The 54989-nt window shown below is 68.4% G+C and carries 55 protein-coding genes and 1 tRNA gene (3 of these 56 cut by a window edge); 38 read left to right on the top strand and 18 right to left on the bottom strand.

The genetic code is table 11. The annotated features are described in order from the left end of the window. The 6 genes from panC to ED208_RS14295 all read left to right on the top strand — a co-directional run. Nucleotides 1–125, top strand: the end of a protein-coding gene (gene panC / locus ED208_RS14320; RefSeq protein ID WP_123212604.1) for a pantoate--beta-alanine ligase. Its footprint begins 715 nt before the window's first position; only the last 125 of its 840 coding nucleotides appear in the window; its start codon lies beyond the left edge, outside the window; its stop codon occupies nucleotides 123–125. Between the two features lie 207 nt (nucleotides 126–332). Continuing rightward, a complete protein-coding gene (gene panD, locus ED208_RS14315; RefSeq protein ID WP_123212639.1) occupies nucleotides 333–716 on the top strand; it encodes an aspartate 1-decarboxylase in 384 nt (127 codons plus the stop codon). 138 nt (nucleotides 717–854) lie between these two features. Continuing rightward, nucleotides 855–1478: a TIGR02466 family protein gene (locus ED208_RS14310; RefSeq protein ID WP_123212603.1), complete on the top strand. Its 624-nt coding sequence runs from the start codon at nucleotides 855–857 to the stop codon at nucleotides 1476–1478. 67 nt (nucleotides 1479–1545) lie between these two features. Next, complete coding sequence (pgi, locus tag ED208_RS14305) at nucleotides 1546–3174, top strand: glucose-6-phosphate isomerase (RefSeq protein WP_123212602.1); 1629 nt, start codon at nucleotides 1546–1548, stop codon at nucleotides 3172–3174. An 83-nt stretch (nucleotides 3175–3257) separates the two neighbouring features. Then, on the top strand, nucleotides 3258–3635 hold the full coding sequence (locus tag ED208_RS14300; protein WP_123212601.1) for a PA2779 family protein: 378 nt from the start codon (nucleotides 3258–3260) through the stop codon (nucleotides 3633–3635). A gap of 2 nt (nucleotides 3636–3637) precedes the next feature. Continuing rightward, the gene (locus ED208_RS14295; RefSeq protein WP_123212600.1) at nucleotides 3638–4573 is read left to right on the top strand and encodes a PA2778 family cysteine peptidase; all 936 of its coding nucleotides are present in this window, start codon (nucleotides 3638–3640) and stop codon (nucleotides 4571–4573) included. A gap of 7 nt (nucleotides 4574–4580) precedes the next feature. On the opposite strand, the gene queG is transcribed toward ED208_RS14295, so the two are convergent. Beyond that, nucleotides 4581–5636 (bottom strand): tRNA epoxyqueuosine(34) reductase QueG, encoded by a 1056-nt coding sequence (queG, locus tag ED208_RS14290; protein ID WP_123212599.1) that lies wholly within the window; start codon nucleotides 5634–5636, stop codon nucleotides 4581–4583. Here queG and ED208_RS14285 point away from each other — a divergent pair. From ED208_RS14285 to ED208_RS14230, 13 genes are all read left to right on the top strand, one after another. Continuing rightward, nucleotides 5635–7131: an NAD(P)H-hydrate dehydratase gene (locus ED208_RS14285; RefSeq protein WP_123212598.1), complete on the top strand. Its 1497-nt coding sequence runs from the start codon at nucleotides 5635–5637 to the stop codon at nucleotides 7129–7131. The genes queG and ED208_RS14285 overlap by 2 nt on opposite strands. Beyond that, entirely contained in the window at nucleotides 7128–7622 is a 495-nt protein-coding gene (gene tsaE, locus ED208_RS14280; RefSeq protein ID WP_123212597.1) for a tRNA (adenosine(37)-N6)-threonylcarbamoyltransferase complex ATPase subunit type 1 TsaE, read from the top strand. Before ED208_RS14285 ends, tsaE begins: the two co-directional genes overlap by 4 nt. A gap of 111 nt (nucleotides 7623–7733) precedes the next feature. After that, a complete protein-coding gene (locus ED208_RS14275) occupies nucleotides 7734–9035 on the top strand; it encodes an N-acetylmuramoyl-L-alanine amidase (RefSeq protein WP_233575077.1) in 1302 nt (433 codons plus the stop codon). Nucleotides 9036–9225: 190 nt separating this feature from the next. Beyond that, a complete protein-coding gene (locus ED208_RS17695) occupies nucleotides 9226–9348 on the top strand; it encodes a hypothetical protein (protein WP_267897954.1) in 123 nt (40 codons plus the stop codon). A 2-nt stretch (nucleotides 9349–9350) separates the two neighbouring features. Continuing rightward, nucleotides 9351–11165 (top strand): DNA mismatch repair endonuclease MutL, encoded by a 1815-nt coding sequence (mutL, locus tag ED208_RS14270; protein ID WP_123212595.1) that lies wholly within the window; start codon nucleotides 9351–9353, stop codon nucleotides 11163–11165. Between the two features lie 26 nt (nucleotides 11166–11191). After that, nucleotides 11192–12169, top strand: coding sequence for a tRNA (adenosine(37)-N6)-dimethylallyltransferase MiaA (gene miaA, locus ED208_RS14265; protein ID WP_123212594.1), 978 nt, complete (start codon nucleotides 11192–11194; stop codon nucleotides 12167–12169). 96 nt (nucleotides 12170–12265) lie between these two features. Beyond that, entirely contained in the window at nucleotides 12266–12517 is a 252-nt protein-coding gene (hfq, locus tag ED208_RS14260; RefSeq protein WP_123212593.1) for an RNA chaperone Hfq, read from the top strand. Nucleotides 12518–12549: 32 nt separating this feature from the next. Continuing rightward, nucleotides 12550–13911 (top strand): ribosome rescue GTPase HflX, encoded by a 1362-nt coding sequence (gene hflX / locus ED208_RS14255; RefSeq protein ID WP_123212592.1) that lies wholly within the window; start codon nucleotides 12550–12552, stop codon nucleotides 13909–13911. Nucleotides 13912–13971: 60 nt separating this feature from the next. Beyond that, nucleotides 13972–15090: an FtsH protease activity modulator HflK gene (hflK, locus tag ED208_RS14250; RefSeq protein WP_123212591.1), complete on the top strand. Its 1119-nt coding sequence runs from the start codon at nucleotides 13972–13974 to the stop codon at nucleotides 15088–15090. Beyond that, entirely contained in the window at nucleotides 15090–15962 is an 873-nt protein-coding gene (gene hflC / locus ED208_RS14245; protein ID WP_123212590.1) for a protease modulator HflC, read from the top strand. Before hflK ends, hflC begins: the two co-directional genes overlap by 1 nt. A gap of 6 nt (nucleotides 15963–15968) precedes the next feature. After that, the gene (locus tag ED208_RS14240; protein WP_123212589.1) at nucleotides 15969–16160 is read left to right on the top strand and encodes a DUF2065 domain-containing protein; all 192 of its coding nucleotides are present in this window, start codon (nucleotides 15969–15971) and stop codon (nucleotides 16158–16160) included. A gap of 5 nt (nucleotides 16161–16165) precedes the next feature. Continuing rightward, nucleotides 16166–17161 (top strand): ATP phosphoribosyltransferase regulatory subunit, encoded by a 996-nt coding sequence (locus ED208_RS14235; RefSeq protein WP_123212588.1) that lies wholly within the window; start codon nucleotides 16166–16168, stop codon nucleotides 17159–17161. A 24-nt stretch (nucleotides 17162–17185) separates the two neighbouring features. Beyond that, on the top strand, nucleotides 17186–18511 hold the full coding sequence (locus ED208_RS14230; protein ID WP_123212587.1) for an adenylosuccinate synthase: 1326 nt from the start codon (nucleotides 17186–17188) through the stop codon (nucleotides 18509–18511). Nucleotides 18512–18749: 238 nt separating this feature from the next. Here ED208_RS14230 and ED208_RS14225 read toward each other — a convergent pair. Then, a tRNA-Leu gene (locus ED208_RS14225) sits at nucleotides 18750–18834 on the bottom strand. A 73-nt stretch (nucleotides 18835–18907) separates the two neighbouring features. Here ED208_RS14225 and rnr point away from each other — a divergent pair. Together rnr and ED208_RS14215 are read left to right on the top strand one after the other, a co-directional pair. Beyond that, nucleotides 18908–21643 (top strand): ribonuclease R, encoded by a 2736-nt coding sequence (gene rnr, locus ED208_RS14220; protein ID WP_148044767.1) that lies wholly within the window; start codon nucleotides 18908–18910, stop codon nucleotides 21641–21643. Nucleotides 21644–21647: 4 nt separating this feature from the next. Then, nucleotides 21648–22343 (top strand): OmpA family protein, encoded by a 696-nt coding sequence (locus ED208_RS14215; protein WP_123212585.1) that lies wholly within the window; start codon nucleotides 21648–21650, stop codon nucleotides 22341–22343. 200 nt (nucleotides 22344–22543) lie between these two features. Here ED208_RS14215 and flgL read toward each other — a convergent pair whose 3' ends face one another. The 8 genes from flgL to rlmB all read right to left on the bottom strand — a co-directional run bounded on the left by flgL (nucleotide 22544) and on the right by rlmB (nucleotide 29947). After that, complete coding sequence (gene flgL, locus ED208_RS14210) at nucleotides 22544–23719, bottom strand: flagellar hook-associated protein FlgL (RefSeq protein WP_123212584.1); 1176 nt, start codon at nucleotides 23717–23719, stop codon at nucleotides 22544–22546. A gap of 5 nt (nucleotides 23720–23724) precedes the next feature. After that, nucleotides 23725–25566, bottom strand: coding sequence for a flagellar hook-associated protein FlgK (gene flgK, locus ED208_RS14205; protein ID WP_123212583.1), 1842 nt, complete (start codon nucleotides 25564–25566; stop codon nucleotides 23725–23727). Between the two features lie 6 nt (nucleotides 25567–25572). Beyond that, nucleotides 25573–26316 (bottom strand): flagellar basal-body rod protein FlgF, encoded by a 744-nt coding sequence (flgF, locus tag ED208_RS14200; protein ID WP_123212582.1) that lies wholly within the window; start codon nucleotides 26314–26316, stop codon nucleotides 25573–25575. Nucleotides 26317–26347: 31 nt separating this feature from the next. Further along, a complete protein-coding gene (gene flgE / locus ED208_RS14195; protein WP_123212581.1) occupies nucleotides 26348–27565 on the bottom strand; it encodes a flagellar hook protein FlgE in 1218 nt (405 codons plus the stop codon). 37 nt (nucleotides 27566–27602) lie between these two features. Next, nucleotides 27603–28262, bottom strand: a complete 660-nt coding sequence (locus ED208_RS14190; RefSeq protein ID WP_123212580.1) for a flagellar hook assembly protein FlgD — start codon at nucleotides 28260–28262, stop codon at nucleotides 27603–27605. Nucleotides 28263–28275: 13 nt separating this feature from the next. Next, nucleotides 28276–28662 carry a flagellar basal body rod protein FlgC gene (gene flgC / locus ED208_RS14185; RefSeq protein ID WP_123212579.1) on the bottom strand — a complete coding sequence of 129 codons (387 nt, stop codon included), beginning with the start codon at nucleotides 28660–28662 and terminating at the stop codon, nucleotides 28276–28278. After that, on the bottom strand, nucleotides 28659–29054 hold the full coding sequence (gene flgB, locus ED208_RS14180) for a flagellar basal body rod protein FlgB (protein WP_123212578.1): 396 nt from the start codon (nucleotides 29052–29054) through the stop codon (nucleotides 28659–28661). The genes flgC and flgB overlap by 4 nt, the downstream gene beginning before the upstream one ends. 122 nt (nucleotides 29055–29176) lie before the next feature. After that, a complete protein-coding gene (rlmB, locus tag ED208_RS14175; RefSeq protein ID WP_123212577.1) occupies nucleotides 29177–29947 on the bottom strand; it encodes a 23S rRNA (guanosine(2251)-2'-O)-methyltransferase RlmB in 771 nt (256 codons plus the stop codon). 327 nt (nucleotides 29948–30274) lie between these two features. Between rlmB and fliE the strand changes: the two genes are divergently transcribed. The 7 genes from fliE (at nucleotide 30275) to ED208_RS17160 (ending at nucleotide 37363) form a co-directional block, all read left to right on the top strand. Then, nucleotides 30275–30595: a flagellar hook-basal body complex protein FliE gene (gene fliE, locus ED208_RS14170; protein ID WP_123212576.1), complete on the top strand. Its 321-nt coding sequence runs from the start codon at nucleotides 30275–30277 to the stop codon at nucleotides 30593–30595. Between the two features lie 15 nt (nucleotides 30596–30610). Further along, nucleotides 30611–32362 carry a flagellar basal-body MS-ring/collar protein FliF gene (fliF, locus tag ED208_RS14165; RefSeq protein WP_123212575.1) on the top strand — a complete coding sequence of 584 codons (1752 nt, stop codon included), beginning with the start codon at nucleotides 30611–30613 and terminating at the stop codon, nucleotides 32360–32362. Nucleotides 32363–32429: 67 nt separating this feature from the next. Beyond that, nucleotides 32430–33416: a flagellar motor switch protein FliG gene (gene fliG / locus ED208_RS14160; protein WP_366512241.1), complete on the top strand. Its 987-nt coding sequence runs from the start codon at nucleotides 32430–32432 to the stop codon at nucleotides 33414–33416. Beyond that, a complete protein-coding gene (locus ED208_RS14155) occupies nucleotides 33416–34027 on the top strand; it encodes a FliH/SctL family protein (protein ID WP_123212573.1) in 612 nt (203 codons plus the stop codon). The genes fliG and ED208_RS14155 overlap by 1 nt, the downstream gene beginning before the upstream one ends. A gap of 197 nt (nucleotides 34028–34224) precedes the next feature. Then, nucleotides 34225–35595 carry a flagellar protein export ATPase FliI gene (gene fliI, locus ED208_RS14150; protein ID WP_267897953.1) on the top strand — a complete coding sequence of 457 codons (1371 nt, stop codon included), beginning with the start codon at nucleotides 34225–34227 and terminating at the stop codon, nucleotides 35593–35595. Further along, nucleotides 35592–36059 carry a flagellar export protein FliJ gene (gene fliJ / locus ED208_RS14145; RefSeq protein ID WP_158608571.1) on the top strand — a complete coding sequence of 156 codons (468 nt, stop codon included), beginning with the start codon at nucleotides 35592–35594 and terminating at the stop codon, nucleotides 36057–36059. Before fliI ends, fliJ begins: the two co-directional genes overlap by 4 nt. Before the next feature lie 350 nt (nucleotides 36060–36409). Continuing rightward, on the top strand, nucleotides 36410–37363 hold the full coding sequence (locus ED208_RS17160; protein ID WP_148044766.1) for a flagellar hook-length control protein FliK: 954 nt from the start codon (nucleotides 36410–36412) through the stop codon (nucleotides 37361–37363). A 62-nt stretch (nucleotides 37364–37425) separates the two neighbouring features. Here the strand turns inward: ED208_RS17160 and ED208_RS14135 are convergent, their stop codons facing one another. The 3 genes from ED208_RS14135 to ED208_RS14125 are packed head-to-tail and all read right to left on the bottom strand — an operon-like array spanning nucleotide 37426 to nucleotide 41602. Beyond that, complete coding sequence (locus ED208_RS14135) at nucleotides 37426–38106, bottom strand: FHA domain-containing protein (RefSeq protein WP_123212569.1); 681 nt, start codon at nucleotides 38104–38106, stop codon at nucleotides 37426–37428. A 16-nt stretch (nucleotides 38107–38122) separates the two neighbouring features. Continuing rightward, nucleotides 38123–38944, bottom strand: coding sequence for a Stp1/IreP family PP2C-type Ser/Thr phosphatase (locus tag ED208_RS14130; RefSeq protein ID WP_123212568.1), 822 nt, complete (start codon nucleotides 38942–38944; stop codon nucleotides 38123–38125). Between the two features lie 3 nt (nucleotides 38945–38947). Next, nucleotides 38948–41602, bottom strand: coding sequence for a CHASE2 domain-containing serine/threonine-protein kinase (locus ED208_RS14125; protein ID WP_233575075.1), 2655 nt, complete (start codon nucleotides 41600–41602; stop codon nucleotides 38948–38950). Between the two features lie 84 nt (nucleotides 41603–41686). On the opposite strand from ED208_RS14125, the gene radA reads away from it, so the two are divergent. Continuing rightward, the gene (gene radA / locus ED208_RS14120; RefSeq protein ID WP_123212567.1) at nucleotides 41687–43051 is read left to right on the top strand and encodes a DNA repair protein RadA; all 1365 of its coding nucleotides are present in this window, start codon (nucleotides 41687–41689) and stop codon (nucleotides 43049–43051) included. Between the two features lie 10 nt (nucleotides 43052–43061). Here radA and ED208_RS14115 read toward each other — a convergent pair whose 3' ends face one another. Continuing rightward, a complete protein-coding gene (locus ED208_RS14115; protein WP_123212566.1) occupies nucleotides 43062–43613 on the bottom strand; it encodes a redoxin family protein in 552 nt (183 codons plus the stop codon). A gap of 55 nt (nucleotides 43614–43668) precedes the next feature. Here ED208_RS14115 and chrA point away from each other — a divergent pair, with 55 nt between their 5' ends. Next, entirely contained in the window at nucleotides 43669–44970 is a 1302-nt protein-coding gene (gene chrA, locus ED208_RS14110; protein WP_123212565.1) for a chromate efflux transporter, read from the top strand. 3 nt (nucleotides 44971–44973) lie between these two features. On the opposite strand, the gene ED208_RS14105 is transcribed toward chrA, so the two are convergent. Further along, nucleotides 44974–46251, bottom strand: a complete 1278-nt coding sequence (locus ED208_RS14105) for an HlyC/CorC family transporter (RefSeq protein ID WP_123212564.1) — start codon at nucleotides 46249–46251, stop codon at nucleotides 44974–44976. An 89-nt stretch (nucleotides 46252–46340) separates the two neighbouring features. Then, on the bottom strand, nucleotides 46341–47135 hold the full coding sequence (locus ED208_RS14100) for a cytochrome C assembly family protein (RefSeq protein WP_123212563.1): 795 nt from the start codon (nucleotides 47133–47135) through the stop codon (nucleotides 46341–46343). Nucleotides 47136–47232: 97 nt separating this feature from the next. Here ED208_RS14100 and ED208_RS14095 point away from each other — a divergent pair, with 97 nt between their 5' ends. The 5 genes from ED208_RS14095 (at nucleotide 47233) to ED208_RS14075 (ending at nucleotide 50306) form a co-directional block, all read left to right on the top strand. Next, nucleotides 47233–48000 carry an MBL fold metallo-hydrolase gene (locus ED208_RS14095; RefSeq protein ID WP_199720625.1) on the top strand — a complete coding sequence of 256 codons (768 nt, stop codon included), beginning with the start codon at nucleotides 47233–47235 and terminating at the stop codon, nucleotides 47998–48000. A gap of 154 nt (nucleotides 48001–48154) precedes the next feature. After that, a complete protein-coding gene (gene ffh, locus ED208_RS14090; RefSeq protein ID WP_123212562.1) occupies nucleotides 48155–49519 on the top strand; it encodes a signal recognition particle protein in 1365 nt (454 codons plus the stop codon). Between the two features lie 4 nt (nucleotides 49520–49523). Continuing rightward, complete coding sequence (locus ED208_RS14085; RefSeq protein ID WP_123212561.1) at nucleotides 49524–49808, top strand: DUF4258 domain-containing protein; 285 nt, start codon at nucleotides 49524–49526, stop codon at nucleotides 49806–49808. After that, a complete protein-coding gene (locus tag ED208_RS14080; protein ID WP_123212560.1) occupies nucleotides 49805–50005 on the top strand; it encodes a DUF2283 domain-containing protein in 201 nt (66 codons plus the stop codon). Before ED208_RS14085 ends, ED208_RS14080 begins: the two co-directional genes overlap by 4 nt. 19 nt (nucleotides 50006–50024) lie before the next feature. Further along, on the top strand, nucleotides 50025–50306 hold the full coding sequence (locus tag ED208_RS14075; RefSeq protein ID WP_123212559.1) for a hypothetical protein: 282 nt from the start codon (nucleotides 50025–50027) through the stop codon (nucleotides 50304–50306). Nucleotides 50307–50378: 72 nt separating this feature from the next. Here ED208_RS14075 and ED208_RS14070 read toward each other — a convergent pair whose 3' ends face one another. Both ED208_RS14070 and ggt read right to left on the bottom strand, forming a co-directional pair. Next, nucleotides 50379–50825 (bottom strand): DpnI domain-containing protein, encoded by a 447-nt coding sequence (locus tag ED208_RS14070; RefSeq protein ID WP_123212558.1) that lies wholly within the window; start codon nucleotides 50823–50825, stop codon nucleotides 50379–50381. 36 nt (nucleotides 50826–50861) lie between these two features. Next, on the bottom strand, nucleotides 50862–52565 hold the full coding sequence (gene ggt / locus ED208_RS14065; protein ID WP_123212557.1) for a gamma-glutamyltransferase: 1704 nt from the start codon (nucleotides 52563–52565) through the stop codon (nucleotides 50862–50864). Between the two features lie 113 nt (nucleotides 52566–52678). Here ggt and ED208_RS14060 point away from each other — a divergent pair, with 113 nt between their 5' ends. Then, nucleotides 52679–53605: a patatin-like phospholipase family protein gene (locus ED208_RS14060; RefSeq protein WP_123212556.1), complete on the top strand. Its 927-nt coding sequence runs from the start codon at nucleotides 52679–52681 to the stop codon at nucleotides 53603–53605. A gap of 149 nt (nucleotides 53606–53754) precedes the next feature. Next, nucleotides 53755–54989, top strand: the 5' portion of a protein-coding gene (locus ED208_RS14055) for a transporter (RefSeq protein ID WP_158608570.1). The gene runs 4 nt beyond the window's last position; 1235 of the gene's 1239 nt are visible here — the first part of the coding sequence; the start codon lies at nucleotides 53755–53757; its stop codon lies beyond the right edge, outside the window. Further along, nucleotides 54972–54989, top strand: partial view of a transporter gene (locus tag ED208_RS14050; protein ID WP_123212554.1) — the beginning only. It continues 1215 nt past the right edge of the window; 18 of the gene's 1233 nt are visible here — the first part of the coding sequence; the start codon lies at nucleotides 54972–54974; the stop codon falls past the right edge of the window. Before ED208_RS14055 ends, ED208_RS14050 begins: the two co-directional genes overlap by 22 nt.

Here is a 54989-nt window from a genome sequence, read left to right as displayed (position 1 = left end):
CGCAATATGTCGCCATCCGGCGGCCCGATCTTCAGCCGCCGGCCGAGACCGATGCGGCCTGGGTGCTGCTGGTGGCCGCCTACCTGGGGCAGACCCGGCTGATCGACAATCTGAGCCTGTCCTGAGGCAGGCCGCTGAGGTTTGAAGGAAGTCCGGTTTGATCTAAACTAATGTCGAAATTCGTGACGGAAGCGTCACGGACACCTCGCGATGGCGACATCGCGGACCGGGCGTATGTCTTAGTGGGCCGCCCGCTTGCTTGAATAACGTTACGGCGAAGGCGCATGTCTTATTGGGCCGCCAACGCCGATCCCGGCAAGAGGAAGCCAGCCATGCGTCTCACCATGCTCAAGTGCAAGCTGCACAGCGTTCGCGTCACCCACTCCGAACTCGACTACGACGGCTCCTGCGCCATCGACGGCAAGCTGCTGGATCTCGCCGGCATCCTGGAGTTCGAGCAGATCCAGATCTACAACGTCAGCAACGGCGAGCGTTTCACCACCTATGCGATCCGCGCCGAGGAAGGCTCCGGCATCATCTCGGTGAACGGCGCCGCCGCCCACAAGGCGCGGGTCGGCGACAAGGCGATCATCGCCATCTACGCCGACATGGACGAGGCCCAGGCCCGCAGCTACAAGCCGCGCCTGATCTATTGCAACGACCAGAACGGTGTCGAGCGCACCGCCAACACCATTCCGGTGCAGATGGCCGCCTGAGGCCCCGCGCCGCGTAGCAGCGCGCAAGTCGAAGGCTGCCCGGCTTGAGGCTGGGCGCCATGTCGCTGGTTGGTCTCGATGAGCAACTGAACCTTCTTTTACAACGCCCGCTCCCAGCGGGCGTTTCTTTATCCGCCCATGGCCAATATCAAAAGCTGGTTCCCGACCCTGATCCACCATGCGCCGCTGCTGCGTCAAGGTGCCGAGGCCTACAACGCCGAGTTGCTGCGCGAAGTCGCCCAGTTGCGCGAGTTCGACCGCGCCGGTCGGCAGTGGTCGGCCAAGAACTACCCGGGCGGCTACACCAGCTACGGTTCGATGGACCGCCTGCACCAGTTCTCGTCCAGCTTCATGGACCTGGAGCGGCGCATTGACCGGCAGGTGCGTAGCTACGCCAAGGCACTGGGCTGGGATCTCGGCGGCGGTCGTCTGGCGATGACCGACTGCTGGGTCAATGTGATGCCCAAGGGCTGCGCCCACAGCTTTCATCTGCATCCGCAGGCAGTGATCAGCGGCACCTACTACGTGAAGACGCCGCGCGGCTGCCCCGGGCTCAAGTTCGAGGACCCGCGCCTGTCGCGGCTGATGGCGGCGCCGATGCGCCGCGCCGACGCCGATCCGGCGCAGCAGCCGCATATCAGCTACCCGGCGCAGGCCGGCCATCTGATCCTGTTCGAAAGCTGGCTGCGCCACGAGGTGCCGGCCAATCCGGTGTCTGCGGAGCGGGTGAGCATCAGCTTCAACTATCACTGGATGCAGTGACTTCCGGCGCTGGCGGCGCCTCGCGTAAGCTCTGGGCAAACCGATAACCGCTGAAACACATCCAGGGATGTCCGCACTCACCGCAAGCGCCGCCTGGCGAGCGCTACAGGCCCATGCCCAGGCCATCAACCAGGTCTCCCTGAACGAGCTTTTTGCCCTGGATGCCGGCCGCGCGACGGCCCTGGCCGCCGAGGCTGTCGGGCTCTATCTCGACTACTCCAAGCAAAGGCTGAGCGGCGAGACCGTCGAGCTGCTGCTGCAACTCGCCGGCCAGCAGGACCTGGAAGGCTGGATCGCCCGCCTGTTCGCCGGCGATGCGGTCAACCACACCGAGGGACGCGCCGCCTACCACATGGCCTTGCGGGCGCCGCGCGAGGCGGTGATGACCATCGCCGGCCGCAATGTGCTGCCCGAGGTCCATGCCGTGCGCGACCGCATGCGCGCCTTTGCCGAGGCGGTGCGCGGCGGCGTCTGGACCGGCGCCACTGGCGAGCCGATCCGCGACGTGGTCAACATCGGCATCGGCGGCTCCGATCTCGGGCCGCGCATGGTTTGCGAGGCGCTGGCGCCGTTCGCGGACGGCCCCCGGCTGCACTTCGTCGCCAACGTCGATGGCGCCCAGTTGCACGCGGCGCTGGCCGGACTGCGGCCGGAAACCACCTTGTTCGTGGTGGTCAGCAAGACCTTTGGCACCCAGGAGACCATGGCCAATGCCTGCGCCGCCCGCGACTGGCTGCTGCAAGCGCTGGGCGAGGCGGCCATCCCGAAGCATTTCGTCGCGGTGTCGACCAACGCCGAGGCGGTGCGGCGTTTCGGCATTGCCGCCGACAACATGTTCGGTTTCTGGGACTGGGTTGGCGGTCGCTACTCGCTGTGGAGCGCGGTCGGTCTGTCGATCCTGCTCGGCTTAGGGCCGGACCGGTTCGACGCCCTGCTCGCTGGTGCCCATGCCATGGACCAGCACTTCAGCAGCGCGCCGCTGGCGCGGAACCTGCCGGTGCTGCTCGGTCTGATCGCGGTCTGGAATAGCAACTTTCTGGGTAGCGCCGACCAGGTGATCGCGCCCTATGCGCAGCGGCTGGAGAAATTCGTTCCCTGGCTCCAGCAGTTGGAGATGGAGAGCAACGGCAAGAGCGTCAATCGCGACGGCGAGCCGCTCGACTACACCACCACTCCGGCGCTCTGGGGCGATGTCGGCACCAACAGTCAGCACGCCTATTTCCAGATGCTGCATCAGGGCAGCGTGGCGCATCCGGTGGATTTCCTGCTGGTGCAGCAGGCCGATCATCCCTATCCCGAGCTGAACCGCCTGCTGCTGGCCAACGGCCTGGCGCAGTCGGCGGCGCTGATGCAGGGCAAGAGTGCCGAGGAGGTGCGTGCCGAGCTCATCGCCAAGGGCATGCAGGGCGAAGCGCTGGAGGCGGCGATCCCGCATCGGGTATTCGCCGGCAACCGACCCTCCAACACGCTGCTGCTGCCACGGCTGGATGCCTTTCACCTCGGCGCGCTGCTCGCGCTCTACGAGCACCGCACCTTCGTGATGAGCGTGATCTGGCAGCTCAATCCCTTCGACCAGTGGGGCGTGGAGCTGGGCAAGCAATTGGCCGGTCGCATCCTGCGGGTCATGGATGGCGAGGCGGTGGCGGGTGACGCCAGCACCGCGAGCTTGCTGGCGCGTCTTGGCCTCGGGGGCTGAAGGCTTTCAGGTTCGATTCATCCCGCGCAGGGGACCATGCCGAAGCTGTCAGTCCGACAGCCTGTCTTTCCCAGGAGTGGCCAATGAAGAACTTCAAATCTCCCCTTGCCGTGGTGCTGAGCGCTGGCTTGATCCTGATGGGTACGCCCGGCGTGTCGCCGGCAGCCATGATCGGCACCGAGCGCCTGGCGGCGCAGTCGCAGCGCGCGGATACCGAGGCCCGTCTGCAAAACCTGCTGTCCCGGGAGGACGTGCAACAGCAGCTCACTGCCTGGGGCGTGGACCCGGTGCAGGCGAAGAGCCGCGCGGCGGCGATGAGCGATGAGGAAATCCAGCGCGTGGCCGCCACCCTCGATCAGCAGCCGGCTGGCGGTGACGTGTTCGGCCTGATCGGCGTGGTGTTTGTGGTGCTGCTGATTCTGGAACTGGTGGGCGTCACCAACATCTTCAGCCGCATCTGAGGATGGACCTGCGCCCGCTGTGGCTGGCGCTGGGTCTGACCCTCGCCGGTTGCGCCGCCCTGCCACCGTCACCGGTGGCTGAGGCGGTGCAGCTGGTCGGGGTGCCGGCCCATGCGCAGGAAGAGCTGCAATGCGGGCCAGCGGCCTTGTCCAGCGCCTTGCAGGCGTCGGGCGTTGAAACCAGTCCCGAGGCGCTGAAAAAGGATCTGTTCATCCCCGCGCGTGGCGGCTCCCTGCAGGTCGAACTGTTGGCGCAGACCCGCCGGCATGGGCGCCTGCCGGTGCAACTGCCAGCCGAGGAGGCGGCGCTGATCGCCGCCCTGCGCGACGGTCTGCCGCCGCTGGTGCTGCTCAATCTCGGCGTCCGCAGCTATCCGGTCTGGCACTACGCGGTGCTGGTCGGCTACGACCCGGAGCAGGGCTATCTGCTGAACGATGGCAAGGCTGAGCCGAGTCGCTACAGCCGGCGCAGCTTCCTGCGTCGCTGGGACTGGGCCGGACGCTGGGCCTTGCTGGTCAGCCGGCCCGAGCAGATACCCGAGCCGGTGCGGCCGCCGGACTGGATTGCCGCAGCCGCGCCCCTGGAACGCAGCGCGCCGCCGCTGGCCGCGACCGCCTACCGTGTCGCCGCGCAGCGCTGGCCCGAGCAGGCGCTGGTGCAGGCGGCGTTGGGCGCCGAGCGCTACGCCGCCGGCGATCTGGCCGCATCGGTGCAGGCACTGAGGAAGGCGGTGGCGCTGGAGCCGGACAACGCGGCCTATGCCAACAATCTGGCCAACGTCGAATGGGCGCGCGGCTGCGCCACGGCGGCGCGCACGGCCTTGGCGAAGTTTGATCTGGCGGCTCTGCCACCGGCGCTGGCGGCCAGCCTGGGCCAGACCATCGCGGAAATCTCGGCGGCGCCGGCCGCGGCCTGCCCCGATCCAGCCGCACCGTAGAGCGGCTTCAGCCCGCGCCCTGCTGTTCCAGGGCCCAGCGCACGTGCTCGCGCACGGCTTCGTCCGGGTGCTCGGCGCGCGCCCGCAAGGCGGACAGTACCTCGTTGGAACGCGGCGCATTGCCCAGGCCGATGGCGAGATTGCGTAGCCAGCGGGCGTGATCGAGCCGGCGCAGTGCCATGCCCTCGGTCTTGCGCAGCCAGGTGGCCTCGTCCCAGCCGAACAGCTCCACCAGCTTGGCGGTATCGAGGCCGTGGCGCGGCGCGAAGTCGGCTTCGGCGGTGGGCTGGGCGTAGCGGTTCCAGGGGCAGACCAGTTGGCAGTCGTCGCAGCCGAACACCCGGTTGCCGATGGCCGCGCGCAACTCCAGGGGAAAGGCGCCGCGGTGTTCGATGGTGAGATAGCTGATGCACTTGCGCGCGTCCAGCCGGTAGGGCGCGACGAAGGCCTTGGTCGGGCAGACATCCAGGCAGGCGCTGCAACTGCCGCAGTGGTTGCTGCTTGGCGCCTGAGCGTTCGCCGGCAGCGGCAGGTCGGTGTAGATCTCGCCGAGAAAGAACCAGGAGCCGGCCTTGCGGTTGAGCAGCAGGGTGTTCTTGCCGATCCAGCCCAGCCGGGCATTGCGCGCCAGCGCTTTTTCCAGCGCCGGCGCGGAGTCGGTGAGTACCCGGTAGCCGTGCGGCCCCACGGCCTGTTCCAGCCGCGCACCGAGCTTGAGCAGGCGGCCGCGCATCAGCTTGTGGTAATCCCGGCCCAGGGCGTAGCGGGAAATGTAGGCGCGCTCGCCGTCGTCGAGCACCGCCTGCGCCGCCTCCGCCTGCGGCCGGTAGTCCAGGCGCAGGCTGATCACCGACAGGGTGCCGGGGCGCAGGCCCTCGGGATGCACGCGCTTGTCGAGATCGCGGCCCATGAACGCCATCTGGCCGTGCAGGCCCTCGTCCAGCCAGCGCTGGAGATGATCGCGGTCGGCATCCAGGCTCAGTTCGGCGATGCCGGCGTCGGCGAATCCCAGTTCCTGCGCCCAGGCCTTGATGCGTTGCGGTAGTTCGTAGAATGGCGGCATGGAAGACATGGCGCGCGCAGTGTATTCGGCCCGGCAATCAAGGTCGCTGGACGAGCGTGCCCAGCAGCAACTGGGCGTGCCCGGCTACACGCTGATGCAGCGCGCCGGCGCCGCCTGCTGGGCGGAGCTGCGGAAGATGTCCGGCGGCGCGCCGCCGGACTGCCTGCATGTGCTCTGCGGCAGCGGCAACAACGGCGGCGACGGCTATGTGCTGGCGCGGCTGGCGCTGGCCGCCGGCTGGCCGCTGCGGGTCTGGCAGGTGGGCGCCGCGCCCAGCCGTGGTGATGCGGTGCGCGCCCTGGACGACTGGCATCAGGCCGGCGGCCGCGAGCAGGCCTGGCATGCCGATGCGCTGGTCGATGGCGGCCGGTTGGTGCTGATCGCCGATGCCATCTTCGGCACCGGCCTGTCGCGGCCGGTCGAAGGTGCGGCGGCCGAGGCCATCGCCGCGATCAATGCCGCCAGCGAGGCGGGCGCGCGGGTACTGGCGGTCGATCTCCCCAGTGGCCTCGACGCCGACCATGGCCGGCCGCTGGGGCTGGCGGTGCGAGCACAGCGCACGCTGAGCTTCATCGCCCACAAGGCTGGCGGCTTTCTCGGGGCCGGGCCGGACCATTGTGGTGTCCTGCGGCTGGACCGTCTGGAGTTGCCGGACCCTCTGTTCGCCGAGGAGGCGCCGCTGTTTCGTCTGCTGCAAGCCGGCGAGCTGCGCGCTGCCCTACCGCCACGGCCGCGCGAGGCGCACAAGGGGGCGTCCGGACATGCGCTGCTGCTGGCTGGCGGCGAGGGCATGGCCGGCGCCGCCCTGATGGCCGGACGCGCTGCGCTGCGCTGCGGCGCCGGCCTGGTCAGTGTGCTGACCCATGCCGGCCACGCTGGCGCCCTGGTCGCGGCCCAACCGGAGCTGATGGTGGCCGGCTGGACCCCCAGCGAGGATCTGGGCACGAAGCTCGCCGCTGCGAAAGCCATCGCCCTAGGCCCCGGACTGGGGCAGGGCGTCTGGGGCCGCGCGCTCTATTCGGCGGCCAGGAGCGGCGAGACACCGACGGTGCTGGATGCCGACGCGCTGAATCTGCTGGCCGAGCAGCCGCTTCGGTTGTCGGCCAATACCGTGCTGACGCCGCATCCCGGCGAAGCCGCGCGCCTGCTGGGCTGCGGCACCGCCGAGGTTCAGGCCGACCGCCTCGCGGCCGTGCAGGCTCTGCGCGCGCGCTACGGCGCGGTGGTGGTGCTCAAGGGGGCCGGCAGTCTGGTCGCCGGCGAGCAGCTCTGGCTGTGTCCCTACGGCAATCCGGGCATGGCGGTGGGCGGCATGGGCGACGCACTGACCGGCGTGATCCTCGGCCTGCTGGCCCAAGGCCTGGGCGCCGAGGACGCCGCCCGGTTGGGTGTGCTGATCCATGCCCTGGCCGGCGATGCCGCCGCCCGGGGTGGCCCGCGCGGCCTGCTGCCCTCCGACCTGATCGCCGCGCTGCGGCCGCTGGTGAATCCATGATCCCGGCCGCGAGACAGACCCTGATCCGCGCGTTGCCGGACAGCGCCGCCACCGAAGCCCTGGGCGCCGAGCTGGCACCGCTGCTGCGCCGGCAGCCCGGCGGCATGATCTGGCTGGAAGGCGATCTGGGCGCCGGCAAGACCACCCTGGCGCGCGCCCTGCTGCGGACCTTGGGCGTGCAGGGCGCGGTGCGCAGCCCGACCTACACCCTGGTCGAGCCCTACGAGCTGGAGGGCGGTTTGCGCATCCTGCATCTCGACCTCTACCGCCTGGCGGAGCCCGAGGAGTTGTACGGCCTGAGCGTGCTCGACGAGGCGCCGCCGGCGGCCTGGTGGCTGGTGGAATGGCCGCAGCGCGGGCAGGGCGTGCTGCCGGCCCCGGATCTGTGCCTGCGCCTGGCCGCCGACGGCGAGGGCCGCTGCGCCGAGCTGGAACTGCCGGCCGCATGGGGCGCCGCGCTGGCCGCCGGAATAGGCCAGTCTGTACTTTAAGAAGTTGGCCTTGATGACTGATTTGGATAACAAAAAAGTTGCAAGCCAAATGTGGCGGCGCTATCTTCCGGCCATCTGGGTCTTGCGGGAGTTGGGGTGATGCGTGGGCTAATGGCCATGGTTCTGGGTTTGCTGGCGTCGCTCGCGCACGCCAACGAGCTGCGTGACCTGCGTCTCTGGGACGGCCCGGAAAGCACCCGCGTGGTCTTCGACCTGGAAAGCCAGACCAGCCACAAGTCCTTCACCCTGGAAAATCCCAGCCGTCTGGTGATTGATATCGCCGACGCCAAGCTTGCCGGCTCGGTGCAGCTGGACGGTCTCAGTAAGGGCTTGGTCAAAAGCGTCCGCACCGGCCCGCGCGACGGGGGCCTGCGGGTGGTACTGGATCTCGCCGAGACCGCCAGTCCCAAGAGCTTCGGTCTGGAGCCCAACGGGCAGTACGGCTATCGACTGATCTTTGATCTTTACGGCAGCCAGGCTTCTGCGCCGGCGATGCCTGCTCTGCCCGAGTCTTCCGAGTCGGTGATTGCCGCTGCGCCAGCCGCGCCGGTCGTCTCGGCGCCGAGCCCGGCGACGGTCGCGGTGGCGCCGTCGCCCCGGCCCAGTCTGCGCGTCGATGCCGCGCCTGCTGCCCGCCCGGCGCCGATGCCTGGGCAGAAACCGATCATCGTCGCCATCGACGCCGGTCACGGCGGCGAAGATCCGGGCGCTCGCGGCCGCAATGGTGTGATCGAAAAGGAAGTCTGCCTGCGCATCGCCCGCAAGCTGGCGCGCATGGTCAACGAAACTCCCGGCTACAAGGCGGTGCTGACCCGCAACGGTGACTACTACGTCGGCCTGCGCGAGCGCACCGCCATCGCCCGCAAGGCGCAGGCCGATCTGTTCGTGTCGATCCACGCCAACTCCCTGCCGGTGGCGAAGAACGTACGCGGCTCGGCGGTCTACGTGCTGAGCCAGCGCGGTGCCACCAGCGAACACGCCAAGATGCTGGCCAGCCTGGAAAATGCCGCCGATCTGGTCGGTGGCGTCGGCATCGCCGGGAAGGACGACGACCTCGCCTCGGTGCTGCTCGACATCTCCCAGACGGCGGTGCGCGAGGCCAGCTTCGACTTTGGCTCGCGGCTCCTGGAGTCCATCGGCCAGTTCAATCCTCTGCAGAAGGCCGAGGTGCAGCAGGCCGGCTTTGCGGTGCTCAAGGCGCCGGACATTCCTTCGGTGCTGGTGGAGACCGCCTTCCTCAGCCATCCCGAGGACGAGCGCCTGCTGGCCGCCTCCGACTACCAGGACAGCATGGCCGCCTCGCTGCTGGCCGGCATCAAAGGCTACTTCTCCGGCTACCGCCCGCAGCAGCAGGTGGTGCAGTCGGAGCCCGGACCGGTGCCGGTGAGCCTGCGGCGCAAGAAGCCGCGCTGATCGCGAAACCGGGCTGAACGCGGCGCGCGGGTTATCCTGCGCGCCGTTTTTTGCTTTTGCCGACCGCCATGCCGATCCAGTTGCTGCCCGAGGTATTGATCAACCAGATCAAGGCGGGCCCCGTGCAGGCTGGCCTGCACGGCAATGATCAAGGGCGTTTCGACCTCGCCCAATGCTGGGCTCGGTAAAGATGACCACGATCAAGCAGTTGCCGGAAGTCCTGATCAACCAGATCAAGGCGGGCCCTGTGCAGGCTGGCCTGCACGGCAATGATCAGGGGCGTTTCGACCTCGCCCAATGCTGGGCTCGGTAAAGATGACAACGATCAAACAGTTGCCGGAAGTCCTGATCAACCAGATCAAGGCGGGCGAGGTTGTTGAGCGCCCGGCGGCGGTGGTCAAGGAACTGGTCGAGAACGCCCTCGATGCCGGTGCCCGGCGGGTGGTGGTGGAGCTGGAGCAGGGCGGGCTGCGGCGCATTCTGGTGCGCGATGACGGGCGCGGCATCCCGCGCGAGGAATTGCCGCTGGCGCTGGCGCGCCATGCCACCAGCAAGATCGCCAGCCTCGACGACCTGGAGCGGGTCGCCAGTCTGGGTTTCCGTGGTGAGGCCCTGGCGAGCATCCTGGCGGTATCGCGCCTGAGCTTGAGTTCGCGCACGGCGGTCGAGCCACACGGCTGGCGTCTGGGCGGCGAGGGTGGTCTCGCCAGCGCCGAACCGGTGCCGGCGGCGCAGGCGCAGGGCACGGCCGTGGAAGTGCTGGACCTGTTCTTCAGCACCCCGGCGCGGCGGAAGTTCATGAAGAGCCCGGGCACCGAGGCGCGCCATGTCGAAACCGCGCTGCGGCGCCTGGCCTTGGCGCGGCCGGACGTGGCCTTTGCGCTCAGCCACGACGGCCGCCGGCTGCTGGATGTGGAGCCTGCCGAGGACGCGGCCGCCAACGAGCGGCGGCTGGCGGCGGTCTGCGGCGCGGAGTTCCTCGCCAATGCCATCTACCGCGAGGCCGAACTCGGCGGTCTGCGCTTGGCCGGCTGGATCGCCCTGCCCAGCTTCTCGCGGGCGCAGCCGGACTTGCAGTTCCTCACCGTCAACGGTCGCGGCGTGCGTGATCGTCTGCTCGGTGCCGCCCTGCGGCGCGCCTATGCCGACGCCCTGCACAGTACCCGCCACCCGGCGTTCGTGTTGGCGCTGACCCTGGACCCGGCGGCGGTGGACGTGAACGTGCATCCGCAGAAGACCGAGGTGCGTTTCCGCGAGGCGGCGCGGGTGCACGACTTCCTGTTCGGCCTGGTGCACCGCTGGCTGCGCGAGCTGCGGCCAGAGCCCGAGCACCATCACGGCGTCGGTTTCGGCAGTGCCGCCGAGCCGGCGCGCGAGCCGCAGCCCTATGCGCTGCCGCTGAGCACCGCGCCTCGTCTGGGCGAGCCGCCCGGTCGTTACTTCGCCGCGCCGGCGGCCAGCGCGCCGACCTGGGCCGGCCTGGCCGAGGTCAGCCGGGCTGCGGTGCCGGCGCCGCCCGGCGCCACCTCGCCGGTGGAGCACCCGCTGGGCTACGCGGTGGCGCAGCTGCACGGCATCTTCATCCTGGCCCAGAACGCGCGCGGCCTGATCGTCGTCGATATGCACGCCGCCCACGAGCGGGTGCTCTACGAGCGCTACAAGCGCGAGCTGGCCGAGGGTGGAGTGCCCTCGCAGGCGCTGCTGGCCCCGGTGCTGGTGAACCTCCCGGAAGACGAGGCCGAAGCCGCCGAAACCCAGTCCGCGACCCTGCTGGCCGCCGGCCTGCAAGTGGACCGCAGCGGCCCTGGCCAACTACTGGTGCGTGCCACGCCGGCGCTGCTGCCGAGCGAGGCGGTGGTGGACTTGCTGCGCCAGGTGCTGGGCCGCAGCAGCGACAGCGGCTCGCACGCCCATCTCGGCGAGGTGCTGGATGCTCAGCACCGGGTGCTGGCGGAAATGGCCTGCAAGGCGGCGATCAAGGCCAACCGGGTGATGAGCCTGAGCGAGATGAATGCGCTGCTGCGCGACATGGAGCAGACCGAGCTGGCCGGCCAGTGCAACCACGGCCGTCCGACCTGGGTGCAGGTGGAGCTGGCCGAGCTGGACCGGCTGTTCCTGCGGGGGCGCTAGTCCATGCGCCGCGAGGAGACGGGCGGATGACCGCAGCCGCCGAGACCATTCCAGTCCTGTTCCTGATGGGGCCGACCGCTTCCGGCAAGACCGGCCTGGCGCTGGCCCTGCATGCCGCCGCCGCGGCGGGCCGGCTACCCTGGCCGGCGGCCGAGCTGATCAGTGTTGATTCCGCCCAGGTGTACCGGGGCATGGACATCGGCACCGCCAAGCCGGAGCCGGCGGTGCTGGCGGCGGTGCCGCAGGCGCTGATCGACATCCTCGATCCCGCCGAGAGCTATTCCGCTGCCCGCTTTCGCGACGATGCCCTGGCCCTGCTGGCGGCGATCCGCGCGCGCGGCCATCTGCCGATTCTGGTCGGTGGCACCAGCCTGTACTTCCGAGCTCTGGAGTACGGACTCTCCGAGTTGCCGCCCGCCGATCCCGCGCTGCGTGCACAGCTGGAGGCGGAGGCCCAGGCGCTGGGCTGGCCGGCGCTGCACGAGCGGCTGGCGGCGCTGGACCCGGAAGCCGGTGCCAAGATCAAGCCCAACGACCAGCAGCGCATCCAGCGGGCGCTGGAGATCCTCTTGCTGAGCGGCCGCTCGCGCAGCGCTCACTGGGCGGCGCCGAAGTCGGCGGGCTTGGCCGGGCCGCTGGTGAAGCTGGCACTGATGCCGCCGGAGAGGGAAACCCTGCACGCGGCGATTGCCGAGCGCTTCCGGCAGATGATGGCGCGCGGCTTTCTCGACGAGGTGCGGGCGCTGAGGGCGCGTGGCGACCTGCATCCGGGCCTGCCCTCAATCCGTTCTGTGGGATATCGCCAGCTCTGGGAACATTTGGACGGTCGCGGCAGTCTGAGCGACGCAGTGGAGCGGGGAATCATCGCCACCCGGCAGTACGCCAAGCGCCAGATCACCTGGCTGCGCAGCGAGCGGGACAGCGAGTGGCTTGATCCACGGCAGGGCGGTGTGGCTCTGGAGCGAACGGTCGAAAGGCTGTGCTCGGCGGTCAAGGCGGCCTAGCGGTACCGTGGTAAAATCAAAACTTGCCTGCGAGCGGTAATCAAGCGGTATCGCAGGTCCATGACAATCAGCAACAACAACAAAAGGAAGTCAGCCATGTCCAAAGGCCAAACCCTCCAGGAACCGTTCCTCAATGCCCTGCGCAAGGAACGCATTCCGGTCTCCATCTACCTGGTCAACGGCATCAAGCTGCAAGGTCACGTCGAATCCTTCGACCAGTTCGTGGTGCTGCTGCGCAACACCGTGAGCCAGATGGTCTACAAGCACGCGATCTCCACCATCGTTCCCGCCCGCGCTGTGCGCCTGGCCGAGACCGAGGGCGAGGAAGCGGCCGCGCCTTCCGCCTGATGGCGGCCGGCTGACCGGCCTCGGAGCTCCCGCTGAAGTTCATCGAGCGCCCGCAAGGCGGGCAGAAAGCCGTGCTGGTGCACCTCGAATTGCCGGGGTCGGACTTCGAGTCCGACCGCCGCGAGTTCGAGGAGTTGGCCCGTTCCGCCGGTGCCGAGATCGTCGCTGTCATCGGCGGTTCCCGGCAACGGCCGGATGCCGGCATGTTCATCGGCTCGGGCAAGGCCGATGAGGTTGCGGCTGCCTGCGCGGCGGGCGAGGCCGAGGTGGCGATCTTCAATCACGAGCTGTCGCCGGCCCAGGAGCGCAATCTTGAACGTGTGCTCCGCTGCCGCGTGCTGTCGCGCGCCGGCCTGATACTCGACATCTTCGCCAAGCGTGCCCGTACCCACGAGGGCAAGTTGCAGGTGGAACTGGCGCAGTTGCAGCACCTGGCGACCCGCCTGGTGCGCGGCTGGACCCACTTGGAGCGGCAGCAGGGTGGCGGCATCGGCCTGTCCGGCCCCGGCGAGACTCAGCTCGAACTTGATCGCCGCCTGATCAAGGACCGGATGGCGCATCTGCGCCGGCAACTGGAAGACGTGAAGCGCCACCGCGCGCTGTCGCGGCGGGCGCGCAAGCGCAACGAGACGCCGCTGGTGTCGATCGTCGGCTACACCAACGCCGGCAAGAGCACCTTGTTCAACAGCATGACCGGTGCCGAGGCCTACGCCGCCGACCAGCTGTTCGCCACCCTCGATACCACCATCCGCAAGCTGCAGCTGCCGGCCGATCAGGAGATCCTGCTCGCCGACACCGTGGGCTTCATCCGCGATCTGCCGCACGACCTGGTGGCCGCCTTCCGCGCCACGCTGGAAGAGGCGCGCGAAGCCGATCTGCTGCTGCACGTGCTCGATGCCGCCGACCCCGAGCGGGCCAGTCGCATCGAGCAGGTCAATGCGGTCTTGCAGGAGATCGAGGCCGAAGAGGTGCCGACCCTGCTGGTGTTCAACAAGATCGACCTGAGCGAACACGAAACCGCGCGGGTGGAACGCGACGAGGCCGGCCGGCCGAAGCGGGTATTCCTGTCTGCCAGGACCGGCGAGGGCCTGGACGCGCTGCGCGAGGTGCTGTCGGAGCTGATCTTCCCCGACCTGTTCGAGGGCGAAATGGCGGTGACGCCGGCCCAGGGCAAGCTGCGCGCGCTGCTCTACGCCAGCCACGCCGTGCAGGCGGAGCGCATCGACGACAAGGGTGTTTCGCACTTGCAACTGCGCTTGCCGCGCCCACGTTACGAACGCATCTGCCGCGAGGCGGGTGTGCCGCTGAATGGCGCCGCCGCCGCCCGCCCCCTAGAATCTTGGGAACGTGGCCGTACCCGCGCGGGTCGTTCCACCACGGGCGTCCGCGACTGAAGGCAGGCCCATCCTGACGGCAGCAGCCGAATCTGGATCACTCAGACGAGAAATTTGCTAATGGCATGGAATGAACCGGGGTCGGGTAACCGCGACCCCTGGAATCAGGGCGGGAAGGGCAGCAACCAGGGGCCTCCCGATCTGGACGAGCTGTTCAAGCGCTTCAAGGCGCGCCTGTCCGGCAAGCCGGGTGGCGGCAAGCCGGGCTCCGGTCCGCGTCTGGCTGGCGGCATCGGTCTGGTGCTGGGCCTGGTCGGCCTGCTCTGGGTGATGTCTGGCTTCTACACCGTCGATGAACAGCAGCGTGCCGTGGTATTCCGCTTTGGCGCCTATGTCGGGACCACCGAGCCCGGCCTGCAATGGCGGTTGCCGTGGCCGATCGAGAGTCACGAAAAGGTGAATCTCACCGGCGTGCGCAACGTCACCGACCGCGCCACCATGCTGACCCAGGACGAGAACATCGTCGATGTCGAACTGTCGGTGCAGTACCGGGTCAGCTCGGCGGTGGACTACGTGGTCAACGTCGAAGACCCCGACCTCACCCTGCGCCAGGCCACCAAGGCGGCGGTGCGCGAGGTGGTGGGGCAGAACAAGATGGACTTCATCCTTACCGAAGGACGCGAGGCCGTCGCCGACCGCACCAAGCAGCTGCTGCAGGAGCGCCTGGAAGAGTACAAGGCGGGCCTGGTGGTGAATGAAGTGAACCTCCGGCAGGTGCAGCCGCCGGAGGCGGTGCAGGCGGCCTTCGCCGACGCTATCAAGGCACGCGAGGATCTGGAGCGTCTGAAGAACGAAGCCCAGGCCTATGCCAACGAGCGCATTCCGCGCGCCCGTGGCGCTGCCGCGCGCACGCTGGAGGAGGCCACCGGCTACCGCGACCAGGTGGTCGCCAAGGCCCAGGGTGATGCCTCGCGCTTCAGCCAGCTGGTAGGCGAGTACCGCAAGGCGCCACAGGTCACCCGTGACCGCCTATATCTCGACGCCATGAGCGAGGTGATGGGCAAGACCAGCAAGGTGCTGGTGGATGTCGACAAGGGTTCCCCGATGATTTACCTGCCGCTCGATCAGCTGTTGAAGAACCAGCCCAAGCCGCCCCTGATGGAAGCCGCGCCCGAAGCCGCCGCCACGCCGCGCGTCAGCGGCGGTGATGCCACCCGTTCCCGCGACCGGAGCCGCTAATGACTCAGGACCGTAGCCTGTTCCTGTTCGGGGCCGTCATCCTGGCGCTGTTCGTGGTCAGCAACTCTGCCTTCGTGGTTGACCAGCGCGAGCGCGCAGTGCTGTTCCAGCTGTCGGCGGTGCGTACCGCCGACTTCCAGCCGGGTCTGCACTTCAAGCTGCCGTTCATCCAGTCGGTGAAGAAGTTCGATGGCCGCATCCTCACCCTCGACAACCAGACCGAGAACTTCCTGACCGTCGAGAAGAAGAACGTCGAGGTCGATTTCTACGTGAAGTGGCGGGTCGCCGACGCGCTCCAGTACTACCGCTCCACCGGCGGCCAGGAGCTGGTCGCGGCGGATCGCCTCTCGGCCATCGTCAACCGTGGCCTGCGCGATCAGTTCGGCTCGCGCACCATCCAGCAGGCGGTGACCAGCGAGCGCGACCAGATGATGCAGGCGCTGGAAACCAGCGCCGCCGACAAGGTCAAGGAGCTGGGCATCGAGATCATCGACGTGCGCATCAAGTCGATCAATCTGCCGCAGAACGACAACGTCAGCGGCTCGGTGTACGAGCGCATGCGCGCCGAGCGCTCGCGGATTGCCGCCGACTACCGCGCGCGTGGCGCCGAGGAGGCGGAGAAGATCCGCGCCGAAGCCGACCGCGAGGCGCAGGTCACCGTCGCCAACGCCTACCGCGACGCCGAAAAGCTGCGCGGCGAGGGCGATGCCAAGGCGGCGGAAATCTATGCCAAGGCCTATGGCGCTGATGCCGAGTTCTACCGCTTCTACCGTTCGCTGGGCGCCTACCGCGATGCCTTCGGTGGCGCCAATGACGTGATGGTGTTGCAGCCCGAAGGTGAGTTCTTCCGCAGCTTCAAGGCCGGCAAGTAGTTCTCCGTGGGTGAAGATTTTCTGCGGGCGCTGGCCCTGGTGATGGTGATCGAGGGCATGCTGCCCTTCCTGTCGCCGCGCCGGTTCCGCGAATCGCTGCTACGCGCAGCCAGTCTCGAAGACCGGCCGCTGCGTTTACTGGGCCTGGTTGCCATGCTGAGTGGCGCCGGGCTGCTGCATTTTCTTTCGACGACCTAGAAGTCATGACCAAGCTGTGGATGCTGCCGGACGGCATGGAAGAGGCGCTGCCGCAACAGGCCTGGCGCGCCGAAGGGCTGCGCCGCGCGCTGCTCGACCATTACCGCGCGGCCGGCTATGAGCTGATCCTGCCGCCGTTCCTGGAGCACCTGGACTCCCTGCTCACCGGCGCCGGCGCCGATCTCGACAGCCTCACCTTCAAGCTCACCGATCCGGCCAGCGGCCGCCTGCTCGGCCTGCGTAGCGACATGACGCCGCAGGCGGCGCGCATCGCCGCCCGGCACTTTGCCGACACCCCGGTGGTGCGGCTCTGCTACCTGGGCACGGTGTTGCGCACCCGGCCGGACGCGCTCGGCGGGCCGCGCTCGCCGCGCCAGGTCGGCTGCGAGCTGTTCGGCATGCCGGCCGGCGGGGGCGCCGCCGGCGCCGATCTGGAAGTGCTGTCGCTGATGCTCGACACCCTGCGCCTGGCCGGGGTCGCCGACGTGCACCTCGACCTCGGCCACGTTGGCGTCTACCGCGCCGTGGTGGACCGACTGGCGCTGTCGGCCGAGGACGAGACCACGCTGTTCGACATCCTGCAGCGCAAGTCGCGGCCGGAGCTGTCGGCGTTCGCCACTGCGCTCGGCATCGACGCCGAGGCCGCCGTCGCGCTGCAGGCGCTCACCGGCCTGCATGGCGATGTCAGCGTCCTGCAAAGCGCGGCCGCCACGCTTTCGGGATATGGAGACAGCGTGGTGCTGGCGCTGCGCACGCTGGAGCAGGTGATCGCCGCCATTGCTCGTCAGCACCCCGGTCTACCGATCCATCTCGATCTTGCCGAGTTGCGCGGTGCCCGCTATCACACCGGCCTCACCTTCGCCGCCTTCGCGCCCGGCCACGGCCGCGAGCTGGCGCGCGGTGGCCGCTACGACGGCGTCGGTGGTGAATTCGGCATGGCCCGGCCGGCCACCGGCTTCTCGGCCGATGTCAACGAACTGCTGCGCCTCGGCGCGGCCTGAACTGTTTTTTGCAAGGGGAAGCACATGGGTAAGAGCGTCGTCGTCATCGGGGCTCAGTGGGGTGATGAAGGCAAGGGCAAGGTCGTGGACCTGCTCACCGACCGCGCGCAGGCGGTGGTGCGCTTCCAGGGCGGCCACAACGCCGGCCATACCTTGGTCATCAAGGGCAAGAAGACCGCGCTCAACCTGATCCCCTCGGGCGTCATGCGCGAGGGCGCTCCCTGCTACATCGGCAACGGCGTGGTGCTGTCGCTGGCGCACATCTGTGGCAATCCGCGCCTGGGCATCAAGAGCGAGCTGGAGACCGTCGAGGCCACCGGCATGGAGGTGCGCTCGCGGTTGAAGATCAGCGAGGCGGCGCCGCTGGTGCTGCCGATCCACGCCCGTCTCGACCAGGCGCGCGAGAAGGCGCGCGGTGAGGCCAAGATCGGCACCACCGGCAAGGGTATCGGCCCGGCCTACGAGGACAAGATCGCCCGCCGCGCGGTGCGGGTCGGCGACCTCTACCAGCGCGATCTGCTGGCCGCCAAGCTCGGCGAGCTGATGGCCTATCACAACTTCGTGCTGAGTCATTACTACAAGGAGGCGCCGGAGGATTTCCAGCAGACGCTGGACGACCTGCTCGCCTACGCGGAAGTCATCAAGCCGATGGTGGCGGACGTTACCGAGCACCTGCGCCAGCACCTCAAGCGCGGCGACAACGTGCTGTTCGAAGGTGCCCAGGGTGCACTGCTCGATATCGACCACGGCACCTATCCCTTCGTCACCAGCAGCAACACCACCGCCGGCGGCGCTGCCACCGGCACCGGCGTTGGTCCGCGTGAACTCGACTACGTGCTGGGCATCGTCAAGGCCTACGCCACCCGTGTCGGGTCCGGGCCGTTCCCCACCGAGCTGGAAGACGGTCCGGAAGGCATCGGCGCCCACATCCGCAAGGTCGGCGACGAGTTCGGCACGGTGACGCGCCGTCCGCGCCGCTGCGGCTGGTTCGACGCGGTCGCGGCCCGTCGTTCGATCTTCAACAACTCGGTCTCCGGCCTGGTCGTCACCAAGCTCGACGTGCTCGACGAGCTGGAAGTCATCCGCATCTGCACCGGCTACAAGCTCGATGGTCAGGTCATCGAGAATCCGCCGATCGGCGCCGAGGGTTTCGAGAAGGTCGAGCCGATCTTTGAGGAGCTGCCCGGCTGGCAGAGCAGCACCTTCGGCATCAGCCGTTACGAAGACCTGCCGGAAAACGCGCGCCGTTACCTCAAGCGCATGGAAGAGGTCACCGAGACCGAGATCGCCATCGTCTCCACCGGCCCGGATCGCGAGCACACCATCGTGCTGCACCATCCGTTCGATTAAGGCCGCCTAGTTGCCATCCCTGGCGAGACCTCAAACCACTGATCTGGCCCCTGGGCAGGCATCCATGCCTGCCCGCGAAACGGGCGGGAGTGCCATTCGAGGCACTCCCTCGCGGCTTTCTTTTTGCCCCCGGCGAGGGGGCGACGTTGCTGGCGTAGCCGGCGACGTGGGGGAGACCCAATATCAATGCGCCGACGGCGCCAAACAAAAAACCCGGCCGGAGCCGGGTTTGTTTGTTTGGTGCCGAGAAGAGGACTCGAACCTCCACGGTGTTACCCGCCAGTACCTGAAACTGGTGCGTCTACCAATTCCGCCATCTCGGCCTGAGAATCGGCATCCATCACAGCCGCCGAATTCCAAGGGCGCGCAGTATCGCGGCGAGGCCGCCTGTTGTCAATGAAAAAACGTACAAGTTCTGGCTCTCATCAAAATCGTGGCGGCACGCCCTACGACGAGCCCTGGAAGAGCCCCGATGTCCTGGCGCCCCGGCCCTCTGCCGCCAAGCCGGTGGCCTCGGCCGGTGTGCCCAGTGTCGAGGCGGTACTGGCGCGGCTGCGGCAGTCGCCGGGCTCGCTCGACGACCTCATCGGTTACTTCAAGCTGAAGAAACTGCCGGAGCAGACCGCGCTGGAAAAGCGCCTGCTGGAGCTGGGTCGCAGCGGCCAGGTGCGCCTCGACCGTCGCGGCCGGCTGGAGACCACGCCGCTGGAGGCGGTGCCGCCGGCCAAGCCGGCCAGCGCCACGCCGGCGGCGGCCAGGCCCACGACCACCGCCAAGCCGCTGGCTGCGGAGCCGCCGACCAAGCCGATCCCGCCGCCGGTGTCGAAAGCCGAGGCCGCCAAGGTCGGTCTGGTGGTCGACGTGCCGGCTGTGCCGGCCAAGCCGCAGGGCGGCATGCTGGCGGCGGCGAAGACCGCCGCGCAGTCGCTGTCGCGTCTGATCAGCGGCCCGCCGGCGACGGCCATGCCGTCGCTGCCGCCGGTCGCCGCGAAGCCGGCGGGCGGCAAGCTCAAGGCCAGCGCCGCGGTGCCGGTCCCGGTCTTGCCCAAGGTCGGCGACGAACTGGGCGGGAAGGTGTCCGCGCACCGCGACGGCTTCGGCTTCGTGGTGGTCGACGGTCCGGGCGAGGACGTGTTCCTGCCGGCGCGCGAGATGCGCGGCCTGATGACCGGTGACCGCGTGCGGGTGCGGATCACCAATGTCGAGGCCAACGGCCGCCTGTCCGGCGAGTTTGTCGCCATGCTCAGCACTGCGCCGCGCTTCGTGGTCGGCCGTCTGCGCCGCGAGGCCGGACGCTGGCTGGTGACGCCGGACAACCAGAAGGCCCAGCCGTTCGAGCTGAGCGTCAGCAGCGCCGATCTCGGTGGCGCTAAAGAGGGGCAGGTGGTGCGCGCGGAAATGCTCAGCCTGCCGGGCAGCCGCAGCCCGATGACCGGCCGCATCACCGAGATCGTCGGCGAGCATCTGGCGCCGGGCCTGGAGATCGAGATCGCGCTGCGCCGTCACGACCTGCCGCACGAGTTCCCGCCCGAGGTGGAAGCCGAGGCTGAGGCCTTCGGGCCCGAGGTGCGCGCCGCCGACATCGAAGGCCGCGTCGATCTGCGCAAGCTGCCGCTGATGACCATTGACGGCATCGACGCCCGCGATTTCGACGATGCCGTCTACGCCGAGAAGGTGCGTGGCGGCTACCGCCTGGTGGTGGCGATCGCCGATGTCTCCGCCTACGTCGAGCCGGGCAGCCCGCTGGACGAGGAGGCGACCAAGCGCGGCACCTCGGTGTACTTCCCCCGGCGGGTGATCCCGATGCTGCCGGAGGCGCTGTCCAACGGCCTGTGCTCGCTCAACCCGAATGTCGACCGCCTCTGCCTGGTCTGCGACATGAAGCTGAGCAAGGACGGCGAGGTGAGCGCCGCCAAGTTCTACGAGGCGGTGATGCGTTCGCAGGCGCGGCTGATCTACGAAGACGTCGCCACCATGCTCGCCGAACCCAAGGGCGAGCTGGCGCGCGCCAACGCCAAGCTGCTGCCGCACCTGCAGAACCTCGACGCGGTGTTCACCGCGCTGTTCGCGGCGCGCCAGCAGCGCGGCGCCATCGACTTCGAGGGGCAGGAGACCAAGTTCGAGTTCACCGACGACCGCAAGATCGCCCGCATCGTGCCGGTACAGCGCACCCGCGCGCACCGGTTGATCGAGGAATGCATGATCGCCGCCAACATCGAGGCCGCGAAATTCGTCAGTGGCCGCGAGACCCCGGCGCTGCACCGCGTGCACGAGCGGCCCGATCCGCAGCGGGTGCAGGTGCTCAAGGACTTTCTCGCCGGCCGCGCGCTGACCCTGGGCGGTGGCGAGGAGCCGCAGGCCAAGGATTTCGCGGCGGTCACCGAAGCGGCGCGCGGTCGTCCCGACACCGGCCTGATCCACATGATGATCCTGCGCACCATGGCGCAGGCCCGCTACAGCCCCGAGCCGCTCGGCCACTACGGTCTGGCACTGGAGCATTACGCGCACTTCACCTCGCCGATCCGTCGCTATCCCGACCTGCTGCTGCACCGCGCGGTCAAGCACATCGTCAAGCGCCGCAAGCCGAAGAGCTTCCCGTACAGCCAGGAGCAGATGGAGGCCCTCGGACTGCATTGCTCGATGACCGAGCGGCGCGCCGACGAGGCCACCCGCGATGTCAGCAGCTGGCTCAAGTGCGAGTTCATGAGCCACCGCGTCGGCGACAGCTTCGACGGCGTGGTCAGCGCGGTGACCGCCTTCGGCCTGTTCGTCGATCTCAGCGGCCTCTACATCGACGGTCTGGTGCACATCTCCGCCCTGGGCGAGGAGGGTTATCAGCTCGACCCCAAGACCCAGCGCCTGGTCGGCCGGCGTAGCGGCCATGCCTACAGTCTCGGTCAGCCGCTGCGCGTGCAGGTGGTTCGGGTCAATCTGGAGGAACGCAAGATTGATCTGGTGCCTGCGGCCTCGGCTGCGGGCGGAAGTTCAGAAATGGTTCAGCGCGGCCGCACACACTCCCCCTCAGGAGCTGGCGGTCAGCGCGCCGGTGGCAAGGGGCGTCAGCCCCAGCCGCAGGCTCCGTCGCCAAAGTCCTCGAAGTCCAGACGATCCAACAACAAGAAGCGGAGATAAATCCATGCACGCAGCCCTCAAGCCCCTCGCCCTGGTTCTGGCCGCAGCCACCCTGGCAGGTTGCGCCGGCGATCCGAATCGCGACAAGAAGATCGGTGCGGGCGTCGGTGCCGTGCTCGGCGGCGTCATTGGCCGTCAGGTCAGCGGCGCCGACGGCGCGCCCATCGTCGGTGCGGTGGTGGGTGCGCTGGCTGGCGGCGCGGTCGGCGGCTACATGGACCGCCAGCGTCGTGAGCTGGAAGCCAAGCTCGCCGAGGAGGCGCGCCGCAAGGAGCTGGTCATCACCCAGATCGCGCCGGATACCCTGAAGATCGGTGTCGCCAGCGATGTGTCCTTCGATACCGGCTCGGCGCAGTTGTCGGCCGCCGCGCTGACGACCTTCGCCAAGATCGCCGGCACCCTGAAAAGCTTCGACCAGACCGTGGTCCACGTGGTCGGCCACACCGACACCGTCGGCAGCAGTGCCTACAACCAGACGCTGTCGGACCAGCGCGCCGCCAGCGTCGGCAGTTATCTGGCTGGCCAGGGTCTGCCCGCCGCCCGTATCCGCGAGGAAGGGCGTGGTGAGCGCGAACTGCTGGTGCGCACTGGCGACAACGTCGCGGAGCCGCGCAACCGGCGTGTGGACATCGTCATCAAGGCGGTGGTCGAAGGCAACGAGCAGTCGGCCTGGACGCCGCCGCCCTATCTGGGAGGCTGAGTCGGGGTGCTCTGAACTGGCTCCGAAGCGCCGCGCTGAACAGCGCGGCGTTTTTGTTTCTGCGTCTTCTATCGTGCGGGTTGCGGATTGGGTGATAGGCAGCGGGGCTGTTTGTGGGGAATGGGTGTTGCTGGGTTGTGGTTCGCGCGTTCGCGCGAACCACAACCCAGCCGTAGATCAAGGCAACAGCACCACACCTCTCAGCGGATGTAGTTGAACAGCGTCAACCCCTGCACCTTGGCAAACACCGCCTGCGCGGCCTGCAAGGCCGTGGTCTGCAACTCCAGCTTGCTGATCGCCTCGGCATAGCCGATGTCGCGGACATCGGACAGCGTGGTCTGCAACTGTTCGTCCAAGGCGCCAAGTTGCGACTCCACCTGGTCCAGCGACGCCAGCCGAGTGCCCACGGAAGAACGCACGCTGGATACATGGGTCATGCCGCTATCGAGCGCGCTGAGCGCACTGCTGCGCAGAGTCTGCGCCTGGGCACGCGCGGCATCGGTGCCCACCGGCGCCTGCACGGCGTCGATGATCGAACGCACCTGCGCGAACAAGTCCTGATTGCCGCCGGGCTTCAGCACCAGACTGTCGCCGTCGGCCGGACTGCCTTTCAGGCTCAGCCGCACGCCGGGCAGGCTGATCGAGTCGCCCGCCGTATAGCTGCCGGACTGCACCAGGCTGCCGTCGGCGGCACGCGCCTCGTACTGCCCGCCGCTGAAGCTCAGCGTCAGCGCCTGGGTGCCGCCACCGGTGGAAGCCAGGCCGGAAAGCGCCAGGGTGCCGGTATTGCTCGCGGCGGTCTGGACCTGCGCCCCGGTGCGGATGCGCAGGAACACCGCATCGCCGGAATCGCCGTCGGTCATGCGCGTGCCCGGGCCGATCGCCAGCTCGCGCGCCTGCTGATCGCCGCCGTACAGGACCGCGCCACCGCTGCTGGCAAACGGAGCGTCGCCGTCGCGGCTGCCGCCGAACAGGTAGTGGCCGGTGCCGTCGTCGCTGTTGGCGAGATCCACCAGCCGCGCGTAGAGCTGCTCCAGCTCGCCGGAAATCTGGCTGCGGTCCTCGCTGCTGAGCGCGGCGCTGTTGGCCTGCAGGGCCAGCTCGCGGACGCGGGTGAGATTGTCGTCGACGGCGGCGAGCGTGGACTCCTCCGCCGACAGCCGATGCCGCAGCGTGGTGACGTTGGCGCCGAGCCGGGCGTGCGCGGCCTGGGCGCTTTCCAGCGCCAGCGACTGCGCCATGCCGGCGGGGTTTTCGCCGGCGGTGCGGAACTTCCGCTCCGAACTGATCCTTTGCTGGGTCTGCGCCAGCTCGGCCTGCTTGCTGAGCAGGCTGCTGACGCTGGCGTTGTGGACCCCGAGGGTGGACAGGCGCATGGCGACTAGCTCCGGGCCGCCGCCAGCAGCGACTCGAAGGCGGCGCTGGCGGTGGCGATGACCTGGGCGGCGGCCTGGTAGGCCTGCTGATAGCGGATCAGGTTGGCGGCCTCTTCGTCGAGATTGACGCCGGACAGCGAGTCACGCTCGCCCTGCGCCTGCACCTGCAGGGCCTCGGCGGCGGTCTTGGCGACACTCACCCGCTCGGCGGTGGAGCCGATCTGGGTGACTAGATTGCTGTTGGCGGTGACCAGGCTGCTGCTGCCGCCATCGAGCAATTTCTTGCTGGAGAGCCCCGACAGCGCCAGGGCATTGCGGTTGTCGCCGCTGCCGGCGCCGGTGGGCGCCAGGCTGAACTGGTCGCCGGCGGCCGCGCTGCCGCTCAGGCTCAAGCTCCAGCCATTGGCCGTGATCGTGCTGCCGGCGCTCCAGCTCTGCTCGGCACCGCCGTCGATGCGATAAGTGCTGGCGCTGGTGAAGACGATGCTGGCCGGCGTCTTCAGCGCCGGGTTGCTGGCATCGGTGATGCTCAGGCCGCTGGCCTTGGCGCTGCCCTGGTTGCTCAGTCCGGCGCTGGCGGTCAGCGGGCTGGCGGCGGCCAGGCCGGCGGCATCGCTCAGGCTGAGCTTGAGTGCACCCGCCGCCTCGCGCGCCGGCGACAACCGGTAGCGGTCGCCTTCATTGGCGCTGCCGCTGACCACCAGCGACAGGCCCTCGGCGGTGAACGGATCCTGCGCGCTGCCGCTGCCGCTGAGGGCAACCGCCGCGCCGGTGCTGGCGTTGCTCAGCTGCCAGCTGCCGCCGCTGTAGCGGAGCAGGTAGTCACCGCCGGTGAGCTTGGCGCTGTCGCCGAGGCCGAGGCTGACCTGGGCGCTGCCGCTGTTGCCGGTCGCCGGCAGCACTTCGCCGCCGATAGTGACGAACAGCGGCGCGCCGCTGTTGCCCTTCAGGTCCACGCCCTGCGCCTGCACGCTGTTGCTGGCACTGCTGATCGCCACCGCCATCCGGCCCAGCTTTTCCAGCGCCGGGTCGATCAGTTCGCGGCGGGCATCGAGCAGTCCGCCGATCACTCCGCCGGACAGCTGCTTGCCGCCGGCGATCTCGATACGGTCGGGACGGAAGCTGTCGGTGCTGGTGGCGAGCGGGACGGCGGTGCTGCCTACAACCAGCGGCTGGCCGGAGCCGGTGTAGAGATTCAGGCTGCCGTCGTCCTGGCGCACGGTGCTCACCTGCAACTGCCCGGCGATGTCCTGCACCAGCTTGTCGCGGCTGTCGAGCAGGTCGGGCGAGGCATTGGCGCCGGAGCTGGCGATGCGGGCATTGAGCTTGGCCAGCGCTGCAGTCTGGTCGTTGAGCGTGCCGACCGCGATGCGCAGCCGCTGGTCGACCTCGGCGTCCAGCGACGACAGTTCGCCGTGCAGGCTGTTGAAGCGGTCGGCCAGCGACTGCGCGGTGCCGAGCGTGCTCTGCCGCACCGCAGTCGAACTCGGATTGGCGGCCAGGTTGGAGAGCGAGGAGAAGAAGCTGTCGAGGCTGCTGGAGAGCCCGGTGTCGGGGTCGGACAGCAGGCTGTCGACGCGCTGCGCCATCGCATCGAAGCTGCTGAGGCGCGCGGTCTCGCTGCTGCTGCGCACCAGCCGGGTTTCCAGCACCGCGTCGTTGAGCCGACGGGTGAGGTCGACGCTGACACCGCCGCTGCTGTCGAAGTTGCCGATGCGCGAGGACTGCTCGATGCGCTGCCGCGAATAGTTGGGGGTGTTGACGTTGGCGACGTTGTGGCTGGTCACCTCCAGGCCGCGCTGCGCGGCCAGCAGCGCCGAGGACCCGATGTTGAGAATGTCAGCCATGGCATCTCACTTCATGCGCAACAGGCTGGCCGCCTGCTGGGCGTTTTCATCAGCGGACTTCATCGCGCGGGTTTGCAACTCGAAGTTCCGGGCCAGCTCGATCATCGTCACCATCGACTCGGCGATGTTGACGTTGCTGCTTTCCAGGGCCCCGGCGACCACCTTGGCGCTACCGCTGGCTTCCAGCGGCGGCACGCCCTCGCGGGCGAAATACAGGTTGTCGCCGGCCCTTGTCAGCTGTGTCGGCGCGGCGCTGACGATCTTGAGCCGTCCAACCGTCACCGCAGTACCGCCGGTCTGCTCCAGGGGGATCACCGAGACACTGCCGTCGCTGCCGATGCTGAGCTGGGAGTTGGGCGGGATCTGGATCGGTCCACCCTCTCCCAATACTTCCTGGCCGCCCCGGGTTCGCAGCAGGCCGTCGGCATCCACCTGCAGTTCGCCGGCGCGGGTATAGGCCTCGCGGCCATCGGCGGCCTGTACCGCCAGCCAGTCGTCGGCGCCCAGCGCCACGTCCAGCTCGCGGCCGGTGCTGAGCAGGGTGCCGGCGCGACTGTCGATGCCGGCGTCGAGGCTGCGGGCGTTGACCCGGCTGCCAAAGCCCTCACCGCCCACCTGCAGGGCATCGGCCACCACCAGCTCGGCCTTGAAGCCGGTGGTGCTGGCATTGGCCAGGTTGTGGTTGTTGGCGGCCTGGGCGCGCAGGGTCTGGGTGGCGCCGGAAAGGGCGACGTAGAGGGCGCGGTCCATGGCTCAATGCACTCCAGGCGCGGCGTCCGCGCTAGCGGATGTTGATGATGGTCTGGGTGATCGAATCGCTGGTCTGGATCATCTGCGCGTTTGCCTGGAAGTTGCGTTGCGCGGTGATCATGTTCACCAGCTGGGCGGTGAGGTCGACATTGCTCGCCTCCAGCGCGCCCGACTGCACCTGGCCGAAGGAACCGGTGCCGGCCGAGCCGAGCAGCACCGGGCCGGAGTCGATGGTCTCGGCCCAGCCGGTGTCGCCCAGCTGCTTGAGGCCCTGGGCATTGCTGAACATCGCCAGCGCCACCTTGCCGAGCGGAATCTTCTGGCCGTTGGAATAGCTGCCCTCGACCACACCCTCGTCGCTGATGTTGAGGCCGGTCAGCTCGCCAGCGGCGTAGCCGTCCTGAGTGAGGCGCGAAACCGAGAAGCTGTTGCCGTACTGGGTGAGCTTTTTGACGTCGAGCGTCAGGTTGAGCGGGGTGGCACCGTTGCTCGGCGTCACCGTCGCCAGGCTCAGCTGGCCGCTGGCCGGCGAGGTGAGCGCGCCGGTGCCGGAGAACTGGACGGTCTGAGCGCTGCCGACCTCGTTGCCGTCAACGGTGACGTGCACGTCCCAGGCGCCGGCGGTGGCCGACTTCACGAAGTAGAGATTGGCCGGATGCGCGGTGCCCAGCGAGTCGTAGAGGGTCACCGAGGTGCCCTGGTTGTAGCTGCTGGGATCGCTGGCCGAAAACGGCGTGACGGTGGGCGCGCTGGCATTGGCCGGCAGGTTGGCCACCACTTCCAGCAGATTGCTGGACTTCGGCGGACTGTTGGCAGTGCCCAGACGCAGATCGCCGAGGCTGGCGGTATCGAAGCCGCCACCGACCAGCGGCGGGAACACCTGCAGGCGCTGGCCGGCGTTGTTCACCACATAGCCGTCGTCGTTGGCCCCGAAGGCGCCAGCGCGGGTGTAGGCCACACCCTTCTCACCGCGCACGGTGAAAAAGCCCTCGCCGCTGACCGCGAGGTCGAGGGTGTTCTCGGTGTAGTTGATGTTGCCCTGCTTGAACTGCTGGCGGATGTCCTGCAAGCGGGTGCCGTTGCCGCTGGCAGTGCGCGCCAGGCCATAGGAGGTGGCGGAGAACACGTCGCCGAATTCAGCGCGGCTGTTCTTGAAGCCGATGGTGTTGGCGTTGGCAATGTTGTTGGCGGTGACGTTGAGGTCGGACGAAGCGGCATTGAGGCCGCTGAGCGCGAAGTTGAAGGACATGAGGTGCCTCCTGCGGGGAAAGGGATGGGGACGGTGTTTACTGGATACGTTCGATCTGCGAGAGCGGCAGCGTGCCCAGGCCGCTGACCTCGATCTGCAGGCCGGAACCGGAAGGCTGCACGCCGATCACCTGGCCGAGCACGAAGGTGCTGGCGGCAACGCTGCCGCCGCCGTCGCTGCTGACCTGGGCCTGGAATTTGTAGCTGCCCGCCGGCAGGCGATTGCCGTCGTCGTCGAGGCCGTCCCAGGCGAAGTCACCACGACCGGCCGGCTGGCTGCCGTAGTCGATGTGGCGCACCACCTGGCCGCTGGCGTCGGTAATGCTCACCGACAGCCAGCCGGACTGCGGCACCTCGATGGCGCCACCGGCGCCGCCGCTGCTGCCCAGGCTCAGTCGGTTGCCGGCCACCAGAACCTCGCGGCCGACCAGGGAGGCGCCCTGCAAGGTCTGGTTGGCGGTGAGGCTGCTGGCCAGATTGGAAAAGGCGCTGTTGAGCGTCTGCAGGCCGGAGACCTGCGAAAACTGCGCGATCTGCCCCAGGAACTGGCTGGAATCCATCGGCTTGAACGGATCCTGCGCCTGTAACTGGGTGGTCATCAGTTTGAGAAAGTCGGCCTGGCCGATCTCGCTCTTCTTGTTGCTCTGCACGGCCGTGCCGAGGCCGAGTGACTCGTAGCTGCCGACGCTGCTGGTCATGGGAGTCCTTTGCTTACTTGCCCAGGGTGAGGGTGCGCATCGCCAGATCCTTGGTGGTGTTGAACACCTCGATGTTGCTCTGGTAGCTGCGCGAGGCGGAGAGCATGTTGACCATCTCCTCGACGACGTTGACGTTGGGCGCGTAGACGTATCCCTCGGAGTCGGCCAGCGGATGGCCGGGCTGGTAGAGCTTCTGCGGCTCGCGCGCGTCCTCGCGGACTTCCTGCACCCGCACACCGCCATCCACCGCCTGGAACACCGGCTCGTGGGCGCGGTACACCGCCTCCGGCGAGCCGGCCAGATTGTTGGCATTGGCGAGGTTGGAGGCGGTGGCGTTGAGGCGCACCGACTGCGCCGCCAGCGCCGAGCCGGCGACATCGAACACCGGGAAGCGGCTCATGCGGATTGTCCGGTGATGGCGGTCATCAGCGAGCGCACCCGACCGTCGAGGAAATTCAGGCTGGCCTGGTAGCGCAGGGCCGCGTCGGCGAACTGCGCCTGTTCGATCTGGGCGTCGACGGTGTTGCCGTCGGCGGACGGCTGCAAGGGCACCCGCCAGACCGTCTCGGCCTCGCCGCCCTCGCCGGGCGTGCTCAGATGGCGGGCGTCGCTGCCGCTCAGGCGCTCGGCGTCGGCGACGGCGGTCTGCGCGGCGAGCGCGCGCTCGAAGTCGATGTCCTTGGCCTGGTAATGCGGGGTGTCGGCGTTCGCCAGGTTGCTGGCGAGCACGTCCATCCGCTGACGGCCTAGCGTCAGCGCCGCGGCGTGGACGCCGAAGAGCGGGTCGGACATGGGGCACCTCCGTCAGCCGAAAGGGTCTGGTCGGAGGGGCTCCTTCAAGTCCCGTGCCCGGAATTTCCGGGCGGCGGTGACGGCTTCCCGGCGCGGACCTTGAAGGTCGCGCCGACGAACGCCTATTTGCGCCGGGCGGGCGGCTTCTTGGTCTTGGCGACGGCCGCCTGACGCTGGCGGAAGGACTCGTACAGGCAGACGGCAGCAGCCACCGAGACGTTGAGGCTCTCGATCTCGCCGACCATCGGGATGCGCACCAGCTTGTCGCAGGTTTCACGGGTGAGCCGGCGCAGGCCATCGCCTTCGCCGCCCATGACGATCACGGTGGGCCCGGTGAGGTCGGCCTGGTAGAGCAGCTCATCGGCCTCGCCGGCCAGGCCGGTGATCCAGTAGCCCAGCTCCTTGAGCCGTTCCAGGGCGCGGGTGAGGTTGGTCACCGCCACCACCGGTACCCGCTCGGCGGCGCCGGCGGCGGCCTTGCGCGCCACCGGCGTGAGGCCGACCGCGCGGTCCTTGGGGATGATGACGGCGGTGACCCCCACCGCCTCGGCGGTGCGCAGGCAGGCACCGAGGTTATGCGGGTCCTGCACGCCATCGAGCACCAGCACCAGCCGGTCCGGCGTCGCCGGCACTTCCAGCGCGTCCTCGCCCTGAAAATCAGCCGCCGGCACCGCCGCGATCACGCCCTGGTGGCGCAAGCCGGGGGCGTAGAGGTCGAGCTGGTCCTTGGAAACCGTGCGCACGGTGACCTTGCGACGCGCGGCCAGCGACAGCAGCGCGGCCATGCGCGAGTCACGGCGGGCGTCGGCGACCAGGATTTCGCGGGGCTGTTTCTCGCCGTCTTCGAGAGCGGCGGTGACGGCATGGAAGCCGCCAATATAGGTTTCGGACATGTGCGCAGTTTAATGGCTGGCGCTGATGGGTGCTGGACTTGTTGGAGTGCGCTCTTGGCCGGCTGCTGGGCTGTGGTTCGCGCGTTCGCGCTCGTTTAGGTGTGCAGGGTTTGAGAGTTTCTTTTCGCCTATTGGCGAAAAGAAGACCTCAAACAGCACGAACAAAGCAGAGCGCGAACGCGCGAAGCACAGACACTCGCTTCGGGCCGGACCCCAGCGCCATCAGTCCGGCCTCAAGGCTTACACAAACCCCGTCAAGGAGCCGACACCCCGTCTGGTCCGGGACTTGCTCCAGGCCCGCTCAAACCCGCGCCTCCAGGGCCCGCAATGAACGACATCGGCATCAACCAGGTTCTCGCCCAGATCCGCACACTCAATGCGGCCTCGGCGCGTGCTCCCGCTGCAACCGATAACGGCAAGGCGCTCGCAGACTTTAGTAACACCCTCGGCAAGGCGGTGGACGGCGTCGCTGGCGCCCAGAACGCGGCGGCGGACCTCTCCACCCGCTTCGAGCTGGGCGACAAGTCGGTGGACCTGGCCTCGGTGATGATCGCCGGCGCCCGCGCGCAGGTGAACTTCCGGGCGGCGGTGGAGGTGCGCAACCGCGTGGTTGCCGCCTACCAGGACATCATGAACATGCCGATCTGAGCCGCGAGCTAAGCCATGCGCGACGCCGTACTCACCCCCGACCAACCCGACAACCTGCGCTCGCTGGGCGAGCGCGTCCGCGCCATCCCGGGCCTGAGCCAGCTGCTGCTGCTCACCGGTCTGGCGGCGGCAATCGCCGCTGGACTAAGCCTGTTCATGTGGTCGCGGGCGCCGGGCTTCCAGCCCCTGTATTCCGGTCTGCCGGAGCAGGACGTGGCGCTGATGGCCGATGCACTCACCGCCGCCGGCATCGAGAACCGCGTCGACCCCGATACCGGCGCGCTCACCGTGCCGGCGGCGCAGTTGCGCGCGGCGCGGCTGAAGCTGGCCGGCCAGGGGCTGCCCAAGGCCGGCGGCGTTGGCTTCGAGGCGATCCGTGGCGAGCAGGGCTTCGGCGTCTCGCAGTTCATCGAGAGCGCGCGCTACCAGAATGCGCTGGAAACCGAGCTGGTACGCACCATCAGCGCCCTGCAACCGGTGAAGAGCGCGCGCGTGCATCTGGCCATTCCCAAGGCCTCGGCTTTTGCCCGTGGCCGCTCCACACCCAGCGCCTCGGTGCTGGTGGAGCTGCACCCCGGCCGCACGCTGACCGCGCAGCAGGTGGCGAGCATCGTCCATGTGGTGTCGTCCAGCGTGCCGGAGCTGCCGGCGTCGGCGGTGACCGTGGTGGACCAGGCCGGCGACCTGCTCACCGACGACAGCCGCGACAGCGCCGGCGCGCTCACCTCCAGCCAGTTCGAGCACGTGCGCCGGGTCGAGGACGACTACACCCGGCGGGTGCAGGAGATTCTGCGGCCGCTTACCGGCAGTGGCCGGATCAGCGCCCAGGTGGTGGCCGACATGGACTTCACCGCCGCCGAACAGACTGAAGAGCAGTACCAGCCGAACCCGCAGGCGATCCGCAGCGAACAGACCCGCGAGGAGCGCGATGCGGCGGTCGCGGCGCGCGGTGTGCCGGGCGCGACCAGCAACAAGCCGCCGGAAGTCGCACCGCCGGTCGCCGCCGCAGCTCCCGCCGCCAGCGATCCCAACAGTCCCGTCGCCAGCACCGCGCCGACGCCGCCAGTGCCTGCCGCCACCGCCGGCAGTGGCGTCGAGGCCAGCGGCCCGCAGAGCCGCAGCAGCAGCCGCAATTACGAGATCGACAAGACCGTGCGCTACAGCAAGCAGGCGCCGGGACGCATCCAGCGGCTATCGGTGGCGGTGCTGGTGGACTACCTGCCGCGCCCGGACGGCAAGGGCGGCATGGTGCCGAGCGCGCTCAAGCCGGAGGAGCTGAGCCGCATGGAGGCGCTGGTCAAGGAGGCGGTGGGCTTTGACGCCCAGCGCGGCGACAGCGTCACCGTGCAGAACGCGCCGTTCGCGCCCACCGAGGCCTATGTCGAGCCGGAACTGCCGCTGCTGGAACGGCCGGAGCTGCGCGATGTCGCCCGCGAGGCGCTGGGCGCGCTGGTGCTGCTGGTGCTGATCATCGCGGTAGTGCGTCCGCTGATGCGCAATCTGTTCGGCGGGCCTGACCGCAAGGTGCTGACGCCCGAGCAACTGGCGGCGCTGGCGCCGCCGGAGGTTGCCGCCGGCGTTCCCGGCACGCTGGCGGCGCTGCCCGGCCAGGGCGTACCGGCGCTGGCGCAGGGCGAAGACGAGCTGCCATTGCCCGCGCCCGCCGCCAGCGTCTACGACCAGCGTCTGGAACGCGCCCGCCAGGCGGTGCGCGAAGACCCCAAGCGCGTCGCCCAGGTGATGCGCGCCTGGATCGCGCAGGAATAGCCAACCAACGCCACTCACGAGACCCACCATGGCCGATGCCGCCTCCGCTCCCACCGCCGAGACCAAGCTGTCGGGCACCGACCGCGCCGCCATCCTGCTGCTGTCGCTGGGCGAGAACGAGGCCGCCGAGGTGCTGCGTCATCTCGGCGCCAAGGACGTGCAGCGGCTCGGGCAGGCGATGGCGAATCTTTCCAGCGTCAGCCGCGAGCAGGCGGAGTCGGTGTTGCAGGGCTTCGTCGCCAACCTGGAAAGCCAGACCTCGCTGGGCGTCGGCGCCGACGACTACGTGCGCAAGGTACTGGTGCAGGCGCTCGGCGAGGACAAGGCCGGCGGCCTGATCGACCGCATCCTGCTCGGCCGCAACTCCAAGGGCCTGGAGGCGCTGAAGTGGATGGAGACCCGCGCGGTCGCCGAGCTGATCCGCAACGAGCATCCGCAGATCATCGCCATCGTGCTGTCCTACCTCGACCCGGACCAGGCGGCCGAGGTGCTGGTCAACCTGCCGGAGCGCATCCAGTCCGACGTGGTGCTGCGCATCGCCACGCTCGACGGCATCCAGCCGCAGGCACTGCGCGAGCTGGACGAGATCATGGAGCGGCAGTTCACCGGCACCGCCAACATCAAGGCCTCCAGCGTCGGCGGCGTGAAGGTGGCGGCGACCATCCTCAACCTGCTCGACTCCGGCACCGAGGCCAAGCTCACCGAGACCATCAAGGGCGTCGACGAGGATCTCGGCCAGCGCATCCAGGATCTGATGTTCGTGTTCGACAATCTCGCCGACGTCGATGATCGCGGCATCCAGACCCTGCTGCGCGAGATCAGCACCGACACCCTGGCGCTGGCCCTGCGCGGCGCCGATCCGAAGGTGAAGGACAAGTTGCTGCGCAACATGTCCAAGCGCGCCGCCGAGATGCTGGTGGAAGACATGGAGGCCAAGGGCCCGGTGAAGATTTCCGATGTCGAGGTGGCGCAGAAGGACATCCTCGCCACCGCCCGCCGTCTCGCCGAATCCGGCGGCATCGCGCTGGGCGGCAAGGGCGAGGACTTCGTCTGATGTCCGAGCTCTGGACCAGCGAGCACGGTGCCCGCGCCACCCGCTGGGTGCTGCCCAGCTTCGAGGCGCCCAAGCCGCCACCGCCGATGCCCGATCCCGCCGCCACCGCCGCCCGGCTGGCGGAGCTGGAGGCCGAGGCTGCCGCGCGCGGCTTCGCACTGGGCGAGATCCAGGGCCGCGCCGCCGGCCTCGCCGCCGCCGAGGCGCAGGCCGCCCGGGTGCGGGCCGTGCTCGACGCCCTGGCGACGCCGCTGGGTGCGCTCGATGCCGAGCTGGAACGGGTACTGGTGGCGATGACCCTGGAGGCGGCGCGGCGCATCGCCCAGCAGGAGCTGTCGGTGGAGCCGGCGCGGGTCGCCGCCGTGGTACGCGATGCCGCCGCCGTGCTCGGCTCGGTGCCGCGTGCGCTGCGCGTGCACGTCGCGCCCGAGGATTACGGCGCGCTCACCGAGGTGCTGAGCAGCGAGATCAGCGGCGCCGGCTGGTCGCTGGTGGCCGATGGCGACGTGCTGCCCGGCGGCTGCCGGGTGAGCAGCGAGCACGCCACCGTCAACGCCAGCCTCGACGCCCGTGCCGCCGGTCTGGCGCACGAGCTGCTGGGCCAGGAGTAGGTCGTGAACAGTCTCGCCAAAAGCGCTCAATTTCCCCTCTCCCCTGGTGGGAGAGGGGCTAGGGGAGAGGGGGCGCGCCGCAGGCGCATTGGGCGCAGGCTCTCGACGCGCCTGCGGCGCGCCCCCTCTCCCGACCCTTCGGGCCACCCTCTCCCACGAGGGGAGAGGGGAACAAATGCGGCATGCGGTACTGCACCATGAGCGCGACCAGCGAGCTCAACCGCGAGCGCCAGCACCGTCTGGCGCAGCGCCTGCGCGAACAACTGCCGGTGCTGAGCCGGGCGCCGCTGATGACCGTCGAGGGCAGCCTGACACGGGTCGTCGGCCTGACCCTGGAAGCGGTCGGCTGCCAGGTGCAGATCGGCAGCCGCTGCCGGGTGGTCGACATCGACGGTGCCGCGCTGGAGGCCGAGGTGGTCGGCTTCGCCGGCGACCGCGTGCACCTGATGCCGATCGGCGATCTCGCCGGTATCGCTCCGCACGCCCGCGTGGTGCCCCTGCGGCGGGTGGCGCGCGTGAGCGTCGGCAACGACTGGCTGGGCCGGGTGCTGGACGGCGAGGGCGATCCCCTCGATGGCCGCCCCAAGCCACGCGGCGAGGCCAGCGCGCCACTGTCCGGCCGGCGTATCAATCCCTTCGAGCGCGCGCCGGTGCGCGAGCCGCTGGATGTCGGCGTGCGCGCCCTCAATGCGCTGCTGACGGTGGGGCGCGGCCAGCGTCTGGGTCTGTTCGCCGGCACCGGCGTCGGCAAATCGACACTGCTCGGCATGATGACCCGCTATACCGCCGCCGATGTCATCGTCGTCGGACTGATCGGCGAGCGCGGCCGCGAGGTGCGCGATTTCGTCGAGCATTCGCTCGGCCCGGAAGGTCTGGCGCGCGCCTGCGTAATCGCCACCCCGGCCGACCGTTCGCCCCTGCAGCGTCTGCACGGTGCGGCGCTGGCGACCACGGTGGCCGAGCACTTCCGCGACCGTGGCCTCAACGTGCTGCTGCTGATGGACTCGCTGACCCGCTACGCCCAGGCGCAGCGCGAGATCGGACTCGCCATCGGCGAGCCGCCGACCACGCGCGGTTACCCGCCCAGCGTGTTCGCCAAATTGCCGGCGCTGGTGGAGCGCGCCGGCAACGGTCCCGAGGGCTCCGGCTCGATCACCGCCTTCTACACCGTGCTGACCGAAGGCGACGATCCCCAGGACCCGATCGCCGACGCTGCGCGCGGCATCCTCGACGGCCACATCGTGCTGTCGCGGCGCATCGCCGAGGGCGGCATCTATCCGGCCATCGACGTCGAGGCCTCGATCTCGCGCGTCGCCAACGATTGCACCAGCCGCGAACAGCAACAGCTGGTGCGGCGCCTGCGTGCGTTGCTCTCCGCCTACCAGCGCAACCGCGATCTGATCGCCATCGGCGCCTACCAGAAAGGCGGTGATCCGCGCACCGACGCCGCCATCGCGCTATGGCCGCTGATCGAGAAGTTCCTCAGCCAGGATGTCCAGGCTGGCGCGGGATTTGGAGAAAGTCTGGCGCAGCTGCAAGCGCTGCTCGACCAGGGTCCCGCCACATGACTTCCCCGCTGCCCGGATTGAACCGCTTCGAACCGCTGCGCCAGCGCGCCGCCGGCCTGGAGGATCAGGCCGCCAAACTGCTGGCGGAGGCCTTGCGCCGTCATGCCCAGGCCGAGAGCCGCCACGCCGAGCTCTGCCGCTACGAGGCCGAGTACGCGGAGCGGCCATTGCCGGAAACCACCGGCGTCAACAACCTGCGCCACAACGCCGCGTTTCTGGCGCGGCTGCGTGAGGCGGTGCGCTTCCAGACCGAGCGCCTGGCCGGCAGCGTGCAGGAGGTGGATCAGGCGCGCGCGCACTGGCTCGCCACCCACCGCGAGGTCGAGAAGCTGGATCGCCTGATCGCCCAGACTGCCCAGGAGGCGCGGCAGAAGGACGCCCGTCGCCAGGGCCGGGAGATGGACGAGAACGCGGTGCGCGGCTACATGGCGCGGCGTCTGCTGGCGGCCGACGGCAGCGCATGATCGCGGCGACCGCCGCCGCGCCGGGCGCCGCTCCCAAGCTTTCGTCCGGCGAGGCGGTTACCGCGACCGCCGCGCCGCCAGGGCCGGGCTTCGCCAGTCTGCTTGCCGGTCAGGGTGCCGCTGCCGCACCGCCCGCCGCAGGCCCGGCCGCTGCTACTTCTGCCTCCGCCGCTCCCGCTCCCTCCGCCGCTCCCGCTCCCTCCGAGGCGCCGACCACGGCCAGCGGCACGATGCCATTTGCCCCCGCCGCGCCGCCGGAGCCACCGGGCGCCGACCCGGCGGCCCCAGCGGATCCCGCTTCCGCATCCGAGCCTGGAGCGGCCGCCGCCGATGCTCGACCACGGCCTCTGGTGGGCAAGACCGCCTGCCGGGCGCCGACGCCGATGGCGCTGCGTGCCGGCGAGGCCACCGAGCCCGCCGCTGGCGAGCCGGTGCCGCCGTCTGCCACGCTGCCAGCGCCGGCGACGGCTGGTAAGCCGGAGGCGGGCAGCCAGGCACCAGTGACCAACGATCCCGCCAGCACTCTGCTGCTACAGATTCATAGTCCCTGGGCTAGGCCACCGATCCCCACCCCGACGCCGGGGCCGGCGGTCGCGGCCAGGGACGCCTTGCAGGGTCTGGCAGCGTCCCCACTGGCGCCAGCGGGCGCAGAGTCCGCGATCCCCGCCGTCGGCGCCGGCACCGCGCTGCCCGGAGCAGCGACCCAGCCGGCCGACCAGACACTGGGCGCGGTGGTGGAGGGCGGCCGGGCGGTGGTCCCGGCGGAGGCGGCGTCGCCGGTGAGCGGCAATCAAGGCGCTGGCGAGCTGCCGTTCGCCTTGCCGGTGACCAGCGCCGGCGGCGCGGCGGTGCCAAGGCTGGAGCCGGCGTCGGCGCCAATGCCCACGCCGGTGGTGAACACCGCCCGCAGCGACTGGCCGGAGCAGCTCTCTAGCCAGATCAGCTGGCATCTGGGCCGTGAAGTCCAGGAGGCACGCATCGCCCTGGCCCCGGACGATCTTGGCGCCATTGATCTGCAGGTGCGGGTGCACGATGGCCGTGTGCAGGTGCACATGGGCGCGGCGCAGGCGACGACCCGCGAGCTGCTGAGCGAGGCGCTGCCGCGCCTGCGCGAACTGCTCGGCGACAGCGGCCTGAGCCTGTCCCAGGCCAGCGTGTTCAGCCAGGACCCGCAATCGCGCGGCTACGCGCCACCGGCCTGGCAGACCGACCGGGGCACCGGTTCTGCGGAGCCGGACCGGATTGAGGCGCCGTCGCTACCACCACCGCGACGCCTGCGGGGTCTGTTCGACCACTACGCCTGAGCGGCGACCGGAAGCAAAAACGGCAGCCCGAGGGCTGCCGTCGTGCTGCCGCGAAGCCGCGATTAGCCGAGCAGGAAGGACATCTTGGTGCCCGCCAGCTCCACCACGTCGCCAGGGTTGAGGCGCCGTGCCTGGGCGTCGATCTCGGCACCGTTGACCAGAGGCCGCTTACTGCCGGCGGCGCCGCCGACGTGGACGATGTAGTAGCCATCGGCACGCTTGGTGATGGCGGCGACCTGGATACCCGGCTTGCCGATGGTGGTCAGCGCCTTGGTCAGTTCCAGCTCCTTGCCGGCGCTGGAGCCGCTATCGACCCGTAGACGGCCATTGAGCGGCGCGTTGCCGCTGCTGGGCAGGCCAGCCGCAGCGGGCGCGGGTGGCGGGGTGCCCATGGCGGCGGCCACCTGGCCGGGCCGCAGGATCATGGTCTTCTCGAAGTCCTCGCCATCGCCGGTCTGCTCGCTTTCGTAGACCAGGGTATTGCGGCCGATGGTGATGCTGTCGCCGTGGCTGAGCGGATGCTTGGCGACCTGCTTGCCATTCACCAGCGTGCCGTTGGTGGAGTCGAGATCTTCCAGGAAGGAGTCGGACAGGATGGTGATGACCACCGCGTGGTGGCCGGAAACCGCCTTGTCGTTGAGTGCGATGTCGTTATCGGCGTGACGGCCGATGGTGACGCGCTCCTTGTCGAGCGCGAGCTCGCGGCTCTTGCCGTCGGCCTCGGTGACGATGAGCTTGCCCATGATTATTCCCTAGCTCCTAAAACCACTCTAACAGCCGCTCATACCAGCGCCGACCGCGGGCGAAACTGCCGTTGACCCGCGCCAGCGCGACCGAAACATTGTCTTTTCCGCCGCGCTCATTGGCGGTATCCACCAGCGCCTTTGCAGCCTCTGGCAGGTTATCAGCAAACCGTAGCAGCGTTAAGCGCGTGGTCTCGTCATCGACCATGTCGGTGAGGCCATCCGAACAGATCAGGATGATGTCGCCGACCTCGACGGTCTCCTCGATCAAGTCGACCGCCACCTCCGGCTCGACGCCGAGCGCGCGGGTGACGATGTTCTTGCGCACCAGCTTGCTGGCTTCCTCGCGGGTGTAGTGGCCACGGGCGATCAGCTCTTCCAGCAGGGAGTGGTCGCGGGTGATCTGCTCCAGGCGCTCGCCGCGCAGCCGGTACAGGCGCGAATCGCCGACGTAGGCGATCGACAGGCGGTCGTCGTGGAACAGGCAGGCCACCACCGTGGTGCCCATGCCGGCGCACTGCGGCTGGCTCTGGCTGACGTGGTAGATGGTGGTGTGCGCGGTCTCCACCGCATGGCGCAGCATCAGCGCCTCGACGCTGTAGCCGCTGCTCTGGTCGATCTCGCCCGGCTTGAGGTTCTTCCATTCGCGCCGCGCGGTGTCGACCACGGTGGCGATGGTGATGCCGCTGGCGATCTCGCCAGCGTTGTAGCCGCCCATGCCGTCGGCCAGCACCAGCAGGCCGAGGTCCTGGTCCTCGTCGAGGGCGTCCTCGTTGTTGTTGCGGACCCTGCCGACGTCGCTGAGCAGGGCGGTCGAGACCTTGTCCTTGAGCGCCACGGCTCAGCTACCCAGCTTGCGCAACAGTTCGCGCAGTTCGCGGGCGAACTCGCTGCCGCGCTGGTAGCGCTGCTCGAAGTTCTTGGCCAGGGCCTTGTCGATCACCGCAACGATCTCCGGCGGCAGGTCGGGGCGCACCACCAACGGCGAGGCGTGCGTCTCGTTGGCGATCTTGTACATCAGGGTCGCCATCGAGTCGGCCAGGAAGGGCAGGGAGCCGGTCAGCAACTGGTAGGTAGTGACGCCCAGCGAGAAGATGTCGCTGCGGCCGTCCACCTTCTTGCCGGCCAGCTGCTCCGGGCTCATGTAGCTGGGCGTGCCCAGCACCATGCCGGTCTTGGTCTTGCTGGAGTCGGCGATGCGGGCGATGCCGAAGTCCATCAGCTTGATCACCTGGCTGCCGTCCAGCAGCATCATGTTGGCCGGCTTGATGTCGCGGTGCACGACGCTGTTGCTGTGCGCGTAGTCGAGCGCATCGGCGGCATCGGCCATGATCCGCAATACCTCCGGCACCGGCAGCAGCAGATTGGGCTTGGTGTGCTTGGTGAGGTCGTGGCCCTTCACGAACTCCATGGCGATGTAGGCGAGATCGTGTTCCTCGCCGGCGTCGAAGATCGAGACGATGTTGGGGTGGCTCAGGCGCCCGGCGGTCTCCGCCTCGCGGAAGAAGCGCGCCTTGACGTCGTCCAGCTCGTCGGCCTCGAATTCCTGCGACAGCGCCATGGTCTTGATCGCGACCATGCGGCCGATCTTCGGATCCTTGCCCAGGTAGACCACGCCCATCGCGCCCTTGCCGAGTTCCTTCTCCACCTGGTAGCGGCCGAGCATCGGCTTCTCGGTGCCGCCGCCGGCCATGATCATGGTGCCGTCGGCGGTGGTGGCTCCCATCGCGCCGCCGAGGATGATGGTTTCCGACAGCTTCTTCGCGCGATTGAGCTTGGCCTGGACGTCCTTGAAGTCCTTGTTGTTCCCGGCGATGTACTGGTACACCGCCTCGGCCTTGTTGAACTGCCGCTTGCGCTCGAAGTCCAGCGCCAGGTTGTAGATCAGGTCGAGCAGCTTGTCGTCGACCGGCTTCACCCGCTTGAACTTGTCGAAGGCCATGTCGAGCTGGCCCTGGCCCTGGAAGGCGAGACCCAGCATCTTGTTGGACTCGGCGGATTCGGTCTCGCTGGCGAACTTCAGCTTTTCGGTGAGGTTGAAGCGCTTCAGCAGCATGAAGCCGTAGCCGGTGAGCACGAACAGGCTTGGCACGGTGAGCTTCAGCCACAGCGCCGGGCCGGTCATCAGAAAATACTCGGTGGCGAACAGCGCCAGGGCCAGGCCGATGGTGATGCCTGCGGCGAGACCGGCCGAGAGCCTCGGCACCGCCAGCGCCAGATAGGCCGCGAGCGACAGGAACAGCAGGAATTCGGCGATGCGCGCCCACCCCGGACGGGTGAAATAGTCCTGTTGCAGGATGCTGGAGATTTCATGCGCCAGCAGGGTCACCGGCGCGGTCGAAGGCGAGACCGGGGTGGCGAAGCTGTCGCCGGTGGCCGCCGCCGTGGTGCCGAGCAGGACGATCTTGTCCTTGTATTTGTCGGCCGGGATCTTGCCGGCGTAGACGTCATAGGCGGAGTCGGTGCGGAAGGCGGGAGCGCCGTCCTTGTCCGCGTAGAACTGGCTGTAGAGCATCAACTGTGGATTGGTGCCCAGGTTGAGGCCGCCCAGTTGCACGCCTTCACCCAGGCGCACCTCGATGTCCGAGGGCTTGAGGTTGAGCGCCAGCGAGGCGGTCCGCAGCGACAGCGAGGGGAAGAAGCTGTCGTAGTACTGCAGCACCAGCGGCGTGCGGCGTACCGCGCCGTCCTCATCGACGGTGATGTTGAGGTGGCCGAGGCCGGCGGCGGCGGCGGCCAGGGTGGCGATTGGCGGCACCACGGCGATGGTGGGCACCGGCAACTGCCCGGAAGCGCGGGCATCGACGCGGTCAACGATGCTGGTGAGCGCCTCGCGCTGCACATAGTCGGGCAGCGGCTTGTCCGGCAGGCCCTGGGGACGCCCGAGGTGGAACAGCATCGGCAGCACGCCGTGGCTCGCGGCCAGCGAGCTGCCGAGAGTGGCGTCCGGCGAGGCGCCGCCGCCGAGCGCCTTGATGCGCGCCATCAGCTCGTTGATGGCATCGACATAGGTCTTGGTCAGCGCCGAGTCCTGATAGGCCTTGGCGATCTGGGCGATTTCCGGCGAATGGCCGGCGGCGTCGTGCAGCATGATGCCGAAGGTCTCGATCTCGGCCGGGATCTGTCCCTGCAAGGGCGAGGTGGCGAGGTAGTCGGCCAGGCCCTGCACATCGCCGGCGGCTCCCTGCTCCGGCTCCAGGTAGAGCACGGTGTTGACCACCAGCTTGGGCTGGCCGGCGTTGATGCGGTCGAGCAGCTCCGCCTGCCGGACCCGTGGCCAGGGCCAGCGGCCCAGCTTGGCGATGGAGTCGTCGTCGATGGCGACGATGGCGATGCGGTCGGAGGGCTGGCGCTCATGCCCGCGCACGCCTAGATCGTAGGCGGCACGCTCCAGGCCCTGGAAGCCGGAGCCGAAGACGCCATAAGCCAGGACGGCGAACAGCAGGGAAAAGGCCAGAGCTGCGAACCAGTCTTTGGTCCAGAGGCGCTCTTTCACGCGACGCTCCCAACTTTTTGCGTTGTAATGAAACCGATACTAACCCAGATTTCCGAGCCCCAGACATGACTTGCAGCACGCCCCATGGCCAGGATTAAGACCGCGTACGTGTGCCAGGAATGCGGCGGCCAGTTTCCGAAATGGGCCGGCCAGTGCGGCGACTGCGGAGCCTGGAATTCCCTGGTCGAGGCAACGGTGTCGGCGACGCCGCGCAGTGCCCGCAGCGGCGGCATGGCTGGACTCGCGGGCGACGGCCGGGTGCAGCGGCTCTCCGAGGTCTCGGCCGAGGACTCGCCGCGCGTCGCCACCGAGCTCTCCGAGATGGACCGGGTGCTGGGCGGCGGCCTGGTGCCGGGGGCGGTGATCCTGATCGGCGGCGACCCCGGCATCGGCAAGTCCACCCTGCTGCTGCAGGTGCTGGCGGCGGTGGAAGGGCGATTGAAGACGCTCTACATCACTGGCGAGGAGTCGCTCACCCAGGTGCATCTGCGTGCCCGGCGCCTCGGCCTGCCGCGCCTGGATTTGCCGGTGCTGGCAGAAACGAGCGTCGAGCAGATTCTCGGTGTGCTCACACGAGAGAAGCCCGGCCTGGTGGTGCTCGACTCGATCCAGACGCTCTATACCGACAGCCTGGAATCCGCGCCCGGCTCGGTGAGCCAGCTGCGCGAGACCACGGCGCAGGTGGTGCGCCACGCCAAGCAGAGCGGCTGCGTGATCATCCTGGTCGGCCATGTCACCAAGGAAGGCGCCATTGCCGGCCCTCGGGTGCTGGAACACATGGTCGATACCGTCCTGTACTTCGAGCAGGATGTCGGCAGTCGCTACCGCATCATCCGGGCGATCAAGAACCGCTTCGGCGCGGTCAACGAGCTGGGCGTGTTCGCGATGACCGATGCCGGGCTGAAGGAGGTCAGCAACCCGTCCGCGCTGTTCCTGTCGCGCCACGAGCAGCCGGTGCCTGGCAGCGTCATCACCGTCACCCGCCAGGGCAGCCGGCCGCTGCTGGTGGAGGTGCAGGCGCTGGTCGATTCCTCCGCGCTCGGCAATCCGCGCCGGGTCACCCTGGGGCTGGAAGGCAACCGCCTGCACATGCTGCTGGCGGTGCTGCACCGCCACGCCGGCATCGCGCTCGGCGATCAGGACGTGTTCGCCAACGTCGTCGGCGGCATGAAGATTTCCGAGACCGCCGCCGACCTGCCGCTCCTGGTGGCGGCACTGTCCAGCTTCCGAGGCCAGGCGGTGGCCAATGATCTGGTGATCTTCGGCGAGGTCGGGCTGGCCGGCGAGATCCGGCCGGTGCCGAACGGCGAGGAGCGGCTGATCGAGGCCGCCAAGCACGGCTTCAAGCGCGCCATCGTCCCCGAGGGCAACCGCCCACGCAAGGCAACGTCGATTGATCTGGAGGTGCTGCCGGTGGGCCGGCTCGACCAGGCGCTGGGCTTGATCTAGGCCCGGCCGCTCAGTGCTCTTGCAGTAGCTGTTCCAGCTCCGCTTCGATGGCCTGGGCCTGGCGGCTGTCTTCCAGGGTCTCGCCGACAAACAGCCCCCGGATCAGGCCGTGTTTGCCGATCAGATACCAGGCCGGCCGGTCCGGGCTGCCGAGCTGGCGGCTGTAAGCGGCGCCGGCATCCAGCAGCACCGGGAATTCCGGTCCGTAGCCGGTGGCGGGGTCGGGCGAGGGCGCTGCGCCAGCGCCGGTGTCGGTCGAGCCGATGACAATCACCCGCAAACCCCGGTGTCGGTAGCGCTCCAGCAAGGAGGTCAGCCAGGGCCGGGAGTTCGCGCAGTCGATGCAGGCCGGCGCGACCACCGCCAGCAGTACCACCTTGCCGCGCAGGGCGGGCCAGCTCAGCGGCGGCGAGTTGAGCCAGTCCTCGGCCTGTTGGCTGGGGAAGTTGGGTGCGAAGCGGGGCGCGCCCTGCGCCGTCGCCTCCGCCGAAGGGTGTCGGAAGTACAGCGACACGGTCACGGCGGTGGCGATGCCGGCGAGGAAGGGCAATATCAGCTTCATGGGGCGCGTGCAGACTAAGACCGCCCTGCCCGCGAATTCAACCTGCCGTGGTCCGATGACTCCTGAACAAGCCGGGGCGCCCGAGGCGCCGCGCTTCCGCCGTGCGCTGGTCTACTGGTTGCAACTGGGCTGCATCAGCTTCGGCGGCCCCGCCGGGCAGGTGGCGCTGATGCACCAGGAACTGGTGGAACGTCGGCGCTGGATCTCCGAGGGCCGGTTTCTTCACGCACTCAACTACTGCATGTTGCTGCCCGGCCCGGAAGCCCAGCAGCTGGCGACCTATCTGGGCTGGCTGTTGCACGGCGTGCGTGGTGGGATTGCCGCCGGTCTGTTGTTCGTACTGCCCTCATTGTTGCTGCTGATCGCGCTGTCCTGGGCCTATCTGGCGCTGGGCAGCACCGCCTCCGCCGCGCTGCTGGCCGGGGTCAAGCCGGCGGTGATCGCCGTCATCGCCCACGCTGCCTGGCGGGTTGGCAGTCGCAGTCTGCGGCGCCCGCCTGCGCGCTGGCTGGCGCTGCTCGCGTTCGCGGTACTGAGCCTGCTGCCGGTCCAAGCCTGGACCTTTCCCTTGCTGCTGGCGCTGGCAGCGCTCTGCGGCTGGCTCTGGCGCGACGCCTTTGCCGCGCCTGCGGCGACGCCGGCCTTGGCCGAGGAGCGGCGGCCGGCGCTGATCGACGATCACAGCCCGACGCCGGCGCATGCCGAGATTCGTCCCCACCGCCTGCTGGCCATCGCCCTGTTGGGCCTGGGGCTGGGCCTGGCGGTATGGGGACTGCTGCGGCTGCTGGATGGCGCGGAGGGCCGGCTCACCGACATGGCGGCCTTCTTCACCCAGGCCGCGCTACTGACCTTCGGCGGCGCCTATGCGGTGCTGCCCTATGTGTTCCACAACGCGGTGCAGACCTATGGCTGGATCAGCGCGCCGCAGATGCTCGACGGCCTGGCCCTGGGGGAGAGCACGCCGGGGCCGCTGATCATGGTGGTCGCCTTCATCGGCTACCTCGGCGCGGCGGGTGTCGAGCAGCACTGGGCGGCGGGTATCGCCGGCGCGTTGGTGGCGAGCTTCTTCACCTTTCTGCCGTCCTTCCTGTTCATCCTGCTGGGCGCGCCCTGGGTGGAGCGCAGCCGCAGTTTCAGTGCGCTGACCGCGCCGCTGAGTGCCATCGGCGCGGTGGTCCTGGCGGCTATCGCCCACCTGGCGGTGGTGCTGGCGGTACAGCAGTTCTGGCCGGCCTCGGGTTTCGATGCCCGCTCGGCGCTGCTGGCCTCTCTCGGTCTGCTGGCCTTGGTGCGCGGTTGGCTGGGCGTGGTGCCGCTGCTGGCCCTGAGCGCGGTGCTCGGCTGGATCTGGCTCTAGGTTCTAGAGCAGTTCTTCGCTGGGCGCCGGCCGGATGCGCGCGGTCTTCACCGCGTTGGCGCGTGCCTCGATGATCTCGAACTCGTAGTCGGCGATGCGCAGCTTGCGCCCGGTCTTGGGGATGTCGCCGAGCTGCTCCACCACCAGACCGTTGAGCGTCTTCGGGCCGTCGGTGGGCAGCTTCCATTGCAGGCTGCGGTTGAGGCTGCGGATGGTGACGTTGCCGCTGACCAGTGCGGAGCCGTCGTGGTCGAGGGTCACGTGCTTCTGGCGGGTGGCTGGGTCGCTGGTGAACTCGCCGACCACTTCTTCCAGGATGTCTTCCAGCGTCACCAGGCCCTGAATGTCGCCGTACTCGTCGACCACGAAGCCGATGCGCCGCTTCTGGTCCTGGAAGTTGAGCAACTGCTGGTTGAGAGGCGTGCCCTCGGGGATGAAGTAGGGATCGCGCACCAGCCCCATCAGACTGTCGAGGTTGAGCTGACCCTGGGCGGCGGCGCGCACCAGCTTGCGCAGGTGCACCACGCCTTTCAGGTCGTCGATGGAGCCGTTGAACACCGGCAGCCGGGTGTGGCTGCTGGCGACGATCACCTCGTGGATCTGTTCCCAGGGCTCGGAGAGGTCGATGCCGATGATCTCGTTGCGCGGGATCATGATGTCCTCGACCGTCGCGTGCTCAAGATCGAGGATCGACAGCAGCATGCGCTGGTGGCGCTGCGGGATCATCGCGCCGGCTTCGACCACCACCGTGCGCAGCTCCTCGGTGGACAGCGAGTGGGTGGCGGCGTCTTCCTTGGTCACGCCGATGGCGCGCAGCACGCCGTTGCTGAGCAGGCTCACCGTCCATACCACCGGCGTCAGCAGCCATTGCAGCGGGTAGTTGATGTAGGCGGAAGGAATGCCGACCCGCTCCGGATACAGCGCCGCCAGGGTCTTCGGCGCGGCGTCGGAGAACACCAGCATGACCACGGTCAGACTCACGGTGGTGATGCCCAGCACCACTTCGTTATCGCCGAACAGCTCGATGGCGACCAGGGTGGCGACCACGGTGGCGGCGTTGTCGGAGAAGTTCTTGCCCAGCAGCAGCAGACCGATCAGCCGGTCGGGCCGGTCCAGCAGCTTCTGCGCCAGCCTGGCGCCACGGTCGCCCTGCTGGGCGCGGGTCTTCAGGCGGTAGCGGTTCAGCGTCATCAGGCCGGTTTCCGAGGCCGCGAAAAACGCCGAAAGAGCAAGCAGGAAGACCAGGAGCGCCATCTCCAGGCCCAGGGACAATTCGTTCAAGTGCGGCTACAGCCGGTGACCACAAGGGCGACCATAGTTAGCGAACGGCGGGGCGGGGTGTCAAGCCAAACCGAACCCACGGCGGGTGGCTAACTCCAGTGGCGGCCTAGAAATTGCTCCAGCACCAGCTTGCTGCCGAAATAGGCGAGCAGAAACAGGCCGTAGCCGCTCAGCGCCCAGCGCACCGCCCGGCGGCCACGCCAGCCCCAGCGGCGACGGCCCAGCAGCAGGGCGCCGAAGATCGCCCAGGCCAGGATCGACAGCAGGGTCTTGTGCACCAGGTGCTGGTCGAACAGGTTGTCGACGAAGATCAGTCCCGACAGCAGCGCCAGGGACAGCACGAAGAAGCCGGCGCCGATCAGCTGAAACAGCCAGTCCTCCGCCGACTGCATGGGCGGCATCCGCAATACCCGGTTGAGCTGCTCCGGCTTGTGCAGCAGGCGGTCGAGCACCGACAGCGCCACCGCCTGTGCGGCCGCCAGGGTCAGCAGGCCGGCGGCGAAGATCGACAAGGCCACGTGCAGGGCGATCTTCCAGTCGTGCGGCGCCTCGGCACCCGAGCGCGAAGGCCAGACCGCCACCAGCAGGGCGCCAGCCGCCGCCAGGGGATAGATCGCGGTACGCAGCGGCCAGAGGGTATTGACCCGCCAGAGCAGGGCCAGCAGCAGGGCGGTCTGCCAGGTGACCAATGACAGCGCCTGGGTGAGTCCGAGCCGGCCATCGGCCTCTTGCAGGCTGCCGACCAGGGCCAGCCCGTGGCAGCCGAGCGCCAGCAGCAGCGAGATCAGCCCGGAGCGGTCCTGCCGGGCGCCCGCCGCCCGCCAGGAGGCATGCGCATAGGCAACGAGGGCAATCAGCGCCAGGGGCAGGATGGGCAGCGACATGGCCGCAGGATAGCACTGGCTCCCTGGCCTGCGGCCGGGGCTCCACGGGCTGCATGCTAGACTCAAATCGTCGTTAATCAGGGGCTTGCGAATTCCGATGCGGATCAAAATCCTGGGGTGCAGCGGCGGGGTGGGGCCGAGCCTGCGCACCACCAGTCTGTTGATAGACGACGAGATCCTGATCGACGCCGGCACTGGCGTCGGCGATCTGGCCTTGTCGCAGATGCGGCGCATCCGCCACGTGGTGCTCAGCCACGCGCATCTCGATCACGTCTGCGGCCTGGCCTTCATGGCCGACAACCTGTTTGATCTGATCGACTCGCCGATCCGCGTCCACGCCAGCGAGGCGACGCTGAGCGCGATCCGCGATCACATTTTCAACTGGAAGATCTGGCCGGATTTCTCCCAGCTGCCCAATCCCGAACAGCCCCTGCTCCGCTGGGAGCCCCTGCCGGTGGGTCAGCGCCTGGACTTGGGCGAGCAGCGGGTGCTGCACAGCTTCGAGGTGCTGCACACCGTGCCTGCGGTCGGACTGGCGGTGCAGTCGCCGACCGGCGTGTTCGCCTTCAGCGGCGACACCTGGGCCTGCGACAGCCTGTGGGATGCGCTCAACGCCCTGCCTCGGTTGGATCTGCTGATGATCGAGATCGCCTTCCCCGACGAGCAGGAAGAGCTGGGCGCCGCCTCCAAGCACTTCACGCCCTCGCTCCTGGCGCGCGAGCTGGGCAAGCTCCGGCACCGCCCGCAGCTGCTGCTGACCCATCACAAGCCTGGCACCGAGGCCCTGATCCAGCGCCAGTGCGCGGCGCTGCTGGTCGGCTGGAATTATCATCATCTCGAATCCGGCGAAATCTTCATGCTGTAAGCGCAGGAAGCTGCTGCGCTCGGTATTTCGCGCTCCGGCAGTGCTCGAAATCCTCACGTACTTTTAAGTACGCTGCGGTTTCTGCGCGCTGGCGGATCGCGAACTCCCTTCGCTCGCGACGCTTCTCGACCTTTTTCCGAATACCTCGAAGCCCATGTTCGAATCACTCAGCCAGCGCCTGTCCGGCGTGCTCGACAGCCTGCGCGGCCAGGGCCGCCTGACCGAAGACCAGATCAACAGCGCCGCCCGCGAGTTGCGCATGGCGCTCTTGGAGGCCGACGTCGCCCTGCCGGTCATCAAGGGCTTCGTCGACGCGGTCAAGGCCAAGGCGCTGGGTGCCGAGATCACCCAGAGCCTCACCCCGGGTCAGGCCTTCCTGCGCTTGGTGCAGCAGACGCTGACTGACACCTTGGGTGGCGAAGTGGTGCCGCTCAATCTGCGTGCCCAGCCGCCCGCCATCCTGCTGATGGCCGGTTTGCAGGGTGCCGGCAAGACCACCACCGTCGGCAAGCTCGCCAAGCTCCTGAAGGAGCGCGAGAAGAAGAGCGTGCTGGTGGTCTCCTGCGACGTTTACCGCCCGGCGGCCATCGAACAGTTGCGCATCGTCGCCGGCCAGGTCGGTGTCGAGTTCTTCCCCTCGGAAGTCGGCCAGTCGCCGCAGGCGATTGCCCGCGCCGCCGTCGAGCAGGCGAAGAAGACCTATGCCGACGTGCTGATCGTCGATACCGCCGGCCGCACCACGGTGGACGAGGACATGATGGTCGAGCTGGCCGGCTTGCACGCCGCGCTCGATCCGGTCGAAACCCTGTTCGTGGTCGACGCCATGACCGGCCAGGACGCCGCCAAGACTGCGCGCGCCTTCGCCGACCGGGTGCCGCTGACCGGCGTGGTGCTGACCAAGGCCGACGGCGATTCGCGTGGCGGCGCCGCGCTCTCGGTGCGTCAGGTCACCGGCGCGCCGATCAAGTACATCGGCGTCGGCGAGAAGAGCGACAAGCTGGAAGTCTTCCACCCCGACCGCATCGCCGCGCGCATCCTCGGCCAGGGCGACATGCTCGGCCTCATCGAAGAGACCGTGCAGCGGGTCGATGCCGAAAAGGCCGCCAAGCTCGCCGCCAAGCTCAAGAGCAAGAAGGGTTTTGATCTCGCCGACTTCCGCGAGCAGATGCTGCAGATGCAGAACATGGGCGGCTTCGACTCGCTGCTGGAGAAGCTGCCGGGCGGCGCCAATCTGCAGGCGCAGCTCAAGAACGCCAACCCGGAAAAGCAGGTCAAGCGCACCATCGCCATCATCAACTCGATGACGGCGCAGGAGCGGCAGTTCCCCGACCTCATCAAGGCCAGCCGCAAGCGCCGCATCGCCGCCGGCTCCGGCGTCGAGGTGCAGCAGGTGAACCAACTCCTGCGCCAGTTCGATCAGACCCGCGACATGATGAAGAAGATGGCCGGCGGCGGCATGGCCAAGATGATGCGCTCACTGGCCGGCAAGCTGCCGCCGGGGATGATGCCTAGGCGCTGAGCGGATGAGCGCTACCGAGCCAGCCGGTTTCAGCGAGCGCTTTCAGAAGCGGGTCTGGATCACTTCGCATGCCGCCTTGCGCATGCTCCAGCGGAGTGTCAGCCAAGTCGAATTGCTCAACTTGATTGAGACTGGCGAGCTGCGCCACAAGGACGCGAGCCATTGCTGGATTTACAGATCCCTGGCCGGAAGGGAGGATAATCTTGTGTGCACGGCGGTTCATCTGGATTCCGCCTTGATCGTCAAGACGGTCATGATCAACTGGCAGCTTCAGGAGGTTCCAACATGAAGATGGACTACAACGCCCAGGACGACGTACTGCTGATCCGGCTCGCCGGCGGTGCTGTGGTGCGCGATGTGTCGCTGAACTGGAATGTCAATCTGGGCATGACCGAGAGTGGTGAAATCGCCGAGATCGAGATCCTCGATGCCAAGAGCGCGGGTTACCTGCCGCTGGAGATCAGCCCGGCGCTAAAAGCAGCCTAGCTAACCGGTCGCCGTTCCCGTGCTGAGTGAATCCATCAAGAAGCGCCTGACCAAGGACCGCCCTACCACCAGCATCACGCTGCGCATCCCAGTGGACGTGGTGGAAAGCCTCAAGTCGATTGCCCCGCACAAGGGCTATACCGGTTATCAGACCTTGCTCAAGGCTTACATCAGCGAGGGGCTGCGCCGCGACGAGGCGGCACATAACGACGATGCGGTCGAGAAGCTCAAGAAGGCGCTCAAGAAGCGTGGTGTTTCTGATCGGGTGCTCAATGAGGCTTTGCGCGATTTGGCGGCGTAGGGTGGGCTTCAGCCCACCCCTCAATCTGCCGGCAGCCGCGTGGGCACGCTGCACTTTGCCCACCTTACGCCGCTATGCAAGTCGGACAAAAGCCCCCTCCGGCAGGGATTCAAGGACGTACATAAAGCCCTGCCATCCCTTTCGTCGTGCAGTTTGAGAGAGCGGTTTCCTCACTGAAAACAATGCTGGGCTTTGAAAATCGGTTGGTAAGTAATAGACGGCGTAATCCGACGGAGTCTTGAGGACAAGGAAGAGGGGAAAGTAGATGGCTGCATCCATCCTGGCTTTCTGCGGTCCCCATGCGGCTCCCAAAATTTGTTTAGGTAGCGGTGACACGGCAGCTGTGGACATTGTTTTGACTTGAGCGAGGAACCCGCAAAAGTCACAGATCAAATCGGCACATTTGAAGTTGGTTGGTAGCCGCTTGAGGGTTTTAGGCTTTTTGCATTTTGGGCAGGCGCAGATTTTTGCAACGAGCTGCTCTCCCAAAGCCCCTAGTTGTTGTTTCGGCGTTGCCATAAATATCCAGTTGTGTGGTCGCAGCTAAACCCTGCCTCAATACCCCGCCGCCATCCCATCCTTGCGCGACTCCGAAGCCCCGTAATACACGCCGGTCTTGGGATCGCGCAGGATCGCCTGGTAGCCGCCGTAGCCGCCCAGGTCCCAGCCGAGCTGGTGGCCCTTGTCGAGCAGGCTGCGCACCGACTCGGCGGGAAAACCGCTTTCCAGATTCACCACACCGCCATCGGTCATCAGCTCACCGGTCGGCTCGCTGGAGCCGGTGTGGTAGATGCGCGGCGCGTCGCCGGCTTCCTGCAGGTTCATGCCGAAGTCGATCAGGTTCATGACGATCTGCACATGCCCCTGCGGCTGCATGTCGCCACCCATCACGCCGAAGCTCACCCAGGGTTTTCCGTCCTTGCTGATGAAGGCTGGGATGATGGTCTGGAACGGCCGCTTGCCCGGCGCATAGACGTTGGCGTGGCCGTCTTCCAGGCTGAACATCTCGCCACGGTCCTGCAGCACGAAGCCCAGGCCCGGCGGCGTCATGCCGCTGCCCATGCCACGGTAGTTGCTCTGGATCAGCGACACCATGTTGCCTTCGGCATCGGCGGTGGTGAGGTAGATGGTGTCGCCCTGGCGTAGCGCCGGGTTGCCGGCTTCGATGCGCTTTGCCGCCCTGGTCGGGTCGAGCAGCTTGCGGCGCTCCTGGGCGTAGGGCTTGCTGATCAGTTCGGCGACCGGGAGCTTGTTGAAGGCCGGGTCGGCGTAGAACTTGGCGCGGTCCTCGAAGGCGATCTTCTTGGCCTCGATGAACCAGTGCAGATGCTCGGGGCTGCCGTAGCCGGCCTTGGCGAGGTCATAGGCTTCGAGCAGATTGAGCATCTGCAAGACCGCGATGCCCTGCGAGTTGGGCGGCAGCTCCCATACTTCGTAGCCACGGTAGTTGGTGGAGACCGGCTCCACCCATTCGCTGCGGTGGCTGGCCAAGTCTTCGTAGCTCAGATAGCCACCCTGGGCCTGCACGTAGTCGGCGATGGTGTGGGCAATCCGGCCCTGATAGAAGGCTTTGCGCCCGCCCTTGGCGATGGCCTCCAGGCTGTTGGCGAGATGGGGGTTCTTCCAGATCTCGCCCTTCTTCGGCGCCTGGCCGTTCAGGGTCATCTGCTCGCGGAAGCCGGGGAACTTCGCGAGTCTGGGCACGCTGCGCGCCCAGTAGTAGGCGATCAGCTCGCTGACCGGATGCCCCTCGCGGGCGCTGCGGATGGCCGGGGCCAGCAGTTGCTTCATCGGCAGCCGGCCGAACTTGCCGTGCAGTTCAAACCAGCCATCGACCGCGCCCGGGACGCTCACCGGCAGCGGGCCCAGCGGCGGCAGGCGCTCCAGGCCTTCGGACTTCAGGCGTTCGCGCAGCGTCGCCAGCGTCAGCCCCTTGGGCGAACGGCCGCTGGCATTGAGCCCGTACAGGCGCTGGCTGCGCGCATCCCAGACCAGGGCGAACAGGTCGCCGCCGATGCCGTTGCCGGTCGGTTCCACCAGACCGAGCATGGCGTTGGCGGCAATCGCCGCGTCCACCGCGCTGCCGCCGGCCTTGAGGATGTCCAGTGCGGCATTGGTGGCGAGCGGCTGGCTGGTGGCGGCCATGCCGTGCAGGGCGATCACCTCGCTGCGGCTGGCGAACGGTTTGCCGGTGATGCGGTCGCCGGCCGTCGCGGGCAGGGCGCCGAGGGTCAGCAGCAGCACGAGCAGGGAGCGCATGGCAAGTCTCGGGGGCGGGTAGGGCGGCAGCATCGCCCATGCCGGGGCGGCCGCAAAGTCGGCTGGCGGGCGGCTTAGAATCGGGCGCATCCCACGTTCCCTAGATTGCTCCCATGACTGCGCTCCCGTTCCGCCGCTGGCGGGGCCTGCTTCTGTTGTTGTCGCTGCCGATGGCGGCCTGCGGCCTGTTCGGCGGCAAGCCGCCCCCGGCCCCGGAGCTGCCGCCGGTCGTGGCGCCGACCGTACCGCCACCGCCGCCGCCGAAGATCGCCCTGGCGCTGGGCGGCGGCGCCGCGCGCGGCTTCGCCCACATCGGCGTCATCAAGGTGCTGGAAAGCCACGGCCTGAAGCCGGAGATGGTGGTCGGCACCAGCGCCGGCAGTGTCGCCGGCGCCCTGTACTCGGCCGGCTATTCGGGCTTCGATCTGCAGCAGATGGCCTTCGATCTGGACCGCGCCACGGTTTCCGACTGGACGCTGTTCGGCAAGGGCCTGATCAAGGGCGACGCCCTGCGCCACTTCATCAACGGCGCGGTCAAGAACAAGACCATCCAGCAGCTCAAGCCGCGCTTCGCCTGCGTGGCGGTCAAGCTCAAGACCGGCGAGGCAGTGCTGTTCGAGCGCGGCGAAACCGGGCTGGCGGTGCAGGCCTCCTCGGCGGTGCCCGGCGTGTTCGCGCCGGCGCGGATCGGGGATGAGGACTATGTCGACGGCGGCCTGGTCAGCGTGGTGCCGATCCGCTATGCCCGGCAGATGGGGGCGGACTTCGTGATCGCGGTGGATGTCGCCGCGCCGCCCGACCAGCGCGAGGCGCAGGGCAAGCTCGACGTGGTGATGCGCACCTTCGGGATCATGGGCAAGACCATCCGCGAGTCGGAATACCCCTTGGCCGACGTGGTGGTGGTGCCGGACATGCGCGATGTCACCTCCACCGACTTCGAGGGCAAGCACCGGGCGATCCTGGCCGGCGAGCGCGCCGCCCAGGCGGCCTTGCCGGAGTTGCGTGCCAAGCTCAAGGCGCGCGGCCTGGTTTTGGAATGAGCATGGACTCGCCCGCGAGGGCGGCGGGCGCGATAAGCTTGGCCCTCAAGAGCCCGTTCACGGAAGAAACTGGCCTGTCGCCACCGGGAAGTGGCCGGGCCCTGTCGCCGCAGATCGGTGGCGCGTCGCAGCAGGAGAGTCAAGGCCAGATGAGTCGTACCGGATTGTCCGCCCGCTGTGCCGGCCTGGCCCTGCTGGTCTGGCTGGCGCTACCGCCGGCCCAGGCCGCCGAGCCGGCGCCGCAGTTCGGGCGCTACCTGCCGCTGTATCCCGGTCTCTATCTGGACGCCAGCTACGCCCTGGATCCGGCCGACAGCAGCTACGACCGCAATGGCGACCGCCAGGGCAGCGCCGCGCCGCAGGCCGGCGGCCACACGGCTTTTCCGGAGCGCCGTCTGCGCGCCAGCCTGACCTGGCATCTGCCCTTGTTCGAGGGCCGCGACCTGCCGTTTTTCTCCAGCCGCACCCATTTGCTGCGGGTCAGCCTGAACCAGGCCAGCGTCCGCACCGACGGCCGGCTGGCCGAGTTCGCCGCCGACGCCAGCGACGACGCCAGTACCGATGCCGACGACCTGCGCAACAACGGCAGCGGCGTCGGCGACCTCGGTTTCGAGTTCGGCAGCTTCCTGCTTGGCTCGCCCAGCAGTGGCTGGCGCTCGGGCGAGCGGCCGCCGTACGCATTGCTGGCCACGGTCGGCGTCCGCCTGCCGTTCGGCCGCTACGACCGCGATGCGCCGGTGAATGCCGGCAGCAACACCGCCGCAGCGCAGCTGCAGCTCGGCGGGCACTGGCAGCCCTGGAGCGGCGGCCTGGTCGACGCCGGCTTCACCTGGCGCCACTACTTCGACAACGAGGAGCCGGCGTTCGGCGCCCTGGATCCGGCGCGCCAGGGCAGCGACCGGCTGATCGACCTCAGCCTTGCCCAGCGGCTGGTCAGCGGCTGGTACGCCAGTGTCTACGGGCTGGACCGCCAGGGCGGGCACAACCGCTACCTGAATCCGCGCTACTCGCCCAACCCGCCTTCGCCGGGCGGCATTCCCGGTAGCGTCGACACCTTCCCCACGCCCGGCAACTACCAGGACGAGGGCAGCGCCCTGCGCGAAACCGGGCTCGGGCTGCACTGGTTCGCCAGCCAGCGGGTACTGATCGGCCTGCAGTACAGCCACCCGCTGTCGGGCAAGAGTGGCCAGTTCCTGCTGCCCTACACCAACCGCGCGCCAGCCGGCTGCACGCCGGGCGGACTCGGCTGCAATGTCAGCGCCGGCGACACCGTGCTGGTGGACGGCCTGGGAGCGGCGCGGGTGTTCGCCTCGGACCGCTGGACGCTGAGCCTGCGCTATCAATTCGGTCAGGGAGACCCCTACGCATGCGCTGGCTGCAAACG

Source organism: Stagnimonas aquatica (assembly GCF_003730135.1).
GTDB lineage: Bacteria > Pseudomonadota > Gammaproteobacteria > Nevskiales > Nevskiaceae > Stagnimonas > Stagnimonas aquatica.
The sequence above is the reverse complement of the archived record's forward strand: the minus strand, read 5'-3'. Positions and strand labels throughout refer to the sequence as shown.

Excerpts from the sequence above, each read along its gene's own strand:
- panD (WP_123212639.1), top strand. The coding sequence starts at position 333 with ATGCGTCTCACCATGCTCAAGTGCAAGCTGCACAGCGTTCGCGTCACC.
- ED208_RS14310 (WP_123212603.1), top strand. The coding sequence starts at position 855 with ATGGCCAATATCAAAAGCTGGTTCCCGACCCTGATCCACCATGCGCCG.
- pgi (WP_123212602.1), top strand. The coding sequence starts at position 1,546 with ATGTCCGCACTCACCGCAAGCGCCGCCTGGCGAGCGCTACAGGCCCAT.
- ED208_RS14300 (WP_123212601.1), top strand. The coding sequence starts at position 3,258 with ATGAAGAACTTCAAATCTCCCCTTGCCGTGGTGCTGAGCGCTGGCTTG.
- ED208_RS14295 (WP_123212600.1), top strand. The coding sequence starts at position 3,638 with ATGGACCTGCGCCCGCTGTGGCTGGCGCTGGGTCTGACCCTCGCCGGT.
- ED208_RS14285 (WP_123212598.1), top strand. The coding sequence starts at position 5,635 with ATGGAAGACATGGCGCGCGCAGTGTATTCGGCCCGGCAATCAAGGTCG.
- queG (WP_123212599.1), bottom strand. The coding sequence starts at position 5,636 with ATGCCGCCATTCTACGAACTACCGCAACGCATCAAGGCCTGGGCGCAG.
- tsaE (WP_123212597.1), top strand. The coding sequence starts at position 7,128 with ATGATCCCGGCCGCGAGACAGACCCTGATCCGCGCGTTGCCGGACAGC.
- ED208_RS14275 (WP_233575077.1), top strand. The coding sequence starts at position 7,734 with ATGGCCATGGTTCTGGGTTTGCTGGCGTCGCTCGCGCACGCCAACGAG.
- ED208_RS17695 (WP_267897954.1), top strand. The coding sequence starts at position 9,226 with ATGACCACGATCAAGCAGTTGCCGGAAGTCCTGATCAACCAGATCAAG.
- mutL (WP_123212595.1), top strand. The coding sequence starts at position 9,351 with ATGACAACGATCAAACAGTTGCCGGAAGTCCTGATCAACCAGATCAAG.
- miaA (WP_123212594.1), top strand. The coding sequence starts at position 11,192 with ATGACCGCAGCCGCCGAGACCATTCCAGTCCTGTTCCTGATGGGGCCG.
- hfq (WP_123212593.1), top strand. The coding sequence starts at position 12,266 with ATGTCCAAAGGCCAAACCCTCCAGGAACCGTTCCTCAATGCCCTGCGC.
- hflK (WP_123212591.1), top strand. The coding sequence starts at position 13,972 with ATGGCATGGAATGAACCGGGGTCGGGTAACCGCGACCCCTGGAATCAG.
- hflC (WP_123212590.1), top strand. The coding sequence starts at position 15,090 with ATGACTCAGGACCGTAGCCTGTTCCTGTTCGGGGCCGTCATCCTGGCG.
- ED208_RS14235 (WP_123212588.1), top strand. The coding sequence starts at position 16,166 with ATGACCAAGCTGTGGATGCTGCCGGACGGCATGGAAGAGGCGCTGCCG.
- ED208_RS14230 (WP_123212587.1), top strand. The coding sequence starts at position 17,186 with ATGGGTAAGAGCGTCGTCGTCATCGGGGCTCAGTGGGGTGATGAAGGC.
- rnr (WP_148044767.1), top strand. The coding sequence starts at position 18,908 with ATGAAAAAACGTACAAGTTCTGGCTCTCATCAAAATCGTGGCGGCACG.
- ED208_RS14215 (WP_123212585.1), top strand. The coding sequence starts at position 21,648 with ATGCACGCAGCCCTCAAGCCCCTCGCCCTGGTTCTGGCCGCAGCCACC.
- flgL (WP_123212584.1), bottom strand. The coding sequence starts at position 23,719 with ATGCGCCTGTCCACCCTCGGGGTCCACAACGCCAGCGTCAGCAGCCTG.
- flgK (WP_123212583.1), bottom strand. The coding sequence starts at position 25,566 with ATGGCTGACATTCTCAACATCGGGTCCTCGGCGCTGCTGGCCGCGCAG.
- flgF (WP_123212582.1), bottom strand. The coding sequence starts at position 26,316 with ATGGACCGCGCCCTCTACGTCGCCCTTTCCGGCGCCACCCAGACCCTG.
- flgE (WP_123212581.1), bottom strand. The coding sequence starts at position 27,565 with ATGTCCTTCAACTTCGCGCTCAGCGGCCTCAATGCCGCTTCGTCCGAC.
- ED208_RS14190 (WP_123212580.1), bottom strand. The coding sequence starts at position 28,262 with ATGACCAGCAGCGTCGGCAGCTACGAGTCACTCGGCCTCGGCACGGCC.
- flgC (WP_123212579.1), bottom strand. The coding sequence starts at position 28,662 with ATGAGCCGCTTCCCGGTGTTCGATGTCGCCGGCTCGGCGCTGGCGGCG.
- flgB (WP_123212578.1), bottom strand. The coding sequence starts at position 29,054 with ATGTCCGACCCGCTCTTCGGCGTCCACGCCGCGGCGCTGACGCTAGGC.
- rlmB (WP_123212577.1), bottom strand. The coding sequence starts at position 29,947 with ATGTCCGAAACCTATATTGGCGGCTTCCATGCCGTCACCGCCGCTCTC.
- fliE (WP_123212576.1), top strand. The coding sequence starts at position 30,275 with ATGAACGACATCGGCATCAACCAGGTTCTCGCCCAGATCCGCACACTC.
- fliF (WP_123212575.1), top strand. The coding sequence starts at position 30,611 with ATGCGCGACGCCGTACTCACCCCCGACCAACCCGACAACCTGCGCTCG.
- ED208_RS14155 (WP_123212573.1), top strand. The coding sequence starts at position 33,416 with ATGTCCGAGCTCTGGACCAGCGAGCACGGTGCCCGCGCCACCCGCTGG.
- fliI (WP_267897953.1), top strand. The coding sequence starts at position 34,225 with ATGAGCGCGACCAGCGAGCTCAACCGCGAGCGCCAGCACCGTCTGGCG.
- fliJ (WP_158608571.1), top strand. The coding sequence starts at position 35,592 with ATGACTTCCCCGCTGCCCGGATTGAACCGCTTCGAACCGCTGCGCCAG.
- ED208_RS14135 (WP_123212569.1), bottom strand. The coding sequence starts at position 38,106 with ATGGGCAAGCTCATCGTCACCGAGGCCGACGGCAAGAGCCGCGAGCTC.
- radA (WP_123212567.1), top strand. The coding sequence starts at position 41,687 with ATGGCCAGGATTAAGACCGCGTACGTGTGCCAGGAATGCGGCGGCCAG.
- ED208_RS14115 (WP_123212566.1), bottom strand. The coding sequence starts at position 43,613 with ATGAAGCTGATATTGCCCTTCCTCGCCGGCATCGCCACCGCCGTGACC.
- chrA (WP_123212565.1), top strand. The coding sequence starts at position 43,669 with ATGACTCCTGAACAAGCCGGGGCGCCCGAGGCGCCGCGCTTCCGCCGT.
- ED208_RS14100 (WP_123212563.1), bottom strand. The coding sequence starts at position 47,135 with ATGTCGCTGCCCATCCTGCCCCTGGCGCTGATTGCCCTCGTTGCCTAT.
- ED208_RS14095 (WP_199720625.1), top strand. The coding sequence starts at position 47,233 with ATGCGGATCAAAATCCTGGGGTGCAGCGGCGGGGTGGGGCCGAGCCTG.
- ffh (WP_123212562.1), top strand. The coding sequence starts at position 48,155 with ATGTTCGAATCACTCAGCCAGCGCCTGTCCGGCGTGCTCGACAGCCTG.
- ED208_RS14085 (WP_123212561.1), top strand. The coding sequence starts at position 49,524 with ATGAGCGCTACCGAGCCAGCCGGTTTCAGCGAGCGCTTTCAGAAGCGG.
- ED208_RS14080 (WP_123212560.1), top strand. The coding sequence starts at position 49,805 with ATGAAGATGGACTACAACGCCCAGGACGACGTACTGCTGATCCGGCTC.
- ED208_RS14070 (WP_123212558.1), bottom strand. The coding sequence starts at position 50,825 with ATGGCAACGCCGAAACAACAACTAGGGGCTTTGGGAGAGCAGCTCGTT.
- ggt (WP_123212557.1), bottom strand. The coding sequence starts at position 52,565 with ATGCGCTCCCTGCTCGTGCTGCTGCTGACCCTCGGCGCCCTGCCCGCG.
- ED208_RS14060 (WP_123212556.1), top strand. The coding sequence starts at position 52,679 with ATGACTGCGCTCCCGTTCCGCCGCTGGCGGGGCCTGCTTCTGTTGTTG.